The organism is Synechococcus sp. O70.1, from assembly GCF_047462215.1.
GTDB lineage: Bacteria > Cyanobacteriota > Cyanobacteriia > Thermostichales > Thermostichaceae > Thermostichus.
Map to the genome: position 1 here is coordinate 1 of NZ_JANSIT010000012.1, position 57,671 is coordinate 57,671.

General features: G+C 61.0%; 43 protein-coding genes and 2 tRNA genes (1 of these 45 running past the window's edge). 22 read left to right on the forward strand and 23 right to left on the reverse strand.

Annotation, left to right across the window (positions count from 1 at the left end; genetic code table 11):
• Window positions 1–606, forward strand: a 606-nt coding sequence (locus tag NW833_RS08055) for a serpin family protein (protein WP_414412122.1), incomplete at its 5' end; no start/stop codon positions are given.
• Window positions 607–609: 3 nt separating this feature from the next.
• On the opposite strand, the gene NW833_RS08060 is transcribed toward NW833_RS08055, so the two are convergent.
• Both NW833_RS08060 and NW833_RS08065 read right to left on the reverse strand, forming a co-directional pair.
• A complete protein-coding gene (locus tag NW833_RS08060; protein WP_414412123.1) occupies window positions 610–2,391 on the reverse strand; it encodes an NFACT family protein in 1,782 nt (593 codons plus the stop codon).
• An 82-nt stretch (window positions 2,392–2,473) separates the two neighbouring features.
• A complete protein-coding gene (locus tag NW833_RS08065) occupies window positions 2,474–3,043 on the reverse strand; it encodes a DUF3727 domain-containing protein (protein WP_414412124.1) in 570 nt (189 codons plus the stop codon).
• Between the two features lie 155 nt (window positions 3,044–3,198).
• On the opposite strand from NW833_RS08065, the gene NW833_RS08070 reads away from it, so the two are divergent.
• The 4 genes from NW833_RS08070 to NW833_RS08085 all read left to right on the forward strand — a co-directional run bounded on the left by NW833_RS08070 (window position 3,199) and on the right by NW833_RS08085 (window position 16,146).
• Window positions 3,199–6,072, forward strand: coding sequence for a helicase-related protein (locus NW833_RS08070; protein WP_414412125.1), 2,874 nt, complete (start codon window positions 3,199–3,201; stop codon window positions 6,070–6,072).
• Window positions 6,069–10,757: a DUF559 domain-containing protein gene (locus NW833_RS08075; RefSeq protein ID WP_414412126.1), complete on the forward strand. Its 4,689-nt coding sequence runs from the start codon at window positions 6,069–6,071 to the stop codon at window positions 10,755–10,757. The genes NW833_RS08070 and NW833_RS08075 overlap by 4 nt, the downstream gene beginning before the upstream one ends.
• Window positions 10,758–10,792: 35 nt before the next feature.
• Window positions 10,793–10,999: a type II toxin-antitoxin system VapB family antitoxin gene (locus tag NW833_RS08080; protein ID WP_414412127.1), complete on the forward strand. Its 207-nt coding sequence runs from the start codon at window positions 10,793–10,795 to the stop codon at window positions 10,997–10,999.
• A 92-nt stretch (window positions 11,000–11,091) separates the two neighbouring features.
• Window positions 11,092–16,146, forward strand: a complete 5,055-nt coding sequence (locus NW833_RS08085; protein WP_414412128.1) for a DEAD/DEAH box helicase — start codon at window positions 11,092–11,094, stop codon at window positions 16,144–16,146.
• Here the strand turns inward: NW833_RS08085 and NW833_RS08090 are convergent.
• The 3 genes from NW833_RS08090 to pds are packed head-to-tail and all read right to left on the reverse strand — an operon-like array spanning window position 16,143 to window position 19,357.
• The gene (locus NW833_RS08090; protein ID WP_414412129.1) at window positions 16,143–16,958 is read right to left on the reverse strand and encodes an ABC transporter permease; all 816 of its coding nucleotides are present in this window, start codon (window positions 16,956–16,958) and stop codon (window positions 16,143–16,145) included. The genes NW833_RS08085 and NW833_RS08090 overlap by 4 nt on opposite strands.
• A gap of 50 nt (window positions 16,959–17,008) precedes the next feature.
• Window positions 17,009–17,896 carry a phytoene synthase gene (locus NW833_RS08095; protein WP_414405664.1) on the reverse strand — a complete coding sequence of 296 codons (888 nt, stop codon included), beginning with the start codon at window positions 17,894–17,896 and terminating at the stop codon, window positions 17,009–17,011.
• 48 nt (window positions 17,897–17,944) lie between these two features.
• A complete protein-coding gene (gene pds / locus NW833_RS08100; protein ID WP_414412160.1) occupies window positions 17,945–19,357 on the reverse strand; it encodes a 15-cis-phytoene desaturase in 1,413 nt (470 codons plus the stop codon).
• Between the two features lie 135 nt (window positions 19,358–19,492).
• Here pds and NW833_RS08105 point away from each other — a divergent pair, with 135 nt between their 5' ends.
• Window positions 19,493–20,731, forward strand: a complete 1,239-nt coding sequence (locus tag NW833_RS08105) for a phosphoglycerate kinase (RefSeq protein ID WP_414393861.1) — start codon at window positions 19,493–19,495, stop codon at window positions 20,729–20,731.
• 93 nt (window positions 20,732–20,824) lie between these two features.
• Here the strand turns inward: NW833_RS08105 and NW833_RS08110 are convergent, their stop codons facing one another.
• From NW833_RS08110 to NW833_RS08120, 3 genes are all read right to left on the reverse strand, one after another.
• Window positions 20,825–21,175 (reverse strand): DUF1257 domain-containing protein, encoded by a 351-nt coding sequence (locus tag NW833_RS08110; protein WP_414360780.1) that lies wholly within the window; start codon window positions 21,173–21,175, stop codon window positions 20,825–20,827.
• A 119-nt stretch (window positions 21,176–21,294) separates the two neighbouring features.
• Complete coding sequence (locus tag NW833_RS08115) at window positions 21,295–22,806, reverse strand: AAA family ATPase (protein WP_414412130.1); 1,512 nt, start codon at window positions 22,804–22,806, stop codon at window positions 21,295–21,297.
• A gap of 70 nt (window positions 22,807–22,876) precedes the next feature.
• On the reverse strand, window positions 22,877–23,248 hold the full coding sequence (locus NW833_RS08120; protein ID WP_414412131.1) for a hypothetical protein: 372 nt from the start codon (window positions 23,246–23,248) through the stop codon (window positions 22,877–22,879).
• A 171-nt stretch (window positions 23,249–23,419) separates the two neighbouring features.
• Between NW833_RS08120 and NW833_RS08125 the strand changes: the two genes are divergently transcribed.
• Window positions 23,420–23,626 carry a hypothetical protein gene (locus NW833_RS08125; protein ID WP_414393856.1) on the forward strand — a complete coding sequence of 69 codons (207 nt, stop codon included), beginning with the start codon at window positions 23,420–23,422 and terminating at the stop codon, window positions 23,624–23,626.
• On the opposite strand, the gene NW833_RS08130 is transcribed toward NW833_RS08125, so the two are convergent.
• The 3 genes from NW833_RS08130 to pheT all read right to left on the reverse strand — a co-directional run bounded on the left by NW833_RS08130 (window position 23,623) and on the right by pheT (window position 29,093).
• Window positions 23,623–25,467, reverse strand: coding sequence for an ABC transporter ATP-binding protein (locus NW833_RS08130; protein ID WP_414412132.1), 1,845 nt, complete (start codon window positions 25,465–25,467; stop codon window positions 23,623–23,625). The genes NW833_RS08125 and NW833_RS08130 overlap by 4 nt on opposite strands.
• Before the next feature lie 157 nt (window positions 25,468–25,624).
• Window positions 25,625–26,521 (reverse strand): acetylglutamate kinase, encoded by an 897-nt coding sequence (argB, locus tag NW833_RS08135; protein ID WP_414412161.1) that lies wholly within the window; start codon window positions 26,519–26,521, stop codon window positions 25,625–25,627.
• A gap of 100 nt (window positions 26,522–26,621) precedes the next feature.
• A complete protein-coding gene (gene pheT / locus NW833_RS08140; RefSeq protein WP_414412133.1) occupies window positions 26,622–29,093 on the reverse strand; it encodes a phenylalanine--tRNA ligase subunit beta in 2,472 nt (823 codons plus the stop codon).
• Window positions 29,094–29,502: 409 nt separating this feature from the next.
• On the opposite strand from pheT, the gene NW833_RS08145 reads away from it, so the two are divergent.
• Window positions 29,503–30,429, forward strand: a complete 927-nt coding sequence (locus NW833_RS08145) for a D-isomer specific 2-hydroxyacid dehydrogenase family protein (protein WP_414393851.1) — start codon at window positions 29,503–29,505, stop codon at window positions 30,427–30,429.
• Between the two features lie 24 nt (window positions 30,430–30,453).
• On the opposite strand, the gene NW833_RS08150 is transcribed toward NW833_RS08145, so the two are convergent.
• From NW833_RS08150 to NW833_RS08165, 4 genes are all read right to left on the reverse strand, one after another.
• Window positions 30,454–31,536, reverse strand: coding sequence for an isocitrate/isopropylmalate dehydrogenase family protein (locus tag NW833_RS08150; RefSeq protein WP_414412134.1), 1,083 nt, complete (start codon window positions 31,534–31,536; stop codon window positions 30,454–30,456).
• 126 nt (window positions 31,537–31,662) lie between these two features.
• Entirely contained in the window at window positions 31,663–34,101 is a 2,439-nt protein-coding gene (priA, locus tag NW833_RS08155; RefSeq protein ID WP_414412135.1) for a primosomal protein N', read from the reverse strand.
• Window positions 34,098–35,285: a hypothetical protein gene (locus NW833_RS08160; RefSeq protein ID WP_414412136.1), complete on the reverse strand. Its 1,188-nt coding sequence runs from the start codon at window positions 35,283–35,285 to the stop codon at window positions 34,098–34,100. Before NW833_RS08160 ends, priA begins: the two co-directional genes overlap by 4 nt.
• 174 nt (window positions 35,286–35,459) lie before the next feature.
• Window positions 35,460–35,532: transfer RNA gene (locus NW833_RS08165), tRNA-Ala, on the reverse strand.
• Window positions 35,533–35,922: 390 nt separating this feature from the next.
• On the opposite strand from NW833_RS08165, the gene sppA reads away from it, so the two are divergent.
• The 5 genes from sppA to NW833_RS08190 all read left to right on the forward strand — a co-directional run bounded on the left by sppA (window position 35,923) and on the right by NW833_RS08190 (window position 41,415).
• Window positions 35,923–36,930, forward strand: coding sequence for a signal peptide peptidase SppA (gene sppA / locus NW833_RS08170; RefSeq protein WP_414412137.1), 1,008 nt, complete (start codon window positions 35,923–35,925; stop codon window positions 36,928–36,930).
• Between the two features lie 31 nt (window positions 36,931–36,961).
• Complete coding sequence (gene alr, locus NW833_RS08175; protein ID WP_414412138.1) at window positions 36,962–38,188, forward strand: alanine racemase; 1,227 nt, start codon at window positions 36,962–36,964, stop codon at window positions 38,186–38,188.
• A 225-nt stretch (window positions 38,189–38,413) separates the two neighbouring features.
• Window positions 38,414–38,872, forward strand: coding sequence for an adenosylmethionine decarboxylase (gene speD / locus NW833_RS08180; protein WP_414393840.1), 459 nt, complete (start codon window positions 38,414–38,416; stop codon window positions 38,870–38,872).
• A 27-nt stretch (window positions 38,873–38,899) separates the two neighbouring features.
• On the forward strand, window positions 38,900–39,838 hold the full coding sequence (locus NW833_RS08185) for a spermidine synthase (RefSeq protein WP_414412139.1): 939 nt from the start codon (window positions 38,900–38,902) through the stop codon (window positions 39,836–39,838).
• Window positions 39,839–40,263: 425 nt separating this feature from the next.
• The gene (locus NW833_RS08190) at window positions 40,264–41,415 is read left to right on the forward strand and encodes an NAD-dependent epimerase/dehydratase family protein (protein ID WP_414393836.1); all 1,152 of its coding nucleotides are present in this window, start codon (window positions 40,264–40,266) and stop codon (window positions 41,413–41,415) included.
• Here the strand turns inward: NW833_RS08190 and NW833_RS08195 are convergent.
• The 5 genes from NW833_RS08195 to lepA form a co-directional block, all read right to left on the reverse strand.
• A complete protein-coding gene (locus NW833_RS08195; protein ID WP_414412140.1) occupies window positions 41,412–42,323 on the reverse strand; it encodes a histone deacetylase in 912 nt (303 codons plus the stop codon). The genes NW833_RS08190 and NW833_RS08195 overlap by 4 nt on opposite strands.
• A 37-nt stretch (window positions 42,324–42,360) precedes the next feature.
• The gene (locus NW833_RS08200) at window positions 42,361–42,681 is read right to left on the reverse strand and encodes a hypothetical protein (RefSeq protein WP_414405652.1); all 321 of its coding nucleotides are present in this window, start codon (window positions 42,679–42,681) and stop codon (window positions 42,361–42,363) included.
• Window positions 42,682–43,116: 435 nt separating this feature from the next.
• On the reverse strand, window positions 43,117–43,500 hold the full coding sequence (gene rsfS / locus NW833_RS08205) for a ribosome silencing factor (protein ID WP_414412141.1): 384 nt from the start codon (window positions 43,498–43,500) through the stop codon (window positions 43,117–43,119).
• On the reverse strand, window positions 43,501–44,142 hold the full coding sequence (yqeK, locus tag NW833_RS08210) for a bis(5'-nucleosyl)-tetraphosphatase (symmetrical) YqeK (RefSeq protein WP_414412142.1): 642 nt from the start codon (window positions 44,140–44,142) through the stop codon (window positions 43,501–43,503).
• Window positions 44,135–45,946, reverse strand: a complete 1,812-nt coding sequence (gene lepA / locus NW833_RS08215; RefSeq protein WP_414412143.1) for a translation elongation factor 4 — start codon at window positions 45,944–45,946, stop codon at window positions 44,135–44,137. Before lepA ends, yqeK begins: the two co-directional genes overlap by 8 nt.
• 249 nt (window positions 45,947–46,195) lie before the next feature.
• On the opposite strand from lepA, the gene NW833_RS08220 reads away from it, so the two are divergent.
• Window positions 46,196–47,437 (forward strand): ATP-binding protein, encoded by a 1,242-nt coding sequence (locus NW833_RS08220; RefSeq protein ID WP_414412144.1) that lies wholly within the window; start codon window positions 46,196–46,198, stop codon window positions 47,435–47,437.
• A 41-nt stretch (window positions 47,438–47,478) separates the two neighbouring features.
• On the opposite strand, the gene NW833_RS08225 is transcribed toward NW833_RS08220, so the two are convergent.
• On the reverse strand, window positions 47,479–47,796 hold the full coding sequence (locus tag NW833_RS08225; protein ID WP_414412145.1) for a DUF3067 family protein: 318 nt from the start codon (window positions 47,794–47,796) through the stop codon (window positions 47,479–47,481).
• A 138-nt stretch (window positions 47,797–47,934) separates the two neighbouring features.
• On the opposite strand from NW833_RS08225, the gene NW833_RS08230 reads away from it, so the two are divergent.
• Entirely contained in the window at window positions 47,935–48,453 is a 519-nt protein-coding gene (locus NW833_RS08230) for a cytochrome b6-f complex iron-sulfur subunit (protein ID WP_414405669.1), read from the forward strand.
• A gap of 143 nt (window positions 48,454–48,596) precedes the next feature.
• A complete protein-coding gene (locus NW833_RS08235) occupies window positions 48,597–49,580 on the forward strand; it encodes an apocytochrome f (protein ID WP_414412146.1) in 984 nt (327 codons plus the stop codon).
• A 52-nt stretch (window positions 49,581–49,632) separates the two neighbouring features.
• Here NW833_RS08235 and NW833_RS08240 read toward each other — a convergent pair whose 3' ends face one another.
• Complete coding sequence (locus NW833_RS08240; protein WP_414412147.1) at window positions 49,633–50,445, reverse strand: PhzF family phenazine biosynthesis protein; 813 nt, start codon at window positions 50,443–50,445, stop codon at window positions 49,633–49,635.
• A 210-nt stretch (window positions 50,446–50,655) separates the two neighbouring features.
• Here NW833_RS08240 and groES point away from each other — a divergent pair, with 210 nt between their 5' ends.
• The 6 genes from groES to NW833_RS08270 all read left to right on the forward strand — a co-directional run bounded on the left by groES (window position 50,656) and on the right by NW833_RS08270 (window position 56,854).
• A complete protein-coding gene (groES, locus tag NW833_RS08245; RefSeq protein ID WP_414393818.1) occupies window positions 50,656–50,967 on the forward strand; it encodes a co-chaperone GroES in 312 nt (103 codons plus the stop codon).
• Window positions 50,968–51,057: 90 nt separating this feature from the next.
• Window positions 51,058–52,689 (forward strand): chaperonin GroEL, encoded by a 1,632-nt coding sequence (gene groL / locus NW833_RS08250; RefSeq protein WP_414412148.1) that lies wholly within the window; start codon window positions 51,058–51,060, stop codon window positions 52,687–52,689.
• A 146-nt stretch (window positions 52,690–52,835) separates the two neighbouring features.
• Window positions 52,836–53,678 carry a DUF429 domain-containing protein gene (locus NW833_RS08255; RefSeq protein WP_414412149.1) on the forward strand — a complete coding sequence of 281 codons (843 nt, stop codon included), beginning with the start codon at window positions 52,836–52,838 and terminating at the stop codon, window positions 53,676–53,678.
• A 27-nt stretch (window positions 53,679–53,705) separates the two neighbouring features.
• Complete coding sequence (locus NW833_RS08260) at window positions 53,706–54,869, forward strand: GuaB3 family IMP dehydrogenase-related protein (RefSeq protein WP_414405644.1); 1,164 nt, start codon at window positions 53,706–53,708, stop codon at window positions 54,867–54,869.
• A 38-nt stretch (window positions 54,870–54,907) separates the two neighbouring features.
• A tRNA-Val gene (locus NW833_RS08265) sits at window positions 54,908–54,979 on the forward strand.
• 294 nt (window positions 54,980–55,273) lie between these two features.
• Window positions 55,274–56,854: an iron uptake porin gene (locus NW833_RS08270; RefSeq protein WP_414412150.1), complete on the forward strand. Its 1,581-nt coding sequence runs from the start codon at window positions 55,274–55,276 to the stop codon at window positions 56,852–56,854.
• Between the two features lie 487 nt (window positions 56,855–57,341).
• Here the strand turns inward: NW833_RS08270 and NW833_RS08275 are convergent, their stop codons facing one another.
• Window positions 57,342–57,671, reverse strand: partial view of a DUF6671 family protein gene (locus NW833_RS08275; protein WP_414412151.1) — the final stretch only. 510 nt of this gene lie beyond the right edge of the window; only the last 330 of its 840 coding nucleotides appear in the window; its start codon lies off the right edge, out of view; its stop codon occupies window positions 57,342–57,344.

Sequence of the window (57,671 nt, forward strand, 5' to 3'; positions counted from 1 at the left end):
GCCCTGACAGAGCCCCAGCCCTTCACCCGCCCGGATGGCAGCCGTGTCCAAGTGCCGATGATGGCTCAATCCGGCCGCTACGGCCACCGGGAGACCAAGCAGCTCCAGGTGGTGCGCCTGCCCTATGGGGAAGGGGAGCTGGCCCTGCTGATCCTGCTGCCGAAACCGGGAGTAAGCTTAGAAGCCCTGCGGCAGGAGCTCAGCCCAGAAACGTGGCAAGAATGGACGGGATCCCTGCCCACCCGCCCCGGCTCGGTGCGGATCCCCAAGCTTAAGCTGGCCTACGAGACCGATCTGGGGCCGGCTTTGCAGCAGTTGGGCCTGGGGATCGCCTTTTCCCGTCGGGCCGATTTCAGCCAGATGACCCCAGAGCCGACACGGGTCAGCAGAGTCTTGCACAAGGCGGCCCTCGAAGTCAACGAAGAGGGATCCGAGGCGGCAGCCGCCACTGGCGTGCTTGTCTCGCGCACCGCTCTCGACCGGCAAGAGCCCTTCCAATTCGTAGCGGATCGCCCCTTCTGGTTGGCCATTGTGGCCTCGGGATCCGGCGGCAACCCGGCGGCTCAAACGCTGCTGTTTATGGGATCCGTAGTAGACCCGAAGTAGAGGCTACAACAGGGCTGGGAGGCTTTCCACAAGCAACTGAGCGCGGCTGGGGCGCCCCCACAGCACCTGCTCGTGCTTGTAGACCACCATTCCGGGGGGGGATCCCTTGGGCTTAAAGACGCATTTGGGGCGGGTATAGACCACGGGCACCTGCTCGCTGAAGCGGCCGCGGCTAAAATAGGCCGCCAAGTCGGCAGCCGCTTGGAGATCTTCGCTTTCGGCCACCGCCCCTGGAGGCAGGCGTAACAGCACATGGCTGCCCGGGATCTCCTGGGCATGGAACCACCAGTCCTGGTCTTGGGCGACGCGAAAGGTCAGCCGCTCATTTTGCCAGTTGTTGCGCCCCACCCAGATAGAAAAGCCACTGGGGCTAGTGAAGCGATAGGGGTTGAAGCTGGCTGAGGAGGCCCGCCTAGATCCCTCTAGCCGGCTGGGGCTTTCTAGGTAGCCTTGCTGAATCAGCTCCGCCTCAATTTCCTGGAGGACGGCCAAGTCCTGGGGCTCGCGGTAGGCTTCTAGCTGCTGCAGGGACGCTTCCACCTGCTCTAGGTAGCGGATCTCTTGCGCTACAGCTTCTAGCAAAGGTCGGACGGCCTCCTGGGCTCGCTTTTGTTTGCGGTGCTTGCGGTAGTAGGCCTGGGCGTTGAGAACAGCGTTTTTCTCCGGATCCAGGGGGATCTTGACCCTCTGGCCGCTGGCAAAATCCGGCAGCTCAATCGAGCTCAGCCCTGGCCGCCAGAGGTGGAGATGGGCCATGAGGAGATCGGCAGCCTGCTTGGAGGCTTCGGCCTGGGCCGAGTCGGCCAACATCTTCTCAAAGTGCTCGCGCCGCTGGCGGAGTTTTTTCAGCAGGGCAGCTAGCTTTTGCCCCAGACGCTGCCGCTCCCGCTCAAAGCGTTCGCGGTTGAGCTGGGCTTGGTAGTAGGTTTCTAGGAGCTGGTGCAAGTTGGGCTGAACGGGATCCCCGCTGGAGCCCCCCCAGCCGAGAACAGTGTACCCCTGGGGGGTGAGTGCCGGCTCAAACCGGCCTGTTTCCAGCCGAGCCAGCCAGTCCTGCCACCAAAAAAACAGGGCTTGCCACTCCTGGGGCGAGAGTTGGCTGCTGGGGGTTTGGGGTGGGATCCCGGCCTGCAGGCACATCGCCTCTGCCAAATGCCGGCTGAGGCCACGGTAGCCGCGCAGCAGCCGTTGACTGATGGGGCCAGGGATCAAGGCAAGGCGCTCCTGCCACTGGGAGAAGGGCTCGGCTGGCTGCGGGATGGGATCGCTGAGGGCAGGGGGAGCTTCGTAAGGTAGACCCGGCTGCACGGGGCGGACCCGCGACTGCCGCTCGCTGACCCCGTGGCCACAGGCCAAGATCACGCCCCCCTCGTCCACCAGGATGGCATTGCTGTACTTGCCCATGACTTCCAAATAAAGGTGGCGTTGGGGGGGATCCCCAGGACGAGGGCCAAAGCGAAAGTCAATCACCCGCTCCCACTCGTCCAGCAGCGCCAGCTCTGTCAAGGCCAAGCCCCGCAGGTGCCGTTGCAGGTGTTGGCTAAATGGGAAGTCCTCTGCCTCCTTAGGGGGAGCCTGACAGAGGTGAACTCGGGCCGCCTGGGGATGCCAAGACAGGAGCAAGCAAGGCCGGGCCGTGAGGGTGCGTAGGCCAATCACCACTGTCCAGAGATCCGTCTGCTGGATCCACTCCACGCGGGCAGGCAGCAAGGGATCCCCGCCGGCCTCAGCCCGTTTGAGATCCGCCAGCACCGCCCGGAGGGTGGTCAGGTCAACCGGTTGCATCCCTGCTGCTCCTTAGGGCGATCTAAAGTCTAGGCGCCCTGCCACCGCCAGCAGCTCAAAGCCGCAGGGAGAGAGGCGTCACCTACTCCTCATCCTCGCCCGCCTCGTCTAGATCCAAGAGCAGCGCACTAAGCTGATTGAAAAGAGCAGGAGAGTCTTCTGGATCCAGCAGGTAGGGATCCCCCTCGTCGGGCAGGGCGACGTAAATGAGCGGCGGCTCAAGGGGCGTAAAGACGCCGTACTGTTTGTCCTGGTGGAAGAAAGTAGCCAACAGTTGGAACTCCTGGGCTTCCTCCTCGCTTTCGCCCAGCTCAAACACATCTTCCTCTTCCACGGGGGGCAGCTCTCCCTGCACCGTCAGGATGTCAAAGCCGTTTTGCTGCAGGGTCAGGTTCAACTCCCCCAAAACCGCTTGGAGGGTGGGGAGAGCCGCCTGGAGCTCCTCGGGATCCGGCTCATCCAGGATCCCTTCCATCTCTGCATCTCCATTCTGCCCGGGCTCCTCCTCCCACACCAGCACTTTGATGACGGCATCCAGGGGGGTGGCCAAGGCATAGACCTGATCCTCAATGACCACCCGTCTTAGCACCTCGCACTTGAGAGGCTGGTTTTGCTCGTCGCGGAGCTCCAGGGTTTCGCAAGACTTAGCCATGGAAAACAGCCCAGATTGACATCCTCCCCACCCTCCTGGCTTGCCAAAGCCCACTGCCCACCCAGGCAAACCCGTAGCAGTAGGGCGAGGCTTCTTCTTGATTCTACTTGGACAACAGCTAGTTTAAGCTTGTTCCGTGGCGCCTTTTGGGTTCCATGCAGCCTGGCTCAGTTGTTCGCTTCCGCCACCGCGAGTGGGTGGTGCTCCCGGGGGATACCGAGGAAGTCCTGGTGCTCCGGCCCCTGACTGGCACCCCTGAGGAGGGGGTTCACGTCCACCGGCGGCTTATGCATCTGGTGGGAGGTACCCTGCCCTTTGAGCGGGTTACCCCTGCCTCATTTCCCCTGCCAAGCGCCAAGAATGTTTCCGACGCTACAAGCACTTACCTTCTCTGGCAGGCTGCCCGGCTAATCCTACGGGAGGGAGCCACCCCCTTCCGCTCCCTGGGCCGCATCTCCATCCGCCCACGGGTGTACCAGTTTGTGCCGCTGCTCATGGCCCTGCGCCTAGATCCGGTGCGGCTGTTGATTGCCGACGACGTGGGGGTGGGCAAAACCATTGAGGCCCTGCTGATAGCCAGAGAGCTTTGGGATCGCGGCGAGATCCGACGCCTTTGCGTCCTGTGTCCCCCTTACCTCTGCGAGCAGTGGGCCAGTGAGCTGGCGGAAAAGTTTAACCTTGAGCCCGTGATCCTCCGCTCGGGAACGGTGGGACAACTGGAGCGGAAAACCCCCCCTGGGCGCAGCCTCTACGAACACTTCCCTGTCCAGGTGGCCAGCATTGACTTCCTCAAGACCGAGCGCAACCGCCACCAATTTCTGCAATTTTGTCCTGAGCTGGTCATTGCCGACGAAGTCCACGGGGCAGCGGCAGCTCCCGGCAGAAGCCAGCAGGAACGCCATAGCCTGCTCAAAGCAGTGGCCCAAAAGCCCAGCCGCCACTTGATCCTGCTGACGGCCACCCCCCACAGCGGCATTCCAGAGGCCTTTCGCTCGCTGCTGGGGCTGTTGCGGCCTGAGTTTGAGGGGTGGGATCTCCAGGCTCTCTCAGAAGAGCAACGTCTCCAGCTAGCCCGTCACTTTGTCCAGCGCACCCGGCGGGACATTAGGGAGACCTGGCAAGAGCTGACCTGTTTTCCAACCCGCGAAGCTGGGGACGCAACCTACACCCTTTCTGAGCGGCAGCGGGAGCTGTTTGGGCGCACCTATGCCTTTTGCTCAGAGCTGGTGCGGACAGGAGAACACCTGGAGCAGCGGCGGCGGCGAGTGCGCTACTGGGGGGCTCTGGCTCTCTTGCGCTGTGTGATGTCCAGCCCAGCAGCAGCCGTGGCCGCCTTGCGCCATCGCAGCGGCCTAACCCCGGAGGCAGAAGACCTTGAGGCGGAGTTGAGCCGCTGGGTGTTCGAGTCGGCAGAAGAGCGGGTTGACGATGAATGGTCAGCGCTAGCTCTAGAAGCTGGAGATAGCGACCGCCGCCGGCTACAAGCTCTGGCTCGGCTAGCTGAACACCTGCAGGGCCCCGAGCACGACACCAAGTTGGCGCGGGCCATTGAGTTGGTGAAGAGGTTGCTCGAAGAAGGCTTTCACCCCATCCTCTGGTGCCGCTACGTAGCCACAGCGGAGTACCTGGCCAGCCACCTGCGGCAACACCTGGGATCCGCCGCCCAAGTAGCCTGCGTAACCGGCAGGATGGGGGACGAGGAGCGCAAGGCCAAGATTGCCGAACTGGCCGTTGAGCAGCCCCGGGTACTGGTGGCCACCGACTGCCTTTCGGAAGGGATCAACCTGCAGGAAAAGTTTACCGCCGTTATCCACTACGACCTGCCCTGGAACCCCAATCGGCTGGAGCAGCGGGAGGGGCGGGTGGATCGCTACGGCCAAAAAGCCGACCGGGTCAAGGTGATCCGCTTTTTTGGGCAGGACAACCCCATCGACGGCGTAGTGCTGAAGGTGTTGCTGGACAAGGCGCGGGAAATCCACCGCACCCTCGGCACCCCGGTGCCTGTCCCAGAAGCCAGCGAAAGCGTTACCCAGGCTGTGCTGGAAGCCCTCTTCCTGCGCCAAGGAGAGTGGTCAGCCGAGCGCCAGTTGGTGCTGGATCTGGACGGAGAAGTGCTCAAGTTTCACCAGCAGTGGGAGGAGCAGGCCCAGCGGGAAAAGCTCAACCGCACTCGCTTTGCCCAGCGGGCCCTCAAGCCTGAAGAAGTGCAGCGGGAGCTGGAGGCTGCAGATGCTGTCCTAGGGGATCCCGAGGCCGTCCGCGAGTTTTTCTTGACTGCCGCCCAGCGCCTCAACCTGACGGTAACCCCCCAGAAGCAGCCTGGAGTTTACCAGGTGAGTGTGGGCGCCGAGGCCACCGCCACCCTGCCGGAAGCCCTTCGCCTGGCTCTACCCGCTTCCAAGAGCGGGCGCTGGCTCATTAGCTTTGACTCGCCTACACCGCCAGGGGCCGAGTATGTTGGCCGCAACCACCGCTTTGTGGCTGCCCTGGCCCACTTTTTGCTGGAGGAGGCCCTCAGCGCTGGGGAGAATCCCCTCGTCTGCCGCTGCGGCGCTCTCCGCACCCGGGCTGTAGCTGAGCTCACCACCCTCTTGCTGCTGCGGGTGCGCTACCTGCTGGAGCTATCCCAGAACCAGCCCCTTTTGGGGGAGGAGGTGTTGGTGCTGGGCGGGGTTGGCCTGGAAAGGGGGGAGGCCCAGTGGCTGGAGACAGCCACCGCTTGGCAACTGCTGGCCAAAGCCAAGCCGGATGCCAACCTGCCCTTGGCAGAAAAACAGGAGCTGGTCGAGCATCTCCTGGCCTGTCTTGGCCCCTGGCCGGAAACAGGGGAAAACTGGGGGACAGGGCACCCCCTGCAGCAGGCGGTGCGGGAGCGGATTGGCCAGCGGGCTAGTGAGCTGGAGGCTGCCCACAGGCGCATCCGTCAGGCGGTGTCGCTGCAGGTGCGGGGCCTGCAGGTAAAGCCGCAGTTTCCCCCAGATCTTTTGGGACTTCTGGTTCTCCAACCTTTGGTGGGCGGGCAGAAATGAGTGAGTGGGCTGGGGTACGCATCGAAGGGGGCCTGTTGGGGCCTGACATCCTGGAGAAACTTCTAGCCGGGGATCTGCCAGGACAAAAGCCAGAGGACTTTGGCCTAGCCAGCAAGCGCAGCCTCACCGAAGAGATGGCCATGGCGCTGGCCACTGCCCGCACCTACTGGGAGGCTTTCCAGGGGCGGTTGGCCCGTCTGCCCCAAGCGGATCTGGGCACTTCGGTCACGCGCGACGCCTGGGTTATCCCGTTCTTGAGCCTGCTGGGCTACGAGCTGCACTACAACTCACGGGCCCAGGAGGTTGACGGTGCTACCTTTGCCATCTCCCACCGGGCAGGGGAGGCAGAAGAGGCGCCGCCAGTGCACATTGTGGGCGTGCGGCAGGAGCTGGGGCGGCTGGCTCCAACGGGCCGACCTCGTCTAGCGCCCCATTCTCTATTGCAGGAGTATCTCAACCGCAGCGAGCACCTCTGGGGCATTGTCACCAACGGCGTGACCCTGCGCCTTTTGCGCGACTCCACCTATGTGCGTCGGCAGGCCTATGTGGAGTTTGACCTAAGGCAAATCCTAGAGGAGCAGCGGTTTAACGACTTTGCCCTTCTCTTTCGGCTGCTGCACCGCAGCCGGCTGCCCCAAGTTGCAGGGCAAGCGGCGGATTGTCTGTTGGAAAAGTACTACCAGCAGGCTCTGGAGCAGGGTGGCCGGGTACGGGAGCGACTGCGGGATGGGGTGGAAGCCTGCCTCAAGGGCTTGGCCAATGGGTTTCTCTCCCACCCCAAGAACTCCCAGTTGCGGGATTGGCTGGCTTCTGGCGGGTCGGCAGCTTTGGAGTTCTACCGCCAGTTGCTGCGGCTAGTCTATCGCTTCTTGTTCCTGCTGGTCTCGGAGGAGCGGGGGCTTATCAGCGCCAGTCCTCTCTACCGGGATCACTACGGCGTGGGTCGGCTGCGGCAGCTTTTGGAGCGGCGGAGCGCCTTTACGGAACATGAGGATCTCTGGTGCAGCCTGCGAGTGCTCTGGCGGGTGCTCTCCCAAGAGGAGCTGGCCCAGCTTTTGGGAGCTGCCCCTCTCAATGGGGACCTCTTTGCTCCCCTGGAGCTGGATAGCTGCAGCCTCAGCAACCGGGATCTGCTGCAGGCCTTCTGGCACTTGGCCTACTACCAAGAAAGCCCCACCTCTCCCCCTCGCCGGGTGAACTACGCTGCCCTGGACGTGGAGGAGCTGGGATCCGTCTACGAAAGTCTGCTGGACTACCAGCCCCAGGTTGTCACCTCCCAGGGGGTGCCTCGCTTTGAACTCGGCTACGGCTCTGAGCGCAAGAGCACGGGCTCTTACTACACCCCACCGGAGCTAGTGGCTGAACTGGTCCGCTCGGCGTTGGAGCCCGTCCTGGAAGCACGGCTAGAGGAAGCAAGAAAGATAGCTAGCAGGGAGTGGAGCTCGATCCCTCCAGCCCTTCGCCAGAGGCTTGCCCGCCAAGTCGCTGCAAGACTGGCAAAGCCCCCTGGAGGTCAACGGCAGGCAACTCCCTCGGAAGAAGAACTGGCCCTAGCCTGGCAGTCTACCCCCTTGAGTGACCGCCACATTCTTGCGGCTGAGCAGGCCCTGCTTTCCCTGCGCATCCTGGATCCTGCCTGTGGGTCGGGGCACTTCCTGCTGGCGGCGGCCCGGCGTTTGGGCAAGGAGCTGGCCAAGATTCGCAGCGGCGAAGAGGAACCTGCCCCAGAGCGGGTGCGGGAAGCCATCCGGGATGTTGTAGCCCATTGCCTCTATGGTGTGGACAAAAACCCCCTGGCGGTGGAGCTCTGTCGGGTGGCCCTGTGGCTAGAAGCCCACTGTGCCGGCAAGCCCCTTACCTTTTTGGATCACCGCATCAAGTGTGGCGACTCGCTGGTGGGGGTGCTGGATCCCAAGGTGTTGCAAGCAGGCATTCCCGATGAAGCCTTCACCCCGGTCAGCTCTGACTCCAGGGAGGCTGCCCAGTCCCTCAAGAGGCGCAATCGCAGCGAGCGCAAAGCTTTGCAAAGCGGGCAACTTTCCCTTCCCCTTGAACCTGAGGAGGCGCTGACCAAGCTAAGCCAGGAACGACAGGAGCTAGAAGCCATTCCAGATAACTCCCCGGAGGAGGTGAGCCGTAAGCAGCAGCTCTATAGCCGCTACTGCCAAGACCCGGAACACCAAAAGCTGGTGGAAGCCTGCCACCTCTGGACAGCGGCCTTTTTCCAGCCCTTGACCTCTGACTTCTCCAGAGCCATTACCACCCAAGCGGTGATTGACCGGCTGGAGGGTAGGGCCCATCCCCAAGCTCTAGCAACTGCCCAAGCCCTGGCCTCAGAGCAACGCTTCTTCCACTGGCCGCTGGAGTTTCCTGAGGTCTTTGAGCAGGGCGGCTTCGACGTCATTCTGGGCAACCCGCCGTGGGAGCGGATCAAGCTCCAGGAAGAGGAGTTTTTTGCCAGCCGCGATGCCCAGATTGCCAAAGCACCCAATGCTGATGCCCGCAAGCGCTTGATTAAGCAACTGCCTGAGGTCAACCCTGCTCTGTGGGCAGAGTATCAACACGCCCTGCATGCTGCCGAAAGCACTAGCCGCTTTTTGCGCAGCAGTGGAGCCTATCCGCTCACGGGTCGCGGCGACATCAACACCTATTCCGTTTTTGCCGAGAGGGTGCGCCTCCTGCTTAGCCCCCGCGGACGGGCGGGCATCATCGTCCCCACCGGCATCGCCACCGACGCAACCAACCAGTTCTTCTTCGCCGACCTGGTGGAAAAGGGGCAACTGGCCAGTCTGTTTGATTTTGAAAACCGCGACAAACTCTTCCCGGCGGTGGATAGTCGCATGAAATTCTGCCTGCTCACCCTCACCGGCAGAAACGTATCAGCGAGTGCCCCTGCTTTCGCCTTCTTCGCGACCCGCACCGAACACCTGCACGACTCACGCCGAGTGTTCAGCCTGACTGCCGAGGACATCGCCCGCATCAACCCCAACACCCGCACCCTGCCCGTCTTCCGTACCCGGCAAGATGCCGACCTGACCCGCGCCATCTATCAGCGCGTGCCGGTACTGGTGAACGAACGCACGGGTGAAAACCCTTGGGACGTGCGCTTCATGGCGATGTTCCACATGTCCAACGACTCCCATCTTTTCCGTACCCGTGCAGAGCTGGAAAAGCAAGGTTACCGGCTGGTGGGGAATGTGTTTGTGCCCTCACCCCCTAGCCCCCTCTCCCACGCTGCGGGAGAGGGGGGAAGGATCGCAGCCCCCGACCTCTCTTCTCGCGCTGCAGGAGAAGGAGGGTACGAATTACCCAAGGCCAGCCAGGAACTGATTGCCAGGGCGCGGCAGTTGCGTCGCGAGGCGACGACCGCCGAAAGCCTGCTCTGGGAATTGTTGCGTGACCGTCGGCTGCTAGGCCGAAAATTCCGGCGTCAACATCCGATTGGACAATTCATCGCCGACTTCTTCTGTGACGATGCCCGCCTGATCATTGAGATAGATGGCGCCGTGCACCGCGAACCCACTCAGCAGGAACGCGACCGTTTGCGGGAGGAAATCCTGCGCGAACATGGCTTTGCCATTCTGCGCTTTACCAATGACCAGATACTCGACCGCACAGAACAAGTCCTCCAAGAAATTGCTGCCTATGTCACTGCCCATTCCTACGAGCATCCTTCTCCCCTCTCCCTAAGCCTTGGGAGAGGGGCCGGGGGTGAGGGCCGCTACCTCCCCCTCTACGAAGCCAAGATGATCTGGCACTATGACCACCGCTACGGCACCTATGAGGGCGTGCGCGACCGCTCCAGCACCCAACTGCCCACGCCTGATGAGCGCCAGCACGCCGACCCGCACTTCGTCGTTCTGCCCTGGTACTGGGTGCGGGCGGAAGAAGTGCAAGCCCGCCTGGGCGAGTGGCAACGCGGCTGGCTGCTGGGCTTCCGCAATGTAACCAACGCCACCAACGAACGCAGCGCTGTTTTTGGATTGCTGCCAAAGGCGGGGGTAGGTAATAGCCTGCCCGTGTTGCTTCCATCGAACATATCTGCACCTTTCGTCGCAGGTTTGGTTGCGAATTTCTCAACATTTCCATTTGACTGGGTCGTTCGTCAAAAACTGGCAGGCGTTAACATGAACTTCTTTTACGTCGAACAGTTCCCCGTCCTGCCGCCGGATGCCTACACCCCCGAGGATTTGCGCTTCATCGTCCCGCGCGTGCTGGAGCTGGTCTACACCTCCTGGGACATGAAACCCTTCGCCGACGACGTATGGCGAGAGGCAGACGAAGGATTGCGGGCTGTGATTAGACCTCACCCCCCGACCCCCTCGCCCGCAGCACTGGGTGAGGGCTTCCCCTTCCCGCCGTTCACCTGGAACGAGGAACGCCGCGCCATCCTCCGCGCTGAACTGGATGCGTACTACGCCCGGCTCTACGGCCTGACGCGCAAGCAACTGCGCTACATCCTCGACCCGGCAGACCTCACCGAACGCGAACTTGCCGACATCCTCGACCCGCGGGAAGAGGTGGCAGACCCGCTCGACCCGGCTGGCTACGCTACCCGCGCTGCTGCTAGCACCTTCCCCGGCGAAACCTTTCGCGTGCTGAAGGAGAAGGAGATACGTCAATACGGCGAATACCGCACCCGGCGGCTGGTGCTAGAGGCATGGGAGAAGCTGGCGCAACACTAATTTCATTTCATTATGCGTAAACAGGGGAGCTTCCCATGCGGACTAACGTTGTCTTGGATGACGAGCTGATCGAGTTGATCGAGCGGGCTCGCCAGCTAACCGGCCTCAAGACCAAGCGCGAGATAATTCACGAAGCGCTGCGCACCCTCATTCGGCTCCGCGAGCAAGCCGAGATCCGCAACTTACGCGGCAAGTTGAAATGGGAGGGAGATCTGCACGAGCAACGCCTCTCCTCTCCCTAAGATCTCCCAGCCCAAGCCTCAGGGCGATCCTCTTGCAGTCGCTAGAACACCTGCTAGGCTTAACCTAGCCAAAATGGCTTTGGAGAGCCCCGATGGCCACCATTTTTGACCTGCACGAGAGGGTTCTAAAGGACTACGCCAATTTCGTCCGCTCCTTTTTTCTCATTGCCGACCCACGGGCACAGGCGTTTGTAGACCAAGCTCTGGAAGAAGGGATCCACCTCTGGCCAGAGCCGCTTGTGCAGCTTAGCCCTGCCTACGTAGCCGGCCCAACCGTTGATGAGTTGGCTGAAACGGGGCGGATTACTGAAGAAACAGCCCGCATCTTCCGCTCTGAGGACGGCAGACCCTTTCGTCTCTACCGCCACCAAGAGGAGGCCATCGCCAAAGCCTTGGCCGAGGAAAGCTTTGTGGTAACCAGCGGCACCGGTTCCGGCAAAAGCCTCTGCTATTTCCTACCCATCATCGACAACTGGATTCGCCAGGGGGGATCCGTGGGCCAGGTGACGGCCCTAGTGGTCTATCCCATGAACGCGCTGGTGAACTCCCAATACCAGTCTTTACAAACTCTGCGCGAGCGCTACGAGCGCGCCTACCATCGCCCCTTTCCGCTGCGCTTTGCCAAGTACACCGGGGAAACTGCAGAAAGCGACCGGGAAGATCTGCGCCGGGATCCGCCCCAGCTCCTGCTGACCAACTACGTGATGGCCGAGCTACTGTTGGTGCGCCCCGAAGATCAGCGCTTCCTCAGCCCCAACGGCCTGCGCTTTCTGGTCTTTGACGAGCTGCACACCTACCGGGGTCGGCAGGGGGCCGACGTGGCCATGCTGGTTCGCCGCCTCAAGGGACGCTGCGCCGCCAAGAACCTGGTGCACATTGGCACCAGCGCCACCATGATCTCCCGCCCCGAGGCCAGTGCCCTGGAGCGCCGCCAGACCGTGGCCGACTTCGCCAGCCGCTTCTTTGGCCATCCCTTCACACCGGAGCAGATTATCGAGGAGACCCTGGCCCCTTTGAGCGAAGGTGGCCCGCCTTCACCTGAAGAGCTCAAACCCGCCCTCGATCCCCCCTGGCCCACCGACCTAGCCAGCTTGCGCCGCCACCCCTTGATGCGCTGGTTGGAGTACGAGCTGGGCCTAGAGTTAAGTCCCGACGGCAGCCTCAAGCGCCGCGTGCCCAGGGAGCTCTCCGAGGTGGCCGCCCAACTGGCCCAACTGACCGGCACCGCTAGCGAAAACTGTGCGGCAACGCTGCGCCAGTTCCTCGCCCACGCCAGCAGCCTCAAAGACGACCACAGCCGAGGAGTGGCCTTCAAGCTGCACCAGTTTATCTCCCAGGGCCGCACCCTCTACGCCACCCTGGAGAGTCGGGAAAAGCGGCAATTTTCCCTAGAAGGGCAGATGCAGGCGGGGGAGGGCAAGCTCTTTTTCCCCGTCAAGTTCTGCCGCCAGTGTGGGCAGGACTACTACCACGTCCTCAGGTCCAAGGATCAGTTTCTCCCCTATCCCGTGGGAGAAGAGGTGGAGCAGGACGAAGACCAGCAAGCCGGTTACCTGAGCTTGGATCCTCTTGACAACGAGTGGTCGCTGGAGCAGATCCCCGAAGACTGGTACACCCCTGAGGGCAGACTCAGGTCCAACTGGGGAAAGCGCGTCCCCCAAGCGGTCTGGGTGCGCCCAGATGGCTCCTTTTCCGAGTACCCCCAGGCGGAGGCGCAGAAGATGTGGTGGCAGCCCCACCCCTTTTCCCTGTGCCTAGCCTGCGGCGAGTACTACAGTGGCCGCGAGCGGGAGTTTGTCAAGCTGGCTTCCCTCTCTAGCGAGGGCCGCTCCAGCGCCACCACCATCCTTGCCACCTCCCTGCTGCGCCATGCCGAGCAAACCCAGGCCGCTTGCAGCAAGCTGCTGACTTTTACCGACAACCGCCAGGACGCCTCCCTGCAGGCCGGCCACTTCAACGATTTTGTGCATGTGGCCCTTCTGCGGGCCTCGCTCTATGCTGCCCTCCTCAAGAAAAAAGAGCTGGGCTTTGACGAGGTGGCCCAGGAAGTGGTGCGGGCTTCTGGCCTGGAGCTTGCTGACATCGCCCAAAACCCGGCTTTGGATCCCGACTCGCCCAGTGCCGAGGAAGTGTGGCAGACCTTTAGCGAGCTAACCGAATACCGGCTCTATGAAGATCTGCGGCGCGGCTGGCGGGTTACCCACCCCAACTTGGAACAGGTGGGCCTGCTGAAAATCGAGTACCGCGGCCTTAGGGAGCTCTGCCAAAATTCAGCCCTGGCTTCCCTCCACCCCTGGTTTGCCCAAACTAGCCTTGAGGAGCAAGAGCAACTGCTGCGGGCTCTGTTGGATCAGTTTCGGCGCAAGTTGGCCATCGACGTGCCCGTGCTCAAGGCAGAGCCCCAGAGAAGGTTGCGCCGGCGCGCCCAGCAATATCTCAATGAGTTTTGGGGCCTGGAAGAGCATGAGGAGTTGCGGACGGCTAGCTGCTTTGTGCGCCAAAGCCCTTCCCGGGAAAACGGACAAATGCTTAGCCTGGGCCGCCGCAGCGCCATTGGTCGCTTCCTCCGCAGGCGCCTTGATCTAACCCAGGAAGCCTACGACAGGTTCTTGGAGTCCCTGCTGTCTCTCCTGGTCAGCCAGGGCCTGCTGCGGTGCCACGTGGAAAATGACCAGGTAGCCTACCAGTTAGACGCCGGCTGTCTGCGTTGGTGTCTGGGGGATGGCTTGCCGCCGCCACCGGATCCTCTGTATTCCCGCCGCGCCCAGCAGGAGGGCTACACCTCTGTCCGCCGTCCCATCAACCTCTTCTTTCAGGAGCTCTACCGAGCCGGGGCAGCAGGGCTGGGATCCCTGGAAGCCAGAGAGCACACCGCCCAGGTGGTCCAGCCGGGGGAGCGGGAGCGGCGAGAGAGACGCTTCCGCAATGAGCCCGGGGAGCGCCGCCTTCCCTACCTCATTTGCTCTCCCACTCTAGAGCTGGGGGTCGACATTGCCGATCTGGATCTGGTGCACCTGCGCAACGTTCCCCCAACGCCAGCCAACTACGCCCAGCGCAGCGGTCGGGCCGGTCGCCAGGGGCAGCCGGGGCTCATCCTCAGCTACTGCGGCGCCTTCAACAGCCACGACCAGTACTACTTTCGCCGCCGGGCCGAAATGGTGGCTGGACGAGTGCGACCTCCCCGCCTGGACCTGGCCAATGAGTCGCTGCTGCGGGCCCACATCCACGCCGTCTGGCTAGCCCAGGTGCGCCTGCCCTTGGGCAACTCCATCGAAACGGTCATCAACTTGGATCGGCCAGAGCTGCCCCTGCGGGAAGAGGTAGTTGCCTCCATTCAGCTAGGGGAGGCGGCGCGCCAAGAGGTGGCGGAGCGGGTGGAAGCGCTCTTGGCTGCTGACCGGGAAGTGCTAGAGCGCAGCGGCTGGTTTAGCCGGCGCTGGATCCAGCAGGTTATTGAAGAGGCCCCCCGCGCCTTTGACCGCGCTTTTGACCGCTGGCGGGAGCTCTATCGGGCCGCCACGCAACAGCTAGAAGCCGCCAACCAGCAACTGCAGACGGCTCGCCGCCGGGAAGACCAGCAGGAAGCCAGGCGCCGCCAGCAGGAGGCTCTGCGCCAGCGGAACCTGCTGTTGCAAATCGATACCCAGCGGGAGGAAAGCGACTTCTACCCCTACCGCTACTTAGCCAGCGAGGGGTTCCTGCCCGGCTACAACTTCCCCGCCTTGCCCGTGCGCGCCTGGGTGCCCCGCGGCAGCGAAGGGGAGTTCATCGCCCGGCCCCGGTTTTTGGCCATTCGCGAGTTTGCCCCCCACAACTTCCTCTACCACGAGGGCTGCCAGTGGGAATCGGTGGCCTTTCAGGCTCCGCCCGGCGGCCTGGAGGAGCGCAAAAGCAGCCACAAGCTCTGCTTTAGCTGTGGGGCCTTTGGGGATCCCTCCTTGGATTGCTGCCCCGTCTGCGGTACCCGCTTCGATGGGCAAAATAGCCTTTTAACGCAGCTTCTGGAAATGCCTAATGTGCGCATGCGGCGCCGGGATCGCATTACTGCCGACGAAGAAGAGCGGCGGCGACAGGGATACGAGCTGCAGACTTTCTTTCAGTTTGCTCCCGAAAGTTCAGGCTACCGCGTCCAGGAAGCCGACGTGCTAAGGGGCGAAACTCCCTTGCTGCAGTTGCGCTATGCCCCAGCCGCCACGCTACTGCGCATCAACTCCGGCTGGCGGGGCAGTGGGGGGCGAGGTTTCCTGGTCAACTTTGACAACGGCGAAGTCCCTTCTCGAGCTCAGCTGGAGGGCCATAGAGCCAGCTCGTCTAGCCAGATGTCCTTGCAGCCCATCCGCCTGGCAGTGCGCGCTACCCAAAACCTCTTGCTGGTGCGGCTGGTTCAGCCCAGCGGGGGGAACCTGCAGGCGCTAGAAACGACCCTGCGCTATGCCCTCAAGCGGGGAATCGAGGAGACCTTTGAGCTGGAGGAGACGGAGCTGGCGGCCGAGTCCATTGGCCAGGGATCCCATCGCGCCATCCTCCTCTACGAGACCGCCGAAGGGGGAGCTGGCGTCCTACGGCGGCTGGTGGAAGAGCCCCACGCCCTTGCCGAGGTGGCCCAAGCGGCCCTGGAGATCTGCCACTTCCAGCTTTCGGAAGAGGGGATCCAAGATCGGCAACCGGAGTGCCGGGCAGCCTGCTACGAGTGCCTGCTTAGCTACGCCAACCAAAGGGAGGCGTTGGAACTCGACCGGTACAGGATTCGGGATCTCTTGGGGGCGCTAGCCAACAGCCGCACCGAGCTGCGCTCCCTGGGCCGCTCCCGCCAGGAGCACCTGGAGTGGCTGCGCCAGCTCATCGATCCCCGCTCGGAACTGGAGCGCCGCTTTCTGGAGACCCTCGCAGCAGGAGGTTATCGCCTTCCCGACGACGCTCAGAAAGCCATTGCCGATCCCCGCTGTGTTGTCGACTTCTTCTATGATCCCAACGTCTGCATCTTCTGTGATGGCGCTGTGCACGACCAGCTTCCCCAAGTGGAGCAGGATCACCAGATTCGAGCTCAGCTCCTGGGGCGGGGCTACCGGGTAATTGTCCTGCGCTACGACCAGGATCTGGGGGAGCAACTGGCTCGCTACCCCGAGGTGTTTGGCCAAGGCAACTAGTCTTGCTGGTGGGAAAACAGGTAGGCTCCCACCAGGGCCAGGATGGCCGCTAGGCCCGCTAGCACCACAACCGTGTACCAGGGGAACTGGGAGAGGGGCTGGTAGGCCGCCGCTCGCATGCCGATGCTGGCGTAGGAAAGGGGCAGGCAGTAGACCAAAACCTGCAGGTAGGCGGGCAACTGACTGGGATCGAAAAAGGTGGCCCCTAGGAAGGACATGGGTGTAATTAAAAAGTTGGTGAGCACGCCCACGCTCTCCAGGCTGGGCACCTTCAAGCCAGCGATGACCCCAATGCCGGCAAAGACGGCGCAATCCAAAAGCAGCACCAACAGCGCCAGGGGGTGAAGCAGGCCCCAGGCCCCTGTACCTAGCACCCCCACCGCCAAGACGCCCAAAGCCGTCAGCAGACCCCGGGCAATGCCGGCCAACACCTTGCCCAGGTGCAGCGCCAGCGGATGCACAGGCAAAAGCAGCAACTCTTCAAAGCTTTTGGTAAATAGCCGCGCTCCACAAATGGAGAAGGTGGTGCCGGCAAAGCTAATGGTCATGGCAGAAAGCGCCACCATCCCTGGCAGAATGAAGCGCAGGTAGGAGCCGGCCGCCGTGGATCCCGCTATATCGGCCAGGGCTTCTGAGCGCAGGGATCCACCCAGCCCCACCCCAAAGGTAACGATGTAGATGAGGGGGGCTACCAGCCCCGAGGCCACCACCTGCCAGACCCGCCCGCGCAGATCCAGCCAGTCGCGCCAGAAGATGGTTAAACTGTCTTCCCAGATTTGCCGATAGGGTAGGCTCAGGGCACGGCTGACCATAGGTTTTCCTTTCTATTTCTTGGTTTTCTGCCGCTACTGCCAACGGCTCGCTAATAGCCGTAGTAGTTGGAGCGGCGCGACCGCCACCAGGCCACCGGCAGCGCCAAGGCTTTGCCCAGGGTGGACACATAGGCGCGGGTGCGAAACACCTGGTAGTGGTTGCGCTCGATGGCGTTGAGAATCTGCCGGTAGAGCATCAACGAAGCGGCCACCGGCCAGCGGGAGTCCGGCTGCAGGGTGGGGATCCCCCGTTCCGCCTGGGCGTAGAGCTCTCGAGCCCGCCGGATCTCGTAGTCCATGAGCGCCATCCAGCGCTCGTCGATAACATGGTTAAACAGATCCCGCTCCGAGTAGTTGAAGCGGCGCAGATCTTCAAGGGGGATGTAGATCCGACCCCGGCGGGCATCTTCCCCCACATCGCGCAAGATGTTGGTGAGCTGCATGGCGATCCCCAAGGCCACCGCCTCCTCGCGGCCATCCCGCCCTGGCACAAACCCCATGATCTCGGAGCACATTAGGCCCACTACCCCAGCCACGCGGTAGCAGTAGACCTGCAGCTCTTCCCAGGTGGCATAGCGCCGAATGTCCAGATCCATGCTCTGCCCCCGCAACATCTCGCGGAAGGGCTCAATGGAGAGGCGGTAGGTGCGGATGGTGTGGATAAGAGCCAGGTCAGTGGGGACTTGCGGCTCCCCCCCCTGGAACAGGGACTCCAGATGAGCTCCCCACTGCTCCAGCTTGCGGCGGGTGACTTCCACCTCTACTTGGCTGGCCTCTAGCCCATCCAACAGCTCGTCCGTTTGCCGCAGCCAAGCATAGATGGCCCAGATGGCCCGCCGTTTGGGTCGAGGCAGGAGTAGGGACCCCAAATAGAACGTCTTGGCGTGCTTAGCCGTGATCTGGCGGCAGAGGGCAAAGGACTGCTCAAGCGGACTCATTGGGCTCGTCTCCAGAGGCGCAGGGCCACATCTCAACACTATGGGAAGCTAGACCCCTGCCGGTGCCAAACGTGAGCGAGCAGCCGCTGGGGAGGGGATCCCTTTGTGGATAGCCTCAGCCGCCCACTTGCCGGAGAGGATGGCTCCCTCCATGCTGCCTAGGAAGGGCTGCAAGGTGTAGCTGCCGGCCAGGAAGAAGTTGGGAATGGGGGTAACTTGGGTGGGGCGGTACTGCTGCCGGCCTGGAGTAGCCTTGTAAACCGAGCGCGGGGTCTTCACCACCACCCATTTGCGCACCCGCGCCGGGTTGGGGCCGGTGAGATGCTGGGGAAAGAGTTTTTTCAGCTCCTCCAGGGTGGCGGCAAAGATCTCCTCGTCGCTGCGCTCGATCCATTCGGCAGCCGGGGCCAGCACCAGCTCCAGCATGGACCGGTGGGGATCGGCATAGGCGCGGCAGGTGTTGCTCATGTCGGCATACACGCTTAAGAGAGGCGAGCGGGAAAACAGGGAGTGGTCAATGTGAGTAATCTTGCGGTCAAACCAAATCTGCAGGCTGATCACCGGCACCCCTTCCAGCTCGCGCAGCTTTTGGAAAAAGGGGATCCCCCACCACTGAGCTGGCAGCAGCTCCTTGAGCGCATCCACCGAAAGGGCCGAGACGTAGGCATCGGCAGTTACCTGCAGGGGTCCGGAAGGAGTGACGACGCGAAAGCCGGCCACGCTGCCGTCAGGGTTGAGGTCAATCGCCTGCAGCGCCGCGTTCAAGTGCACCTGGCCGCCGCGGGCTACGATGTAGTCCACCATCGGCTGGCAGAGCCGCTCCGGCGGGGCACCGTCCAGGTAGGCAATTTTGGAGCCGTCTTTCTGGCGCAAAAAGCGGTTGAGGGCCGTCAAGGGCACCATGGCCGAGATCTCGTCCGGGTTGATGAACGCCAGCGCCTTGGAGACGGCGACGAAAATATCCGTGTTGACCCGCTCGTCAATGCCCTGCCGCCGCAGCCACTCCAGCAGAGTGTAGCGATCCATCTGCTCCACGTAGCGCTGGCCGCGCACCATGGCCGGCACCAACCCTAGGGCAAACTTTACCTTTTCGCTCCAGGTGAGCATGTCGTTGTTGCGCAGGATGGCCACAATGGCGTTGAAGGGAGCGGGAATGTCCGGCAGGTCAAAGCGGGAGTAGGTGCCCGGCTTGTCTGGCTGGTTGAAGATCAAGCTGTGCTCCTTCCACTGCAGGCGATCCGAGATGCCCAGCTCCCGGAACAGTTGCAAGGTGTTGGGGTAGGCGCCGAAAAAGTTGTGCAGCCCCGTCTCGATCCAGTCGCCGTCGGCATCCTTCCAGGCGGCCACTAGCCCCCCCAGCACATCCCGCCGCTCAAAAAGCAGCGGCTGATGCCCAGCATCGCAGAGGTACTTGGCACAGGCCAGCCCTGCCAGCCCTCCCCCAGCAATGGCAACGCGCATGACGGTGACGCTCAAGCAACACTACCATTCTATTTGCAAACCGTTACAATTGCTGGCGGCTGCGAGAGCCCTGCTTTCCCGCCGGGATCCGATCCCTGGTAGGATACGGAAGAAAATCCAGGGGGAGCGACAAAGATGGCCAAGCAAACACTGGGATCTCTGTTGTCATCTGGCTTTGATCTCAAAGGCAAGCGCGTACTGGTGCGAGTGGATTTCAACGTCCCTCTGGATCCTCAGGGCAACATCACTGACGACACCCGCATCCGCGCCTCCCTGCCCACCATCCAGGCCCTGGCCCAGGCAGGGGCCAAGGTCATCCTCACGAGTCACCTGGGCCGCCCCATCAAAAAAGACAAAGAGACCGGCGCTGTTCACATTACCCGCGAGGGCAACAGCCTGGCCCCTGTAGCCGTCCGCCTTGCCCAGCTTTTGGGCCAGCCGGTGGCCTTTGCCCCCGACTGCATTGGCCCTGAGGCCGAAGCGGTGGTGAACAACCTGGAAAACGGCCAGGTGGCCCTCTTGGAAAACGTTCGCTTTTACCCCGAAGAGGAAGCCAACGACCCAGAATTTGCCCGCAAGCTGGCCTCGCTGGCCGATCTATTCGTCAACGATGCCTTTGGCAGCGCCCACCGCGCCCATGCCTCTACTGCTGGCGTCACCGCCTACCTCCAGCCTGCTGTAGCTGGTTATCTCCTGGAAAAGGAGCTGCAGTTTCTTTCCGGCGCCATCGAGAATCCGCAGCGGCCCTTGGCGGCCATCATCGGCGGCTCCAAGGTCTCTACTAAGATTGGCGTCATCGAGCGGCTCTTGGAAAAAGTGGATAAGCTCCTCCTGGGTGGCGGCATGATTTTCACCTTCTACCAAGCCCAAGGGATTAAAACTGGCAAGTCTTTGGTGGAAACTGACAAGCTGGATCTAGCTCGCTCGCTGATGGAGAAAGCCAAAGCCCGGGGCGTCGAGCTGCTGCTGCCGGTGGATGTGGTGGTAGCCGATAAGTTTGACCCTGAAGCCAACGCCCAAACGGTTTCCATCCACGCCATCCCCGAAGACTGGATGGGCTTGGACATTGGCCCGGAATCGGTCAAAGCCTTCCAGGCTGCCCTACAGGGGTGCAAGACCGTAGTCTGGAACGGGCCGATGGGCGTCTTTGAATTTGACCGCTTTGCCGCAGGTACAGAAGCCATTGCCCGCACCCTGGCCGACCTCACCCAGGCCGGGGCCATCACCATCATTGGCGGCGGCGACTCGGTGGCGGCTGTGGAAAAAGCGGGCCTAGCGGACAAGATGACCCACATTTCCACGGGTGGCGGCGCCAGCCTGGAACTGCTTGAGGGCAAGGAGCTGCCTGGCATTGCTGCCCTCAGCGAAGCGTAGGTTCTGCGCAGCCCCTTAAAGGCAAAAAAGTGGGGGCTGGGCCCAGCCCCCTTTTTTGAAGATCGCTGCAGCAATGAGGACAGAGGATCCGGCTTAGTGCACCACCACCTTGACGTTGGCGTTGTTCAAGCCGGGACGCTTCACCTCAGCCAAGGTCTTGTTGATGGCGTACTTCTGGTTGATGGAGTTGATCAACTCGGTTTGGTTGTACTTCTTGGCCACGCCCCACAGATCGGCAATCAGGTCGTAGGAACCATCAGGGTTCTTGGACCAGCCCAGATCGTAGTCGCCCTCCAACTGGGCCACGATGTCAGCGCGAACACGCTGGCCATTGTAGCCACGCACCTCCGCGTTCAGCTTAACGGTGTAGCCAAGATCGCGCAGGGAGTTGATCAGGATTTGGCCGTCGGTGATTTTGGTGCGCAGAGTGCTAAAATGAGACATGGTGTTTCTCTCCTCCTTTGTGTAGGGGTTGGAACGTTAACAGAAACAACGGGCAACTTCTAGCGAAGGGTTGAGGCCATCTCTACCTATGCGGCAGTGATGTGGGCCTCAACCTTTTACTAGAACTCCAGCCGTTGGTACTCGGCTACAGCAGCTGCTGCTGGCCGAGCCCGCTGCTGCGCCCATTCCCTCAACGCTACCACTTGCTCCGTCATGGTGCGAGATAGCGGTTGAGTTGCTTTCGTTGCTGCCAAAATGTCCAACTGGGTAAACTCACGGTTTTGGGCAAACGCTTCATACATGGCAGCAATCAAAACTTGTTCGATCTCCGCGCCGGAGAAGCCTTCGCAGGCAGCGGCTAGCTGGCGCAGGTCAAAGCGACTGATATCGCGCCGCCGCTTCTGCAGGTGGATCCGAAAGATTTCCATGCGCTCGTTGATGTTGGGCAGATCCACAAAGAAGATCTCGTCAAAACGGCCCTTGCGCAGGAACTCTCCAGGAAGGCGATCCACGCGGTTAGCAGTGGCAATTACGAAAACCGGCGCGCGCTTCTCCTGCATCCAGGTGAGGAAGGAACCGAAAATGCGGCTGGAGGTGCCCCCATCGGAGTCGCTAGAGCCTGCTGCTCCTGCAAAGGCTTTATCCAGCTCGTCGATGAAGAGGATGGCTGGCGCCAGCGATTCGGCGGTGCGCAGGGCGCTGCGGAGGTTGGCCTCTGATTTCCCCACCATGGAGCCATCGTAAACGCGGCCCATGTCTAGGCGCAGCAGGGGCAAGCCCCAGAGACGGGCCGTAGTCTTGGCAATCAGGGACTTGCCGCAGCCGGGCACCCCCAGGATCAGCAAGCCCTTGGGGGCAGGTAGCCCGTAGGCGCGGGCTCGCTCGGTAAAGGCCTCGGAACGCTGCAGCAACCAGCGCTTTAGCTCCTCAAGGCCGCCAACCGCGTCGATGGACTCGTCCTCTTCGATGAACTCAAGGATGCCATTGCGGCGGATGATTTGCTTTTTCTCGGAAAGGATGATGTCCACCTCCGCCTCGCTGAGGCGGCCATGCATCACCACCGCCTTGCGGTAAACTTTTTCCGCCTCGTCCTGGGTCAGCCCCAGGGCTGCCTTGACCAACTTTTCTCGGGTTTCGGAGCTCAGGGATCCCCCGCGCGGAAGCTGCTCCAGCTGCCGGTTGAGGATGCGCTCCAGCGTGGCCATGTCGGGAAGGGGGAAGTCCACCACGCAGATATCCTTTTCCAGCTCAACTGGGATTACCTGCACCGGCGACATGAGGAGAAGCGTTTTGTGGGATCCCTTGAGGCTAGCGACAGCATCCCGCAGCCAGCGCTTGACCTCAGGGTTGTCCAGAAAGTCGTGCAGATCCTTGAAAACAAAGATGGCAGGATCCTTGTGCTCCATCGCCCACTGGATAGCGGGCTGCGGAGACTGGGTGTTGTGCTGGGTTAGGCTGCGGGGGTTGCCGTATTCAACAATGCCGTGAGTAACCGTCCAGGTAAACAAGCGCCGCTGCGGCCTAAGAGTACGGGCAATCGCCGCCAGGGTTGCCTCCGCCCGCTCCTCCTCTGAGGTAACCAGGTAAAGCAGTGGGTATTGAGCTTGGATGAGGATGCTGAGCTCTTGCATGGAAAACACCAACTGCGCGGAGGGAAACTGGAAAAAGGCTGAGGCAAGTGGGCGCTAACTGGGAAGCGGCCTAGCAGGGCACCAGCGCGTCCTGGCGCTCTTCCCCTGAACCTGTGGCAGCCTCCCAATGTCCTGGCTCCAACTCTTCCAGGATGGCTTCAGCGGCAGACTGTTGGCGGAGAGAGACCACCTCCCCGTTGCGAATGACAAACGGGTGACTGCACTCGGGACAGCGGTGAACTCGGTAGGTACTGCCCTGAACTCCCTCGATGATCTCTGGGTGGAGCAAGTAGAAGCTAAGCGCCTTTTCGGCCACCGCTGACATCGGCTCCCTCTCCACGGCAGCCCGGATCTTCAGCCTGCGGTGCAGTTCAGGCGAGAGATATAGCGTTACCTTTTGCTTGGCCTCTGGGCCTTCCCCAACCTCTGGCCGCTGACTCATGGCTAGCTGTTTTCTCGTTACGCGCCGGGCTTGCAAGCCATCATAGCCAGCCTGACGTCTTGACGGCAAAATCTTAACAATCTGTAACGATCTTCTTGGGGGCTTTCCTGACTTGTGGAGATCCCCTGCTGGCAGAGTAGGCTGAGTAGGAGATGCAGAAGTTCATTCCCCATGGAACGCCTCATTGCCACCTTCAGCAAAAGCTTCTTCACGTGGGGCCGTCGTTTCCTGGTGCAAGCCGGCGACGGTTTGGCCAGCCTGAAAGATACGGCCCTAGACAGCGGCAACCTGCTCCTCTGTAGGGCGCGCATTGCTTTGGCGGATGCCAGCTTCACCACTCTAAGGGCAATTCGCTCTCGCTTCGGCTCGACCCGCTAGCTACCCAGACCTTGCAGCCGATAGAGCTTGGCGTAGAGACCGTTGCGGGCCAGGAGCTCGGCATGGGATCCCTCTTCTTTCAGCTCCCCCCGCTGCAGCACCAGGATGCGATCCACATCGCGGATGGCGGAGAGACGGTGGGCGACGATGAGGGCAGTGCGATCCCGCAGCAGAGTTTGCAGAGCAGATTGGAGGAGGGCCTCGGTGCCCACATCCAGGCTAGCGGTAGCCTCATCCAAGACCAGGATCTTGGGATCCCGCCACATGACCCGCAGGAAGCTGATGAGCTGCTTCTGGCCGCTGGAAAGGTTACTGCCCCGCTCCCGCACAGGGGTGGCATAGCCCTGGGGCAGGCTACCGATGAACTCGTGCAGGTGAAGTTGGCGGGCAACCCGCTCTACCTCGGCCAGATCCCCTTGCTCGCCTAGGGTGATGTTTTGCTGGATATCCCCGGAAAACAGGAAGCCCTCCTGCAGGAGGACCCCTAGGTGGCGGTGCAGCTCAGCCTGGGGCAGGTCGCGAATGTCCACCCCGTCGATGCGAATGCAGCCGTGGCTGACGTCGTAGAGGCGGCAAAGGAGGCGGATGATGGAGCTTTTGCCAGCGCCGGTGGGCCCCAGGAGGGCTACCTTTTCGCCGGGGCGGATGGTGAAGCTGAGGTCTTTGAGCACCCACTCGCCAGGGTTGTAGGCAAACCAGACGTGCTCGAACTGCACCTCCCCTCTGGCAGTGGGGGGCAGGTGGCGCGGCTGGGCGGGATCCCGAAGGGCCACCGGCAGGCTGAGGATGTGGTCGATGCGTTCCACAGCGGTGAACCCTGACTGGAGGGCAGTGAACTTTTCTGCCAACTGGCGCAGCGGGTTAAAAAAGCGCTGGGAAAAGAGGATAAAGGCGTAGAGGCTGCCCAAGGTCAGGGGCTCCGTAAGCAGGGGCAGGGATCCTCTCCAGTTGCTCTTACTAGCGGCGATGACCTGCTGCCCGCCTACCCAGAGGAGAGCAGCCACTGCCAACCACGCAACCCACTCCAAAACGGCAGAAAGGGCAGCGTCGTAGAAGATGGTCTGATCCACCTCTTGGATATGGCGCCGATTGAGGGTTTGAAACATCTTGCTGTTGAGCCGCTCCCGGCAAAACAGTTGCACCACGGCAATGCCCAAGAGGTTTTCCTGGATCCAGGCGTTGAGCTTGGAGAGCTCTTCCCGGGCGCGAAAGTCGGCAAGGCGAAAGCGGCGCTGCAGCTCGAGGACCAAAGCGCTAATAGGCAGGACGAGGAGGATGAGCAGCAGGCCCAGATCCCAGCGCTGGCTGAGCATCACCGCTGCAACGACCAGCAGGGTAAACAGGTCGCTGACAATGCCAACCGCACCGGTGGAAAACACGTCCCCCAACGCTTCCACGTCGCTGGTGATGCGGGTAATCAGCTTGCCCACGGGGGTGCGGTCAAAAAACTGAGCCGGCAGGGCCAGAACGTGGGCAAAGAGATCGTTGCGGATGTCGCGGGTTATCAACTGCCCCAGCTTCTGGCTGGTATACCCTTCCAAGGCTTGAAAAACCCAGCGGACAAGCAGCGCGAGGAGCAGCAGGCCCAAGTAGGGCCAGAGGCTGGCAAGGGGCCTACTATCCCCCTGGGCAAAGGCTTGGGCGATGGGGCCATCCAGAGCCCGCTGCAGGATCAAGGGCTGCACCGCATCCGCCAAGGCCAGGGGGGGCAGAAAGGCTAAGGCGGCCAACAACAGCTTCAGGTGCCGCCGGGCGTAGGGCCAGAGCAGCCGCAGCAGCCGCCAATCGCTTCGGGGATCCCTGGAGGAAGCGGCCTCGGAGGAAGAGGTAGCAAGGCTCACGGACTTCTACCCAAGAACGCTGATGACACCTCGTGGAGATTGGTGCGCGCCAGCAAGGAGCTGGGGCCCAGCTAAACCCGACAATCCGCTAAGCCGTGGTTCAATGTCTCAGCCATGGGCGCAAATCCCATTGCCGCACCGCTGTCGCGAACGAAGACTAGAGGGAAGCTCCGTTCCCCAACTGGGCAGAGAACTGAGAAGGGACCATCTTGGTGCCCACACCGGCATCGGTCAGCAGCTCCAGGAGCAGGGAGTGAGGGGAGCCGCCATCCAGGATGTGGGCAGCGCGCACCCCTTGGGCCAAGGCGCGAATGCAGCACTGCACCTTGGGGATCATTCCCCCTCTAACCACCCCTGTCTGGATCAACTGGCGAGCCGTCTCGATATCCAGGAGCGTAATCAGGGAGCTGGGATCCTCAGGATCCCTGAGAATACCTGGGGTATCGGTAAGGAGGATTAACTTCTCTGCCCCTAAAGAGGCTGCCAGCTCCCCGGCCACGGTGTCGGCGTTGATGTTGTAGGCTTGGCCGGTCTCGTCAGCGGCCACACTGGCAATGACTGGGATCTGGTTGCCCTCTAGCAGAGTGTGCAGCACCTGCGGGTTGACGCTGCTCACCTCCCCCACAAAGCCAATTTCCGCTCGACCCTGGGAGCGAGCTCTAATGAGGTTGCCATCCCGGCCACACAGCCCCACCGCCGATCCGCCAGCCAAGCTGATGAGCTGGACAATCTGTTTGTTGACTTTGCCCACCAGCACCATCTCCACCACCTCCATGGTGGCGGCATCGGTTACCCGTAGGCCGTCGACAAACTTGAAAGGGATGTCCAGCTTCTGGAGCCAACTGTTGATTTCCGGCCCCCCGCCATGCACCAGCACCGGCCGAATGCCGACACAGGCAAGAAAAACAATATCCCGCAGCACCTCAGCTCGGCGCTCCTGCTGCACCATGGCGGCGCCGCCGTATTTGATAACCATGATGCGCCCCTGGTACTGCTGGATGTAGGGCAGGGCTTCGAGGAGAATCTGCGCCCGTGTTAGGGGATCACAGGCCACAGCCTGAGAGCTGGTTGCTGCCGAAAGAGAGGCGTTGCTCTGCACGGCCAAAAGTCCCGTGTAAAACTTCCCGAAGATCGTACTAGAAACTAGCAGACGGCTAGCTGCGCAAGGTAACCGGAAAGTGCTTTTCTAGCTGTGCCCTCACCTGGTTTTGCGCAGCTTCCACTTCGGCATCGGTGAGCGTGCGATCCAGAGCGCGATAGACCAGCCGGAAGGCCAGACTGCGCTGCCCTGGCGGTACCCCTTGGCCGCGGTACTCGTCAAAAAGCTGCACCGACTGCAACAGAGGGCCTGCCGCCTGGCGGATGACCTCCTCGATTTCCGCCACCGATAGCTCCAGCGGCGCAAAGAAGGCAATGTCCCGGGCGGAGGCGGGGAAAGGGGAAAAGGGGGAAAATTGCACCCGGCCCCGCCTCTCTAGGCTGGCTAGCAAGGGATCCAACTCCAGCTCAAACCCATAGACCTCCTCCGGCAAATCTTTCTCCTGGCAAAGGCGGGGGTGAAGCTGCCCGAATAGGCCAAGGCGGGATCCCTCAATCCAGATGCCGGCCTGTCGACCCGGGTGCAATAGCGGCGATTGCGCCTCAGGGGGATCCGGGCGAAACTCTGGGGCAAACCCCAGCCGCTCCAGCGCCGAGACCAAGAGCCCCTTGGCCTCGAACCAGTCCATGGGCCGATTGTGGTGCCGCCAGTCATTGGGGTTGAGATCCCCGCCCAGGATGCCCCCCAAGTGCTCCGCCTCTTGATAGGGCTCAGGACTGGAGGGAGGGGCATAGGCAAAGACATGGCCAATCTCAAAAGCCTGCAGGGGGCCATTCCCCTGGGCCCAGTTGTAGCGGAAGGCCTCCACCAAGCCAGGCAGCAGCGCCTTGCGCACAGCGGAGTACTCGGGGGAAAGCGGATTGGCGATTTTGACCAGGGAGCTGTCCTCGTCCGCTGGACAAAGGGAGATGTGGTACACCTCCGTCAGGCCAATGCCCCGCATCACCTCGCGAATTTGCCGCGTCAAAGTCTCCCGTGTCGAGAGGGATCCCACCAGCGGCTCCGTGGGCAGGGTTTCGGAGAAGCGGTTGTAGCCGTAGAGGCGGGCAAACTCCTCAATCAGGTCGATCTCTCGCTCAACATCCCGCAAGCGATGGGGGGGAACAGATACCTGCCAAACGCAGCTAGCCACGCTCGCCGTCGCGGTAGCGGGGCCGGCCTTGGGGGCAACTGCCTGAGAGCGGGAGAGCTGAAAGCCCAGAGCCGACAGGATTTCCTCCACTTCCTCTGGCTGCACCTCGTCCCCCAGCACGTCGATAAGCCGCGACAGCCGTAGCTGGAGCGTCCGCTCCAAGGGTGGCCGCTGGTCAAACGTGGTCAGGCCCACCACCGCGCCTCCAGCCAGCTCCAAGATTAACTGCACCGCCCGATCCCGCGCCAGCTCAAGGGTAGCCAAGTTAACCCCTCGCTCATAGCGGGCCGAGGCTTCAGTGCGCAGCCCCTGCAAGCGGGACGAGCGGCGCGTGACCACGGGGTCAAAGAGGGCTGCCTCCAGAAAAACCTTGGTGGTGGCTGCGTCTACTTCCGTCTCCTCCCCTCCCATGACGCCAGCCAGGGCCACCGGTCGGCTGCCGGCAACGATGAGATGGTTTTCAGCGTGCAAAGTACGGATTTGGCCGTCCAGAGTTTTCAGGGTTTCTCCCGGCTGGGCAAAGCGCACCTCGATGGTGGGTTCCTCCTTGCCCATGACCTGCAGTAGGCGATCCCAATCGAAAGCGTGCAGGGGCTGGCCCCATTCCAGCAGGATCAAGTTAGTAACATCCACAACATTGTTGATGGAGCGCATGCCGGCGGCGGCCAGCCGGTGTTTGAGCCAGTTGGGGGAAGGGCCAACCTTTACCCCCTCAATCAGCACGCCGCTGTAGGCGGGACAAGCTTTGGCATTGGCAATGCGCAACTGGAAGTTGGGGATGGGCAGAGCCTGCAGAGGCTGGACGGGTGGCAGGCGTAGCGGGTTGCGGGTGAGGGCGGCCACCTCGCGGGCAATCCCCACCATGCATAGAGCGTCGGCCCGGTTGGCGGTGGAGGTGAGATCCAGCACCACATCGTCTAGGCCCAGCAGGGGGCGCACATCAGAGCCCAGCGGATGAGCCTTGAGATCCAAATCGGAGGGAAATTCGTGGATCCCCGCCGAAGCTTTCTCCAAGCCCAGCTCAGCTAGAGAACAGATCATGCCCTCCGAGAGCACCCCTCGCTTTTCCGCTTTGGCGATGGTCAGGTTCACCGCCGGCAAATGGGTGCCTGGCGTAGCTACAGGAACCAGCAGGCCAGGACGGGCATTAGCGGCTCCGCAGACAATCGTGGCCGGCTGTTCGCCTCCCAAATCCACTTGACAGACCCGCAGCCTATCGGCATTGGGATGGGGCTCGGCAGCCAGGATCTTGCCCAGAACCACTCCCTCTGCCCAACGGCGGCGATCCTCGATCTCCTCCACCTCAAAGCCCACCATGGTGAGGGCTTCCGCCAGCTCTTCTGGGGAAAGCTCAAAATCCACCAGTTCCCGCAGCCACTTCAAGGAGATGCGCATCGCTAGTCCAGGGTGCCAACGCCGCACCCATTATCAGATCCCCCTCCAAAACCGGCAAGAGACTCCCTATCCCCCGGCAGCAAAGGTGGCCATGAGGATCAATGACAGCAAGATGCCTGGAAAGAGCAGGGCTATCAGGAGCAGGAACTCAGAAAGCGTCATAGGCCAGAGGTAAGCAGAGGCATCACTTTTCAAGCTAGACTCTTCCAGTTGCCTTTCCTCCCTCTGTTTGGGATCTCTTCCGGCTAGCAGGGTCCTGACCCCAATCGCAACAAGCTTTGCCCTCCTGCTGGGTACTTTGGCAGGCCGTAGGCAACCAAGGCAGCCTAGGGCAGGGCATCGAGAGTTCCCACCCTCTAGGGCGGGGAGGATGGCAAAAAAGAGGTAAAGAACTTCTCCAACAGCCGTAATGGGCATTCAAGGCAAGCGCATTGCCGTCGAGCCTGCGGATCTTCGCCCCTGGCTGAAAGCAGCAGTCCTGGCAGGGGGCGGCGAAATTGTGCCCCTCTCAGAAGCAGAAGCCCTGGTCTGGACCGATGGTTTCGACGTGCCAGGTTTAAGGCGTTGCTTGGCAGAGGGCCAAGGGATCCGCTGGGTGCAGTTGCCCTGGGCGGGCGTGGAGCCTTTTGCCCAAGCGGGGATCTTGCATCCCGCCTACGTGTGGACCTGCGGCAAGGGGGTGTACGCCCAGGCAGTGGCCGAGCATGCCCTGGCCCTCACCCTGGCTGGCCTACGGGATCTGAAGATCCGCGCTTTGGCCCAGACTTGGCAGCCGGGATCCGGCACCAGCCTCTGGGGCAAGCGGGTGGTGATTTTTGGGGCAGGGGGCATTGCCCAGGCCCTGATCCAGTTGCTACAGCCCTTTCAGTGCGCCATCGATGTAGTGCGGCGCAGGGCGGATCCCTTGCCGGGAGCCGGCCGAGTGGTGACGCTGGCAGAGCGGCAGTCGGTGCTGGCGGGGGCGGATGTGGTGATCCTGGCCTTGGCCCTTACCCCCGAGACCGAGGGGATCATCGCCCGGCCAGAGCTGGAGCAGATGGGATCCGGCTGCTGGCTGGTCAATGTGGCGCGCGGCAAACACATCGTGACTCCCGACCTGGTGGCTGCTTTGCAAGAAGGAATCATCCGGGGCGCCGCCCTGGATGTTACAGACCCGGAGCCGCTGCCCCCTGGACATCCCCTCTGGAGCTTGCCCAACTGCCTAATTACCCCCCACACAGCTGTTACCGATGCCATGATCATCCCCGCTTTGTCTGAGCGGGTGCGGGAAAACGTGCGCCGCTTTCGGCTGGGGGAGCCTTTGTTGGGAGTGGTGGATCCAGTTCTGGGCTATTGAGCGGGGTTGCTTGAAGCTGCGGCTTTAGACGCGAGCGAGCTCCTGGACGCGGTCGGCGATGGCCTCGGCCATCTCCTGAGTGCCCACAGGCTCCCCTTGGGCCAGGTCATAGGTGACGTATTTGCCTTCGGCAATGACCGACTGCACTGCCGCTTCTACCCTCGCGGCGGCTTCCCGCTCGCCTAGGTAGCGCAGCATCATGGCCCCGGAGAGGATGAGGGCAGAGGGGTTGACCTTGTTCTGACCAGCATATTTGGGTGCTGAGCCGTGGATGGCCTCAAAGACAGCGATGCCATCGCCAATGTTGGCCCCCGGCGCCACCCCCAGCCCGCCAATCATGCCAGCGCACAGATCCGAGATGATGTCCCCATAGAGGTTGGTGAGCACCAGCACATCGTAGAGCTGCGGCTTTTGCATCAGTTGCATGCACATGTTGTCCACGATGCGATCCTCAAACTCGATGTCGGGGTACTCCTGGGCCACCTCCCGCGCCACCTGCAAAAACAGCCCGTCGGTAAACTTCATGATGTTGGCTTTGTGAACGGCCGTTACCTTTTTGCGGCCATTTTGGCGGGCATATTCGAAAGCAAACTTGACGATGCGGCGGCTGCCAAACTCTGAGATGGGCTTGATGGCAATGGCCGATCCCTCGCGGATGAACTTGCCGGAAAGGCGCATCATCTCCTCTCGCGCCTGCACAGCTTCGGGGGTCCCCCTTTCAAACTCGATCCCGGCGTAGAGATCTTCAGTGTTTTCCCGCACCACCACTAGGTCGATGTTTTGAAAAGGGCTTTTGATGCCAGGGATAGATTTGGCCGGGCGCAGGTTGGCGTAGAGGTCTAGCTCTTTGCGGATGGCTACATTGACGGAGCGAAAGCCCGTGCCTACGGGGGTGCCAATGGGCCCTTTGATGGCCACTTTGGTTTCTCGGATGGACTCTAACACCTGCGGCGGCAAAGGCGTGCCGTATTTCTCAATCACCTCTACCCCTGCTTCCACCCGGATCCACTCCAATTCCACCCCGGTGGCTTCCAGGACCGTGGTCATTGCTTTGGTTACTTCCGGGCCGATGCCATCGCCGGGAATCAACGTTACACGATAGGCCACAAACGCTTCTCCTTGCTTGACGCCACACAAAGCACCCTTGGCCGTTGTCGACCAGGGATCCCCTAAGCTTAAAGACTATAGAAATAGAACAGGTTGAGGCCAAGAATTGGCCAGGGCAACCTACCCCTAGAGGATCCGCAGCGGATCCACATCGAGGCTGACGCGGATCCCCTGGGGGATATGCCCAAGGGCGCTGCGCAAGTGGGCATCGATCTGGGCGCGATCCCAGGGCTGACCGGGAAGCTGTTTGAGCAGGATCTGCCAGCGGTAGCGGCCGGCAACCCGTTCCACTTGGGCTGGCCCTGGGCCTAGGATCTCGGCTGGGATCCCTTGCAGGCGTTCGGCCACGCGCTGGCAATAGCGCTCCAGTGCCTCCAGGGAGGTGCTGCTTAGGCGGATCAAGATCAGGGCTCGGTAGGGAGGGTAGCCCCCCTCTTGGCGTTGGCGCAGCTCGGCCTGGACAAAGCCCTCGTAGTCGTGGGCCAGCACCGCTTGCAAGATGGGGTGCTCCGGCAAGTAGGTCTGGATGATGGCCTGGCCCGGCAGGGATCCCCGTCCTGCGCGGCCCGCCACTTGGGTGAGCAGTTGAAAGGTGCGTTCACCAGCGCGGTAGTCAGGCTGGTGCAATAGGCCGTCGGCAGCCACTACCCCCACCAGCGTCACCTGGGGAATATCCAGCCCCTTGGTGAGCATCTGGGTGCCCACCAGTACCTGAGCCTTGCCGCTGCGAAACTGCTCCAGCAAGTTGCGGTGGGATCCCTTGCGGCGGGTGGCATCGCTGTCGTAGCGCAGGATCCCTAGCTGCGGCCAGTGCTGCTGCAGCACCTCGACCACCTTCTGGGTGCCGGTACCAAAGTGCTTTAGGTAGGGCGAACCACAGGCAGGGCAGCGCTGGGGGTGGGGTTGGCGGGCGCCGCAGTAGTGGCAGCGCAGCTCCTGCCTGCCCTCTAGGTGAACGGTAAGGGAGACGTCGCAGTGGGCGCAGGTGAGGACAAAGCCGCAACTGCGGCACAAAACAAAGGTGCTGTAGCCGCGGCGGGGGACAAAGAGGATGGCCTGTTCCCCCCTCTTCAAAGTCTCGTGCAAAGCTTGTTGCAGGCGACGGCTAAGAATGCTGCGGTTACCCGCCTGCAGCTCTTGGCGCATGTCCACCAGCTCCACCTGGGGCAGGGTGGCCGGGATCCCCGCCTGAGGAATGCGCTGGGGCAGGGCCAGACGAACCCAGCGCTGCGGGTCCTGGAGGTGGGCGGCGTAGGTTTCCACTGCGGGTGTGGCGCTGCCCAAGACCAGGGGACAGTTGGCCAGCTCAGCCCGCCACTCCGCCACTTGTCGAGCGTGGTAACAGGGCTGGGGCTGATCCTGCTTGAAGCTGTCATCGTGCTCCTCGTCCAAGACAATCAGGCCGAGATTGGCCAAGGGGGCAAACACCGCCGAGCGCGTGCCAATGACCACCTGGGGGACAGAGATCACCATCTGCCGCCAGAGGTCGTAGCGCTCCCCTGCCGAGAGGCCGCTGTGGTAGGTCCACACGCGGGATCCCAGCCGCGCCCGAAAGCGGTCCGTCAGTTGCGGGGTAAGGCCAATCTCCGGCACCAGTACCAAGGCCGACCGTCCCTGCTGCAGCACCTGGGCAATGACCTGCAGGTACACCTCCGTCTTGCCCGAGCCGGTGACCCCGTGCAGCAGAAAGCGTTGGTTTTGCCCCAGAGCTTGGCCAATGGCCGCCACTGCCTCGGCCTGAGCTGGCGTCAGAGGCTTGGGCCGATCTTGCTCCACAGGCCGGTCGGCCTCCCCCAGCCGCAGCAGGGGCCGCTCGTAGAGGTGCACCCGGCCTTTGCGGGCCAGACTCTGCAACACCGACCGGCTCACCCCCGCCAGACGCTCCCACTCGGCTAGCAGCAGCTCCCCCCCTTTTTGCTTGAGGATCTGCAGCGCTTTCTGCTGGGGCAAGCTCAGCCCCTCCAGCGAGTCCTCCACCAAGGTGGCTGCCTGCTGGGTTTTTACCCTACCCCCCTGCTGCTCCTGCCAGAAACTTTCCACCCAACCCCGCCGCTGCAGCTCCCGCAGGGCCAGCTCGGCGCCGGGCACCTGCTGCTGGAGGTAGCGCCAAGACAGCTCCCCCCCTTTTTCCTGGAGCAGCCGCAGCAAAGCCTGGGCGGCCAGCGAACATTCCCCTTGCGGGGATCGAACCAGGCGGATCCGTCGCTGGGAGCGGCTAAGCAAGCCAGGGGGCAAGACCGTGCGCACCACCTGCGCCAGGGGGGTGAGATAGTAATCGGCTACCCGCTGCAACAGGGGCCAGAACTCCTTGGGCAGGATCCCTTTGGCCACCACTGCCTCAATTGTCCGCACCGACTGGGGCTCTACCCCTGCCGGCAACTCGGCACGCCAGCCCAGGGCCACTGCCCCCGCTACCTGCTGGCCAAAGGGGACGCTGAGGAGGTCGCCGGCCTCTGGCTCCCATCCCTCCGGCACACGGTAGATGAAGCACCCCCCCAAACGAGGATGATCCACCCACACCTCCAACCAGCGGGGAGGAGCGGACTGCAAAACGGGATCCCTCACGGACGGGACAAGAACCGCGGCAGATCTACCGCCCGCTTCCCGGCCCGAGCCAGCAGGGGTCGCGGCTGAAGCGCGGGCTTGGCGGCTTGGAGGGAAGCAGGAGACTCCGCTCCCTTGGGTGTGTCAGCCCCTTTGGCAACCCCATCAACCCGAGCTGGGATCTCTAGACCCCTGCGCTCCAGGGCCGCCTTGAGGCTAAGCACATGCATCTGTTGCTGCTCGCACTTCTCTTTCAGGGATCGGTTCTCTTCTAAAAGAGCCTCTCGCTCTGCCTGCAAAGCCTTCACCTGCGCCTCCAAGGCTTCGGCTTGTTCTTGCAAATGGGCAATGGCCACCTGGGCAGAGCGCAGCTGCGATTGCTTGGCAGATTGCTCGGCAAGCTCATCCAAAGCCGCCTGAAGCTGCTGCTCCAACGCCTCGATGCGCTGCTGAGCTTGGGCGTACTGCCCCTGCCAGTGGGCAATCTCTGCCTGGGCTTGGGAGAGGGCTGCCTCCAATTCCTGCCGTTGTTCTTGCCAGCGCTGCTGCGCTTCCGCTTCCGTCTCCGCATAGCCCGCTAGCCGCGCCTCAAGGCGCTCCCGCTCTCCCTGCCAAGCTGCCTGCTGCTCGGTGTAGAGAGCCCGCAGTCTGCTCAGCTCTGCCTGCGTTTCCGCCAGTTGGGTGCGGGCTAAAGAAAGCTCGGCCTTGAAACGCTGTAACATCTCCACCCGTTTTTGAGCCAGGTCCTGGGCTTCTACCAGCGAGGCTTGGAGCTCCTGCTGGCGGTGTTCCCACTGACGGCGCTCCTGAGCATGGGCCAACCGCAGCTGCTCAAGCTGCTCCTGCAGGGCCTCAATATCTTGGCGCTGCCGCTCGTTGAGTCGTTGTCGTGCTGCTAGCTGAGCTTCTTGCTCCGAGAGCAGAACCTTTTGCTCTGCCAAGGTTTGCTGGAGCTGGTGCAGGGCGCGCTCCCGCTCCTGCAGCTGAGTGCGCAGGGCTTGCACCTCAGCCTGCAGGCTTTCCTGAAGGGTGCGCCGCTCTTGCAGTTCCGCTTCAGCTTTGAGCAGCCGGGCCTCCAACTGCTGCTGCAGAGCCAAAGCCTGCTCTGACTTGGGATCCGGTTCCGAGACAGAGTCCTTGGCCGAACGGCCAGCCTGTGCCTCGGGAGGGGTAGGGTCCAGCTTGCCTGAGGAGGGAACCTGCATAGGGAGAGGAAGCAGTGGAGGTGGTGACGAGGCTTCTTGAAGTATAGGGAGATTTTCTGGGGGGTTCAAGCTAGCCGGCAGAGCTCCATGCCTTCTGGCTCCCAGCTAGGCAAAGCAGCTGCCGTAGCTTTCTGCTCCTCTTAACTCCCTCACTCCCCAGCCTGACTACTGCCATGGAGCTTAGCGGACTCGAACCGCTGACCCCTTCAATGCCATTGAAGTGCTCTACCAACTGAGCTAAAGCCCCAAGTTCTACTAGAAGCTAGAAGTGTGGACAACAGCCCTACTCCTAATTTTAGCCTAGAGAAGCGGCTTTGCTGACCAAAGGTACCAGCTACTTTTGACCTCTCTCCAGCTTTGGAAGATCTCTACCCCACGCTTGGCAAGGGCTTTACGTAGTCCCCTAGTCCGCAGTGGAGGACCTCAGCTGCCCGTACTTCTCCGGGCTCTAGCCCTGGCAATACCCTGCCGTAGGCTACCTGGGTGACAACTGCCAGTATACTACAACCCTCCCCCGTCTGCACTGCCCTTCCCCTCGCTCGCCTGCAGAGCAGTGGGGATGCAGTCGCTACAAAAGCCTGCTGGGTGATAGAACAAAGTCAGTGACAACGGGGGGGTTGTGACTCAGGAAAGCCAGTTGAACCGCATTTTGGCGGCTGCTTTGCTGGTGGTTTGCCTAATTGCGGCCCTTGTCGGCAGTAGACGCCCTGCAGCCGAGTTGGCTCGAGGGGGAGCTCCTCAAGGGGCAAGTCGCATCGAGGTGGTCGCTCTCGAGGGTCCTATCGGCGGCTTGCGCCGCTCAAGCTTGGTGGGCTTGCCCACCTCCCCTTTAGAGCAGCTGCGGGAAGCGGTTGACGATAGCGCTGTCAAGGCTGTCCTGCTGCGCATCAACAGCCCAGGCGGGGCCGTGGGATCCAGCCAGGAACTCTACCGTGCCGTTACCGCCCTGCGCGAAGCCGGCAAGCCTGTGGTGGCCGTCCTGGAGGACATTGCCACCAGTGGCGGTTACTACGTGGCCAGTGCTGCCGACAAAATCTACGCCAACCCCGGCACCCTGACTGGCAGCCTAGGGGTACTCATCAGAGGCCTTAACTTTAGCAAGCTGCTCGACACTTACGGCATAGAGCCGCAGACCTTCAAAACCGGCGAGTACAAGGACATGCTCTCCCCCTTTCGCCCTGCCACTCCCCAAGAGCGGCGCCTGCTGCAAGAGCTGGTGGAGAATACCCTCGACCAGTTTATTCGCGATGTGGCCCGCGGGCGCCAGCACTTGCCGGAAAAAGGGGCGGAAGAGGTGCTGGATGCGGAGATGATTGCGCGGCGGCAGAGTTTGGATGAGGTGCGACTGCGCCAGTTGGCCGATGGGCGCCTCTTCACCGGAGCGCAGGCGGTGGAGCTGGGCCTAGTGGACGCCTTGGGGGGGTACACCGAAGCCGTGGAGGATCTGCGGCGGATGACCGGGGATCCCTCTCTGTCGCCGGCAACCAGAGACCCGTTCCAACGCGCCCTGCGGCGGCTATTGAGCCAAGGGCTGCCTCCAGCAGGGCAAAGCTTCTGGCTGGGTCAACTGCTGGGAGACGAGGAGGCTGCCGGGATCCCAGAGCTGCCGCTGTTGTGGATGGCGCCGGCCTGGACTTTGCGCTAAATCTAACCTTGGCCGGGTGTGAGGGTGAGTTGTGGATCAACAAGAAGTGTCCACGTTGGGCGACGCTTCTGCTTTGACTGCGGTTGCGGTGCCGGGAGCAAGGACAGACTCCTGGACGGCGTTTAACCCGGAGCTAGAGCTGCTAACCAGCCGCGCGTGGGTGGAAATTGACGCAGCCCAGTTGCGAGAAAACCTAAGGCTGTTGCAGGCTCGCCTAAGCCCAAACGTCGAGATCTGGGCGGTGGTCAAGGCCAATGCCTATGGTCATGGAGCTCAGCTAGTGGCTCCTCTGCTGGTGGCTGCTGGGGCCAAGGGGCTATGCGTGGCTACGCTGGCCGAAGGGATCGAGCTGCGCCAGACCGGCCTACAGGCACCGATCCTGATCCTGGGCGCTTTGAATACCTGGGCGGAGCTCCAGCAGGCCATGGCAGCGCGGCTGGAGATTAGCCTTACCCGCGCCGAGCAAATCCCCCTGCTGCGCCAGGTGGCCTCCTGGGCCGGGCGGCCCGTTCCAGTCCACGTTAATGTCGATACCGGCATGACCCGCCTGGGGATCCCTTGGCAGGAGGCTGCCGCTGTGTGGGGGCAGATCTGCCGGATCCCTGAGCTAGAGATCTGTAGCCTATTCTCCCACTTTGCAACGGCAGACGAGCCCAACTCGCCGGCAATGGCCCAGCAAGAGTCCCGTTTTGCCCAGGTGGTAGAGCAGATCCGCCAAGCTGGGGATCCCTTGCCGCCGTTGCATCTGGATAACTCCGCCGCCGCCCTCACCCGCCTTCACTACTCCCGCGTGCGGCTGGGGCTAGTCCTCTACGGCTTGTCTCCTGCTCCTCACCTGCAGGTGCCTGGGCTTAGACCCATCCTGCGCCTTAAAGCGCGGCTGACCCACATTCAAACGGTGCCTGCCCACACGGGTGTCAGCTACGGCCATCGCTACATCACCCGCCGTCCCAGCCGCATTGCCACTCTGGCCATTGGCTATGCCGATGGGATCCCAAGGCGGCTTTCCGGCTGGCTGCGAGGGTGGGTGCGTGGCGGCCTGATCCAGCAGGTGGGCACCATCACCATGGATCAGTGCATGTGGGACGTTACCGAGAGGCCGGATATCCAGGTGGGAGACGTGGTGGAGCTGTTGGGCCCCCATCTGGGAAGCATGGGCTTATCGATCCAAAACTGGGCCGATCAGTTGGGCACTATCCCCTACGAGTTGCTTTGCGGGCTTTCTGCTCGCCTGCCAAGGGTGCTAGTCAACGCCTGAGCCTGCCACTGGCGCAAGCTCCCACCAGTTAGAGAATTCCCGTCCCCTGGGGCTTTTTCCTGAGCTTGCTTCTTTTCCTCTGGCTTGAAGAACTCACGCCCCTTGCTCGAAAGGCCAGAAGAAAGCCGCTGCTCCTTGTAATCTGCCTCAATTTGTGAGACGATCAGAAAACTGTGCTTTTGCTTGCACGGCTCTTGTCGTCTATCTGGCCAATTAGGGGATAGTATGGTACACACGCTATCTGGCCAATTAGGGGATAGGTCTCTGGCTCTAATCGGGATCCACTGCATCCTAGAGCTGTACGACTGCCCGGCCCACCTCTTGGATGATGTCTCCCTGGTGCAGCAAGCCTTGCGGGAGGCGGCAAGACGCTCCAACTCCACCCTTTTGGGTGAGCTTTACCATCCCTTTGAGCCGCAGGGGATCACGGCGCTGGCCCTCTTAGGAGAATCCCACATCTCCATCCACACCTGGCCTGAAGTGGGTTATGCAGCGGTGGATGTGTTTACCTGCGGGCGCCATACGCGGCCTGAAGCAGCCTGTGAATATTTGATTGAGGTCTTTCAAGCGCGACGGCATTCGCTGCGCAAGCTGCCTCGCCGAACCACGGAGCCGGCGTCCCTTGAGGAAGTGACGCCCTTGCCTGAGGCAGTTAGTTGTGAAACAGCTAGACGAAGGCGCTGAGATTGCACCACCTTTGCCAAGCTACCCATGAACCTGCCAAGGAACTTCTTCTGGGCCCAGGAGTACTTTACCCCCTGGAGCTACACTGCCTTTGCTATTACACGCATCCTGGCCTACCGAAAGACCCCCTTTCAGGAAATGCTGATTGCCGAAATGGGGGCCTACGGCAAGGGCTTGATGCTGGATGGGCATTGGCAGTCCACCACGCTGGACGAGTTCCTCTACCATGAGGCGCTCGTCCATCCCGCCCTTCTCCAAGTTGTCCAGGGGGGTGGGATCCCTCGGCGCGTGCTTGTACTGGGGGGAGCGGAAGGGGCAACGCTGCGGGAGGTGCTGCGCTGGCGCTCGGTGGAGCAGGCGGTGATGGTGGACATCGACGGAGAGGTGGTGGAGGCCTGTCGGGAACACTTGCCAGAAATGCACCAGGGGGCCTTTGAGGACCCGCGGGCGCAGGTAGTGATTGCCGACGCTTTCGACTTTCTCCAGGAGACAGAGCCGGTTTGGGACGTCATCCTCTCCGATCTTTCGGATCCTGTGGAAGCTGGCCCTGCCGCCCGCCTCTTTACCCAGGAGTTTTTCTGCCAGATCCGCTCCAAGTTGCAGCCCGGTGGAGCTTTTGCCCTCCAGGCTGGGCCGACAAGCCCCTTGGAGTTGGAGCAGCACACCCGCATCGTTCACACCCTCAAAACCGTGTTTGCTGCTGTGCAGCCCTACGCCATCTACGCCACCACCTACGGCGAGCCTCTTGGATTTGCCCTAGCAGCTCAGACTCCTATCCCCTCCAGGCCGGAGCCGGAACAGATCGACCAGCTTCTGGCTCAGCACTTGGATCCCAGTCGAGGGGAACTGCGCTTCCTCGATGGCACTGCCCTCCTGGGCCTTTACCAGGTTCCTGTCTATGTGCGCCGCGCCATTGCCGCTGAGACCACCGTCTACACCCTAGACAACCCTCCTCAGGTCGACTAAGTCGCTGGTAAAAGTGGGTTCTCCTCTAGTCCTTGATTCACTAGACAATTGGCCACTTTGTGGCACAACTAACCTTCTGCCTTGACGTAGATGGGCTGAGCTAGTAGGCTAGCAGGTAATCTTCTTGAGTAGGTGTTTTGCCTGGGCTAAAGTTGGCTCCGTCCTTAGCCTGTGTGCCCGGTATAGCAAGGAGCAACTACCTGCAGCTCGCGGGAAAGTCACGCCTGTGGAGATCCCTCTGGCGGGGTAGTAGAGGTGAACTCTACTACTAGCTACGGGTCGTGGAAGCAGGAAGAAAGCCTCAACGCTGAGTGAAAGTCTGCTTTTGCTCGGGGTTGTATAAGTCTTTCAGAGCGGCTCCTGAGGTATTTGTCTTTGGTGCCATAACTTGGTAGATTCGTGAACAGGCGAATTCCGCTTCCCCAATGAGAGTTTTAGTTATTGGTGGTGACGGATACTGTGGCTGGGCAACGGCCCTGTACCTATCCAACAGGGGCTACGAGGTGGCCATCCTCGACTCGTATATCCGCCGGCTTTGGGATCTGCAACTGGGAGTTTCTAGTCTGACACCCATTGCCCAGCTTGAGCAGCGGGTGGATCGCTGGAAGGGGCTGACTGGCAAGGATATTCCCATCTTTGTTTGCGACGTTACTAACTACCAAGCCCTAATTTCTTGCATGCGCCGCTTTGAGCCAGAGGCCATTGTGCACTTTGGCGAGCAGCGCTCTGCTCCCTTCTCGATGATTAGCCGCGAACATGCGGTGATGACCCAGGTCAACAATGTGGTGGGCACCCTCAACATCCTCTATGCCATCAAGGAGGAATTTCCCGACTGCCACCTGGTGAAGCTGGGCACCATGGGTGAGTACGGCACTCCCAACATTGACATCGAGGAGGGATACATCACCATCGAGCACAACGGCCGCAAGGATACCCTGCCCTATCCCAAGCAGCCGGGATCCATGTACCACCTCTCCAAGGTCCATGACAGCCACAACATTCACTTTGCTTGCCGCGTCTGGGGCCTGCGGGCTACCGACCTGAACCAAGGGGTGGTGTATGGCGTGCTCACGGAAGAAACAGGCATGGACGAGGTGCTGATCAACCGCCTCGACTACGATGGCGTGTTTGGCACAGCCCTCAACCGCTTCTGTGTTCAGGCAGCAGTCGGCCATCCGCTAACAGTCTACGGCAAAGGGGGTCAAACGCGCGGCTTCTTGGATATTCGCGACACCGTGCGTTGTGTGGAGCTGGCCATCGCCAATCCTCCTGAGCCAGGTCAGTTCCGGGTGATGAACCAGTTCACTGAACAATTTAGTGTGGAGCAGCTAGCAGTGATGGTGCAAAAGGCTGCAGCTGCCATGGGCTTGAAGGTGGAAATCCAACACCTGGAGAACCCCCGCGTTGAGCTGGAAGAGCACTATTACAACGCCAAGAACACCAAGCTTCTAGATCTGGGCCTTCAGCCTCACTACCTGTCGGATTCGCTGCTGGATTCGCTGCTTAACTTCGCCCTCAAGTACAAGGACCGGGTGGACGTGCGGCAGATTCTACCTAAGGTGAAGTGGAGAGGCTAGCCTTCTAGACAGGCCTGGGCTACACTTAGCCAGCCGCGGGCCAAGTTTTCCAGGTTATACCCCCCTTCTAGGCCAAAGACAGCCTTAGAGGTTACCTCTTTCAAGCAAAGACGGGTCATGCGACCAAAGTCTTCCGGCTCTAGCAGCATATCGGCCAAGGGATCCCCTTTGGCACAGTCAAAGCCGGCACTCACCAGCAGCAAATCGGGCTGAAAGGCTTTTAGGAAAGGCAGAACCTTCTCCTGCAAAGCTTTTTCGTAGGCCGACCAGTCGGATCCTGCAGGCAGAGGTACGTTGCAGAGGTTGCCGTGGATCCCGGTTTCCTCGGCCAGTCCTGTGCCGGGGTAGAGAGGAAACTGGTGGATGGAGGCATAGGCCAGTTGGGGATGGCGCTCCACCACCGCCTGGGTGCCGTTGCCGTGGTGTACGTCCCAATCAAAAATGGCTACTCGCCTGACCCCTGCCTGCTCTAGTGCCCACAGGGCGGCGATGGCGGCGTTACTGAAGAGGCAAAACCCCATTGCCCGCTCCGGCTCAGCGTGATGCCCAGGCGGACGACACAGCACCAAAGCTGGCTGTCCTGTGGCCAAAGCCGAGGCCGCTGCAGCAATCCAGCCGCCCACTGCCCGCCGCGCTGCTTCAAAGCTGCCTGGAGAGACAACTGTATCGGCATCAAGGTAACCCCCACCTGCTGCCGCCAGCTCGGCCACCTGTTGGATATGCCGAGGCGAGTGGACCCGCTCCAGCTCCCCCAGCTCAGCCAAGGGGGGATCCCGCCACTCCAGTTGGTTGGCAAAAGGGGCCTTGCGCAGGGCTTTGGAAATAGCTTGCAGGCGGGCCGGGCGTTCCGGATGAAAGGGACCCGTATTGTGGCTAAGAAAAGTTTCAGAATAGTAAACGGGCAGCATTTAAGGCAGCGCCTTCGCAGTGTAGCTAACCCTCCTTCTACCCGTAGAACACCTCCGACATCGCTGCTCCCACGTAGGGATCTTCAAAAGAGTCCTGTTGCAGCTTCTGCTTGACCACATCCCGCACCACCGAGCGGAGCAACTCCAGTTCTGAGGCGCTAAGCTGGTCGCGGCTAGGGCATTCATCGGCAGCCAGCAACCTATAAGCAGGGGGAACCCGGTTGAGAATCTGCTGCAGCAGGGATTCCCGCTCCTTGGCGTCATGAAACACTTGCTGGTGGGGGTGCTCGGTGCAGAGTAAAGTTTCCAGTTCTGCCAATGCAAGGTACTCGATGATATTCACCAACATTTTTTCCATCAGAACTTCCCTCCTAAGAATCTCGGCCGCTTTTAAACAAGCATTAAACAAAGGGCACTAGCTCCTACTTCTCCTCTGCTCTTGCCACTGGACTTTCCCCTAAAGGCTTGACATTCAAGCCAAAGTAGATCAACTCCCTCACTACCAGGAAGCTGTCGTCAATTATTAACCTTGTGCTCCTGCTGGCATTACCGCCAGCGGGAAATTATCGGCGTTTTGGAAAGTGCAGAATGGGAACTTTAACAAAGACTATAGAAACTCTTCTGCACCTAGAAACAAGGGTCTTACTACTCCTCGGCGTTTATGCTAGCACGCAACTATGTAAGAAACTGTGGAACTATTAAAAACTTTACGTGCTTCACATATTTCTTGACAGCCGACTAGGGAAAACCGGCAAAGCCCTAGTCTGAAAGGTCGACCCGCAGAGCTAGGGATCTAGCCGGCTAAAGGCAACTCAACCCGTTCGGCCTGGATCCAAAAAGACTCCAGGTCGTAGTACTCTCTTTCGTTTTGCATCATCACGTGGACGATGAGATCGGCGTAGTCAATGAGGATCCACGAGCCTGAGTCTTGACCTTCAATGCGCTGCGGTGTCCGTTGCCACTCCTCCCAAAGCCTTTCCTCAATTGCCTGGGCAATGGCGCGCACTTGCGTCAGCGAGTAGCCACTGACTAGAAGAAAGTAGTCTGCCAGTGTGGAAACTCGAGATACATCCAGCAGGACAATGTCGCCACCTTTTTTTTCTTCCGCTGCGCGAGCTGCACTCAGCGCCATGCGATAGACGGGATCCCTGGCACGGGCAGGCATGAGCTGTAGCAACTAAGACCCTCCTGAAACGACGGAAAGAACTGGAGACGCAGACCTCTGGAAATCCTTTTGATCCAAAGGATGGAGCAGGAAATAATTGCGAGTCATGAGGGTGCGTGGATGAACCACCTGATTCCGGTTTAGCAAAAATCTCAGGCTTAGATCGCAAACCCCCACCACAGCTTTAGATAAATCTACAAAAGCCAGGCGCCGCAACTGCTCCAGCTCTGGGCTGCTGCCGCGGTTGGGTTCCAGAGCATCGGCTACAAAAACCACACAACTGAGCGGATCCATGCCGGGCTGGCCTAGGGTGTGGTTGGCGATGGCCGCCAAGATCTCCGCATCCTGCACCTGAAACTGTTCCCGCGCCAACAGGGAGCCCACCTCGGCGTGGAGGATGTGGGGCTCAGCCCGTTCAATCTCGTCTAGCTCCCGCTCCCGAGCTACCCGCTGCAACAGTTGCTCCGCCGGGAAAGACTTAGCTAAGTCGTGCATCAGACCTGCCCAAGCGGCTTTCTCCTCATCCAATCCGTAGTGAGCCGCCAGTTGCCGGGCCATTGCCTCGACTCCCAAGATGTGGCGCAGGCGGGGAGGAGGCACCCGCTCCTGCAGCCAGGCCAACACCTCCTCGCGGCGCAAGGCTAGGTTAGTCATTTTGCAACTTCAACACTGCCATAAACGCCTCTTGGGGCACATCCACTGTTCCCAGTGCCTTCATGCGCTTTTTCCCTTCTTTTTGCTTTTCCAGCAGCTTGCGCTTGCGAGTTACGTCTCCCCCGTAGCACTTGGCCAAAACATTTTTGCGCAGCGCAGGGATAGTTTCGCGGGCAATGACGCGCGAGCCAATCGCCGCTTGGATGGGCACCTCAAACTGGTGGCGTGGGATCAGCTCGCGCAACTTAGCCACTAGAGACCGGCCCACCTGAAAGGCTTTGTCCCGATGCACAATCGTGGAGAGAGCGTCCACCGGCTCGCCATTGATGAGGATATCCAAGCGCACCAGATCGTCAGCCCGATAGCCCACCATTTGGTAGTCCATGCTGGCGTAGCCGCGGGTGCGAGATTTCAACTGGTCAAAAAAGTCAGTGATCACTTCCGCCAGAGGCAATTCGTACACCAGCGTCGTGCGGCCCTGAGCCAGATACCTCATATCCTTAAAGATGCCGCGCTTAGTCTCGCACAGCTCCATCACCGCGCCAACGAATTCCTCCGGCAAAATCATCTCCACGCGGACAATGGGCTCCTCAATGCTAAGGCGCTCGTTGGGAGGAGGCAGCTTGCTGGGGTTATCAACCCGGAGCACCGAGCCATTGTTGAGGGTAACTTGATAAACCACCGTTGGGGCTGTAATCACCAGGTCCAGGTCGTACTCCCGCTCTAGCCGCTCCTGAACCACCTCCATATGGAGGAGGCCCAAGAAACCACAGCGGAAGCCAAAGCCCATGGCAGGGGAGACTTCCGGCTCAAAGTGGAGAGCGGCATCGTTGAGCTTCAGCTTTTCCAAGGCCTCTTTGAGTTCGGCGTACTGATCCGAGTTGCTGGGAAAAAGTCCACAGAACACCATTGGCTTGGCTTCTTTGTAGCCGGGCAGAGGCTCAAGAGCCCTGCGATGAACGAGGGTGATGGTGTCCCCCACGCGGGCGTGCTCAACGCTTTTAATGGCAGCGGCAATGTAGCCCACTTCCCCGGCGTGGAGAGACTCAACCGGCTCTTGGTGGGGGCGCATCACTCCCAGCTCAGTAACCTCGTACTCCCGGCCAGAGGCCATGAAGCAAATCTTGTCCCCCCTTTTCACCTCCCCATCCACAATGCGCACATAGACAATCACACCCCGGTAGGGATCGTAGTAGCTATCGAAGATCAAAGCCCGCAAGGGATCCGCTACCGTATCCTGCGGCGGCGGTACCCGCTGCACAATAGCTTCGAGAATCTCTGAGATACCGAGGCCCACTTTGGCAGAGGCTAGGATCGCCCCGCTGCAGTCAAGGCCAATCACCTGCTCGATCTCGGCAATGACTCGCTCGGGGTCGGCGCTAGGCAAGTCAATTTTGTTAATGACGGGGATAATTTCCAGGTTGTTCTCCAAAGCCAGGTAAACATTGGCCAGGGTTTGGGCTTCCACACCTTGAGAAGCATCCACCACCAACAGCGCCCCTTCACAGGCAGCCAGCGAGCGGGAGACCTCGTAGGAAAAATCCACATGCCCTGGCGTATCGATGAGGTTGAGGACATAGTCCTGGCCGTCTTGGGCACGGTAGTTCATGCGGGCCGCCTGTAGCTTGATGGTGATGCCCCGCTCCCGCTCCAGTTCCATGCTGTCTAGAAGCTGCGGCTTCATCTCGCGGGCTGAGACGGTGCCGGTTGCCTCCAGCAGCCGGTCGGCAAGGGTAGACTTGCCGTGATCAATGTGGGCAATGATGGAAAAGTTGCGAATGCGGGAGACGGGGACGTCAGTCATAGAAACCCAGTCAGGGCAAAGATTTTTTACAATGCTAGCTTGTTTGTCCCTCTAGCTAAGCCCAGCTTATCCAGCAGTCGACCACCGTGGCCCGCACCCCTGGCGCAAGCAGGGCTTAGCCACCTGGGTGGGGGTGAAGGCTAGCTGACAAACCAGGGTTAAGGTTTGTTGCATAGTAGGTAGTAGGGTGCCCCTTCGCGCTACTTGGAGGCAGCCCTCTTGGCGCAAGGCTTGGGGTAGCGGGCCGTAATGACTCCCCTAGAAGAAGCGGCGGAAGCGGCGGCTAGGCTGCTGGTGTTTCGGGACATCTGCGCCCGTCCCCTGGCCCTAGCCTGGCAGGAGCTCATTCAGCAGTTGATGAGCGGGGATCCCTTGCCCTGCTGGAGAGCCTATGGGCGTTGGTTTGAGCTTTTGGCCCAGCAAGGCTTGAGCTGGCGGGAGTGGCTGATCCGGGAGATCCGCTGGGCCGATAACCCTTTCTCGCGGGCGGCGCTGCAACCGCAAGGGATCCCAGCACCCCTTCTGCAAGCGGCCCGCCACGATCTCCGTTGCCTGCAAATCCTAGCCAATAGCCAGGAGACGATCGCCGAGCAAATGCAGGCGCTGGGCCTGGGGATCTCCTGGCCAGATGAAAACACCAGCAGCTCTGGCTGGGATCCTCGCCCCTTGGCCGATTGGGGCCAGAGCCTGGAGGCCTTGATTGCCCACTACCGCCAAGCAGGGGCAGGGCTCTATGGCCGCTATTGGGCCTTTCGCTGGGGGCCAGCAGGGCTAGAAGGGATCCCTGCTCCCGACTTGCCCGAATGGGAAGAGATTTACGGCTACGAACGGCAGAAACAGCAGCTGGCCGCCAACACCGAAGCGCTGCTGCGGGGGGATCCGGCTTTGCATGTGTTGCTCTACGGAGCGCGGGGCACCGGCAAGTCTTCGCTGGTGAAGGCGTTGTTGCGCCGCTACGGCCCGCAGGGACTGCGCCTACTGGAGCTAAGACCCAGAGACTTGATGCAGTTGCCGGAGATCTTGGCGGAGCTGCGACAGCAGGCGCTGCCCTTTGTCCTATTTGTAGACGACCTCTCCTTTGAGGCGGACGAAACCGAGTTTAAGCAGCTCAAGGTGCTCCTAGAGGGAGATCTCGTCCCACCGCCGCCCAATGTGCGCCTCTATGCCACCAGCAACCGCCGCCACCTTATCCGCGAGTTTTTTGGCGATCGTCCCAACCCCCAAGATCAAGAGATCCATGCCTGGGATACGGTGCAGGAAAAGCTGTCGCTGCGGGATCGCTTTGGCCTTACCCTTACCTTTGCCCCTTTTAGCCAAGCCGACTATCTGGCTACGGTGGAACACTTGGCGCAGCGGCTGGGCCTCTCTCAGCCTCTAGATACCTTGCGCCGCCAAGCGCTGATCTGGGCTCAGCAGCAGAACGGCTTCTCCGGTCGCACCGCCCGCCAGTTTTTGCAGGCCCTGCAGGCCGGCCTGGTGGAAGTTGGATAGCCGCAAGCCGGTGGAGTTTTCCGTTGTAGAGAAGAGCCAGGCTACAGCAGCCACTCGCAGGCCCGCTCTCCCACCCCTTGCAAATTCAGAGGAATGGCCACCGCCTTGCCTATGCGAGGTTTCTGGCGGGTAGCCTCAATTTCTCGCCGCACCGTTTCCCACACACCCCAAGCCTGCAGATGAGCCATCACCGACTCCAGGCGAGCCAGATACTCGGCCTCCGTCAAGGGGAAAGAGGGCTGCTCTAGGTAGCGCCACATCACCAACAACACCACCCTACCCCCCATGCGGCGCAGCTGCACGTCGTAGGAGCAGCCCCACTTCTCCCGCAGCAAAGCTTGCAACTCGGATCCCCTCATAGGTTGGCTTGGATGCATCGGCCTCCCCCTCGAGCTGCTCCTAGCTTTGCATTTCTTAATGAAATTGGCTAGGGGGCTCGGTTAGGATGGTGTCGTTTGTCAACGAACGTTAAAACTTCTCAGGCTTTCCTGACCATTATGACCGAAGCGATGAGCAACTTTGAGGCGCCCCCCATGAGCCGGCGGGTTCTCTTGAACGCCCTTCTCAGCGGCTCGGTGGGGGTGGTGGTCGTGGGTGCCCTCTACCCGGTGGTGAAGTATTTCATTCCTCCCTCTGCCGGTGGGACAGGGGAGGGAGTGATTGCCCAAGATGCCCTCGGCAGGCCAATTCGCGTCAGCGAGCTGCTAGCTACCCACGCGGCTACGGACCGCGTCCTGGCCCAGGGCTTGAAGGGAGATCCCACCTACATCGTGATCGACAATGGAGCGGTGGCTAACTACGGCCTCAACGCCGTCTGCACCCACCTCGGCTGCGTGGTGCCCTGGAATGCAGGAGAAAACCTCTTCAAGTGCCCCTGTCACGGATCCCAATATGCAGCCAATGGCAAGGTCATCCGGGGGCCGGCTCCCCGTTCGTTGGAGCTAGTCAGCGTCACGGTGGACGGCGACAACATTCGCTTTAGCCCCTGGCAGGGCCCCGATTTCCGCGAGGCCTAAAGCGCGCCATTGCAGAGCTGGCGGTGGCAAGAGGAAAGCCTGAAGAGGGCACGGCGTTGGTCTTGGCCAGAGCGTCCACAGGCTCTCGAGGAGAGGGCGCAAAAAGCTTTTGCAGATTGGAATTGCAATTTTGAGTTGAGCTTATGAAGCGAATTTTTTTCTTGGCCTTGTGCGCGCTGCTGCTAGTGGTCGTAGCATCTCCGCCAGCAGCAGCCTACCCCTACTATGCCCAGATGGCCTACGACAACCCCCGCGAGGCAACGGGGAAAATTGTCTGCGCCAACTGCCACCTGAACGCCATGCCTGTCCGGGCTGAAGTGCCGCAGGCGGTTACCCCCGGTCAGGTGTTCACCATTAAAGTTGGGATTCCCTACGACCTAAGCAAGCAGCAGGTGCTAGCAGATGGCAGCAAGGGCGGCTTGAATGTTGGCGCGGTGGTGATCTTGCCAGAGGGCTTCCGCCTGGCCACCGAGGAGGAAATGACCGAAAAGCAGCGGCAGGAGACCGCTGAGACCTACATCACTCCCTACAGTGACCAGAAGCCCAACATCCTCCTGGTGGGGCCGTTGCCCGGTGAGCAGCACCAGGAAATCGTCTTCCCGGTGGTAGCCCCTGACCCGAAAGAGGATCCCTCAGTGGCTTTCATGAAATATCGGGTTTACATTGGCGCCAACCGGGGCCGTGGCCAGATCAACCCCGATGGCAGCCTCAGCAACAACAACGTCTTCCGCGCTCCCGCCACCGGCCGCCTGACCAGCATCGCCACTATCGAGTCGGATCTTAGCGACCTGCCGGCAGAGCTCGCCGCCCTGGTGCCACCCGAATACGAGTTGCCGGGCACGCGAGTGCTCAGCTTCGAAACTGAGAACGGTATCCAGCATCTGGTGGTGCCGCCGGGGCCGGAGTTGGTGGTTAACATTGGCGACAGCGTCAAAGAAGGGGATCCGGTTACCAACAACCCCAACGTGGGCGGCTTTGGCCAAGTGGAGCGGGATCTGGTGCTGCAGAGCCCGGATCGGGTGAAGTGGATGGTGGCCTTCCTGGCGGCAGTGGCTATCACTCAGCTCCTCTTGGTACTCAAGAAAAAGCAAGTGGAACTTATTCAGGCGGCAGAACTTTTGGGCTAGCCCCACTCTTCCAATCATTCCCAGCACCCCGGAACCAGCCGGGGTGTTTTTTCTAAGGAATCCTCAGCTCTCCCACCATCACCAGCACTGCCTGCCCGGCAATCTCCACCCGAGCGCCGAGATAGCGACACCAGAGCTCACCCCCCCGCGTCGAGAGCTGCCGCACCCTGAGCTCAGTTCGACCCAGCCGCTCCGACCAATAAGGCGCCAACAGACACTGGGCAGAGCCGGTTACGGGATCCTCCGGAATCCCCAAGCGGGGGGCGAAAACGCGGCAAACAAAATCCGCTCCCTCCTCTAAATCTGCTCCGGCAGCGGTGACGATTAACCCGGAGACAGAGAGCGCCTCCACCTGAGCCCGATTCGGCTGGACTTGCCGCACCTGCTGCGCCGAAGCCAGCACCGCTACCCCCATGCTGCCGCGGTACAACTCTAGAGGAGGGATCCCCAAGGCCGCCGCCACCTGTTCTTGCGCTTCCAGCCAAGGTTGGGGAGTCTGGGAGGGGAAATCCATCGCTAGCCGCTTTCCTTGCTGCCGCACCAACACCTGGCCACTGCGGGTGGAGAAGGCCACCTCCTGAGCTTCTGGGTGAACTTCGCTCAAGAGCACATGGGCAGCAGCTAGGGTGGCGTGCCCACAGAGATCCACTTCCGTTGTGGGGGTAAACCAGCGCAGGCTGTAGTGGGGGAGGCCATCCCAGGATCCCTGGGGCAGCAAAAAAGCTGTTTCCGACAGATTGTTCTCTGCCGCAATTGCCTGCAACAGCTCCTGCGGCAGCTCCTGGGACAGCAAGCAAACCGCTGCCGGATTGCCCCTAAAGGGCACTGCCGTAAAGGCATCCACCTGAAACAAGGGAATTTGCACCGCCTCTCCTCCCCCAAAAGGCGCAGAGGAAGTCGGGAGATCCACACCCAACCGCCTCGTCTGTCGTTGCAGCTATTGTCAGGCTGCAGAGCTGACTGATAAACTAGCACTCGGAAGCCGAGAGTGCTAAAGCCTCAATGGATGCGAGTTTAGTTGACTCCTCAATCACCCTTTGACTTCCTGTCATAGGCATCACGGAGGACACTTAGTATGGCTGCAGTAACGCTGAACGTCTCTACGCTGAAACCGCTGGGCGACCGTGTGCTGGTGAAAGTTGCCCAGCAGGATGAGAAAACCGCAGGCGGGATCTTTTTGCCTGACACTGCCAAAGAGAAACCCCAAGTAGGGGAAGTGGTTGCGGTCGGTCCTGGCAAGCGCAATGACGATGGCAAGGTTATTCCAATAGAGCTGAAAGTAGGCGACAGAGTGCTCTACTCCAAGTACGCCGGCACGGAGGTGAAGCTGGGTACCGAGGAGTATGTGCTGCTAGCTGAGCGGGACATCCTTGCCATTGTTCAGTAGTTCTAGCAAGAGGCAGCAAGTGCTGTAAAAGAGACCGACTGCTGCTAGCTTCTAGCTTATCCTTCGTTGGCTGACCGTTGGAGGTTAACTATGGCTAAGTCGATTATTTTCAGCGAAGAAGCCCGTCGCGCTCTTGAACACGGCATGGACATTTTGGCAGAGGCCGTAGCCGTTACCCTTGGCCCCAAAGGGCGCAACGTGGTGCTGGAGAAAAAATTTGGCGCACCCCAGATTGTTAACGATGGGGTAACCATTGCCAAAGAAATTGAGCTGGAAGACCACATTGAAAACACGGGAGTTTCTCTCATCCGTCAAGCTGCCTCTAAGACCAATGACATCGCTGGCGACGGCACCACTACAGCTACGGTCTTGGCCCACGCCATGGTGAAAGAAGGGCTCAAGAACGTGGCTGCTGGCGCCAACCCCATCGCCCTCAAGCGCGGCATTGACAAGGCAGTGAAGTTCCTAGTGGACAAAATTGCCGAACACGCCCGCCCAGTAGAAGACTCCAAAGCCATTGCCCAGGTGGCGGCCATTTCTGCTGGCAACGATGAGGAAGTGGGCCGCATGATTGCCGAGGCCATGGAAAAAGTGGGCCGCGAGGGGGTGATCTCCATAGAAGAAGGCAAGTCCATGACCACCGAGCTGGAAGTGACGGAGGGGATGCGCTTTGACAAAGGCTACATCTCCCCCTACTTCGTCACTGACACGGAGCGGATGGAGGCGGTTCTGGAGAACCCCTACGTCCTGATCACCGACAAGAAGATTACCCTGGTGCAAGACCTGGTGCCGGTTCTGGAGCAAGTGGTCCGCGCTGGTCGTCCGCTGCTGATCATTGCCGAAGACATTGAGAAGGAAGCCCTGGCCACCTTGGTGGTGAACAAGCTGCGGGGCGTGCTGAGCGTGGTGGCGGTGAAAGCGCCTGGCTTTGGGGATCGCCGCAAAGCCATGCTGGAGGACATCGCCATCCTCACCGGCGGCGAAGTGATTAGCGAGGAGCGCGGCCTGAAGTTGGAGAACGCGCGTCTTGAGTCCCTTGGCTCGGCTCGCCGCGTCACGGTAACCAAGGACCACACCACCATCGTGGCGGAGGGCAACGAAGCGGCGGTGAAAGCCCGTTGCGAGCAAATCCGTCGCCAAATTGAAGAGACTGACTCCACCTACGACAAAGAAAAACTGCAAGAGCGCTTGGCCAAGCTAGCTGGCGGTGTGGCGGTGATTAAAGTGGGCGCGGCCACCGAAACGGAAATGAAGGATCGCAAGCTGCGCCTGGAAGATGCCGTCAACGCCACCAAGGCGGCGGTAGAAGAGGGGATCGTCCCCGGCGGCGGCACCACTCTGGCCCACCTGATTCCGGTGGTTACGGAGTGGGCGCAGGCCAACCTGTCTGGCGATGAGCTGGTGGGGGCTATGCTGGTGGCCCGTGCTCTGGGCGCTCCGCTGCGCCGCATTGCCGAGAACGCCGGCCAGAACGGCTCGATTGTGCTGGAGCGGGTGAAAGAGAAGCCCTTCACGGTGGGTTACGATGCCCAGAACGACGCCTATGTGGATATGTTCGAAGCGGGTATCGTTGACCCGGCCAAAGTCACCCGCTCTGCCCTGCAAAACGCTGCCTCGATTGCCGGCATGGTGCTCACCACCGAAGCTATTGTGGTGGACAAGCCCGAGCCCAAGAACAACAAGCCGGCTGGTGGCGGCGGCGCGGATGACTACGACTACTAATCCCCTGGCACGAAGAGGCGGCAGCTTCTCCAGTAGCAGAGAGTCTGCTGCCTTGCCGGGGTAGAGTTGACTGCCTGAAATAATCTTTCGGGATCCCAGGTGGGATCCCTTTTCCTTATCCCAGGGGGCGCAGAGGAGAAGGCGGCGTGGCACGGTTAGTCTGCATTGGCCTAGATCTGGCCTGGTCAGCCCGCAACCCTTCGGGGGTGGCGACGCTGGAGGTGGAGATTCTGGATCCCGCCATTCAAAACCTGACAGGCTACCTCCTGGACAGCCGCCTTCTGGGGACCAATGAGGAAATTGTGGACTACATCCAAGCCCAAGCTAGAGGGGATCCCTGCCTGGTGGCAGTGGATGCCCCCTTGCGCGTTCCTAACTTGAGGGGCCAGCGGCAGGCAGAAGCCGAACTCAACCGTGTGTTTCGACCCTACGCTGCCGGCGCCCACCCCGCCAACCGCCGGCTTCTGGAAAGAAATGGTCAGGTGCGAGGAGAAGCGCTGGTGCAAGCCCTCGCCCGCTATGGCTTTCAGGAGCAGGCCAGCATCGAGCAGGGGCGCTTGGCCCGTCAAGTTACTGAAGTCTTCCCCCACAGTGCCATCGTGAGCCTGTTTGGCCTTAGCCGCAGCCTCCCCTACAAGGCGCGTCCCCGCCGCAGCTGGCAGGAGCGAGAACAGGCCTGGCGGCTGTACCAGCAACATCTGCGCGCCTTGGCCAGCACCGATCCCTCTCTGCAGGGCCACGAGCCCCTGCTCCAAGTGGAGGTGGGATCCCTTAGAGGCCGCCAGCTCAAAAACTACGAAGACCAAGTCGATGCCTTGATGTGCGCCTACATTGCCCTCTACGGCTTCCGCTGGGGATCCCAGCGCTGCCACAGCTTCGGAAGTCTGCAGGAAGGGCACATCTTCACACCCTTGCCCAAGAAGCCAGTTGACTCCAAAACTTTCTCTAGCTTTAGAGACCTCCTTGGCGGCATGATTAATTATAATTAAGAGATCCTCTTGCTAAAGAGGAAAGAAATGAACGTCCAACTGGGCCGCAATCGACAGGCAAGACGGGCTTACGGACTGGATGAGATTGCGCTGGTGCCGGGCAGGCGAACCCTGGATCCCAGCCTGGTGGATACCCACTTCACTATAGGAGGGATCCAACGACCCATCCCCATCATTGCCAGCGCCATGGATGGCGTGGTGGACGTCAAGATGGCGATTTTGCTCTCCAAGCTGGGAGCTTTTGGAGTGCTGAACCTGGATGGGATCCAAACTCGCTACGCGGATCCCGACGAGGTGCTGGAGCAGATTGCCGCAGTTGGCAAAGACGAGTTCGTCCCCCTGATGCAGCGCCTCTACAGCGAGCCGGTCAAGCCAGAGCTAATCCAAGAGCGCATTCGCCAGATCAAAGCTGCCGGCGCCATTGCTGCCGCTAGCTGTGTGCCCGCCCACGCTGCCCAATACGGCCCCCTGGTCGCGGAAGCGGGGGGGGATCTGTTTTTCGTCCAGGCCACTGTGGTTTCCGTCCACCACAAGGTGCCTGAGGGCATGCAAAAGCTCGATTTGGCCCAGTTCTGCCGCTCTATGCCCATTCCCGTAGTGGTGGGCAACTGCGTCACCTACGAGGTGGCCCTAGAGCTAATGCAAGCAGGAGCAGCGGGGGTCCTGGTGGGCATCGGCCCGGGGGCTGCCTGTACCTCCCGCGGCGTGTTGGGGGTGGGGGTGCCACAGGCTACAGCGATTGCCGACTGTGCCGCTGCACGGGAGCAGTTCCTGGCGGAAACCGGCACCTATGTCCCTGTGATTGCCGATGGGGGATTGGTGACCGGTGGCGACATTTGCAAAGCCATTGCCTGTGGGGCCGATGCAGTGATGATCGGATCCCCTTTGGCCCGTGCCCAAGAGGCGCCCGGTCGCGGCTTTCACTGGGGTATGGCCACTCCTAGCCCCGTCTTGCCCCGCGGCACCCGCATCCGCGTGGGATGCACCGGCACCCTGGAAGAAATCTTGTGCGGCCCCGCCCGCCTCGATGACGGCACCCACAACCTCTGGGGTGCTCTGCGCACCAGCATGGCCACCCTGGGCGCTGCCAACCTCAAGGAAATGCAGCAGGTGGAGATCTGCATTGCCCCTTCCCTGCTCACCGAGGGCAAGGTGTACCAGAAAGCCCAGAGCCTGGGCATGGGGAGATAGCGCCCGCCAATGCTAAACTCAGTAGCCGGGATCCCCAAGGGCGGTTAGCTCAGCGGTAGAGCGCCTGCCTTACAAGCAGGATGTCACTGGTTCGAGTCCGGTACCGCCCATCCTCATCCAGGCTGGCAGCTTGGGGGATACACCCGCTAGCCAGGGCCGGATCCCTGGGGTAGAGTAATGGGTGTGGAGCCTGAATTATCTAGCCCTGGGGATCTCGCATTGAGTCTGGCTCAAAAAGTGTGTAAAGTGGTAGACGGTATGGACTGGGGCTGTACTATGTTGTGTTATTTATTCTTCTAAAGTCCGCAATTGTCAGGCTCGCTCTCGAGGTAGACGGCCTGTTACTTCTAGAAGGCACTGCTACAGCCAAGACAGGTGTGAGGACAAAGAACAAGGAGAGAAACATGCCCGCAAAACACGCGAACTACTGGAAAACGCTGCTGGCTGGGACTCTAGGTGCAGCGGCAGTCTTGACCCCTGGGGTGGCTTATGCCCAAGCGACGGGGCCGGTCACCTCCATCTCTGAACTTTCGGATGTGCAGCCTACTGACTGGGCTTTCCAGGCGCTACAATCTCTGGTCGAGCGTTACGGCTGTATTGCCGGCTACCCCGACCGCACCTTCCGCGGCAACCGGGCCATGACCCGCTATGAGTTTGCCGCTGGGATGAACGCCTGCTTGGATCGCATCAACGAGCTGATCGCTGCTGGGCTGGCCGACAAGGTTTCCAAAGAGGACTTGGCTACGCTGCAGCGGCTGCAGGAGGAGTTTGCGGCTGAGCTGGCGGCTCTACGGGGGCGGGTAGAGGCAGCAGAGGCCGATATTAACGACCTCAAAGGCAAGGTCTTCAACCCGGTTACCAAGTTGAATGCCGAGGTGATTACGGCTATTCTGGGCAGCGCCCTGACAGAGGATCGGGTTGTTGGGGGAAGGGTTGTGGCTGAGCAGGACCAAGCCAACATTACCCTGCCCTATCGGGTGCGGCTGAACTTCGACGCCTCCTTTGCTGGCCGCGACCGTTTGCGCATCCGCCTGCAGGCTCGCAATGCGGTAACCGCCTTCTTCTCTGGGGATCCAGGCGTTGGCTTTGGCGGGGGTGGCGGTGGCACTTTCACCCTGGCCCAGTTGGTCTATCAGTTCCCTGCCTTTAACGGCGCTGCCACCATCTACGCCGGCATCACGGGCACAGGGGTGCCCAGCGTCCTTCAATACAGCGTTCCCTTCGATGCCCTTTCTGACTTTGCCGACCTTCCCAAATCCACGGGAGATGTGCCCAGTGGAACGCTGTTTGGCTTCCGCTCTCGTCTCAGCGACCAGCTTCGCTTAGCCTACGCCTACAGCACTCGCGGCGCCCAGGACTTAGGCAGCGGCTTTGGTGACAGCGGTTTGACGGGCAACGACAGCGCTCACACGGTGGAGCTGGGCTTTTTGCCTACAAAAGAGCTGGAGTTCTACCTGCAGTTCGCCACCACCTATCTGCAGGATGCCACAGGAGGCCCCAGCTTCTTGGCCACCGGCAGTAACCTCTTCCGAGGGCCGCTGCGCCGGACTGAGGTAACCACCTCTGCGCGGGTCAATGCCTTTACGGTGGCCGCTAAGTGGGATGTAAGTCCACGGATTACGGTGTCCGGCTGGTTCACCGCTGGCAATGTCGATTACAACCTGCCTAATGTGGTACCAGCTGGCACTATCGATCCAGGTGACGAAAGCTTCAACGGCTGGCTGTTTGGCTTTGTCTTCCCGGATCTGTTCGTGGAGGGTGCCAAAGGTGGTGTGGTCTTCGGCCAGCCAATCGTGACCACTGACAATTCTGGCGTGTGGGATACCCGCCCCTTCGTAGTGGACGTCTACTACAGCTTCCCGGTCAATGAGTACATTACCTTGACACCTGCTGCCTATTTTGTAAGCAACCCCAACGGCGGCAGGCCAGGAGACAACGACCCAACCATTGGTGTGGGCGCTCTGCGGGCAGTGTTTACCTTCTAACCCCTTGCTGTCCTGCCTAGGTTAAAAATTTAGGGATCCGCCACTGCGGATCCCTTTTTTGCTTCCCAAGCCTTGCCGCTCTGAAAGACTTATACAACGCTGGACAAAAGCGGACTTTTGCTCCAGGTTGACGCTTTCTTCCTGCTTCCACGACCCGCAGCTAGTGGCAGAGTTTACCCCTACCACACCGCCAGAGGAATCTCCACAGGCGTAACTTCCCCGCGATCGCGATAGCGGGCCGTAGGCCTTGCTGCAGGTAGTTGCTACGAGCCCCCATAAGGCACACCGGCTAAAGACGGAGCCAACTTTAGCCTAGGCAAAGGGCCTACCAGAAAAGATGTACTCGCAAGCCTACTCGCTCAGCCCATCTCCGTCAAGGCAGGAGGTTGGTCATGCCACAAAGTGGCTGATTGTCCAGGGAATCAAGGACTAGAGGAGAGCCCTCGCCCTGGGATCCATTGAGGAAGTTGGAGGGGGCGCCGGGAAGCTAGGGGTTGCAAAAGGGGCACTGAGCCGGATCCGCCCAAGTCTCTGCCACAGGCTCGGTGTGGGTGTGGGAACAGCGGGCACAGCCATAGATCCATGCCTTGGTTACAGGGGTGGGAGCACCACACTGGCCGCAGGGCAAGCCTGCCAGGGGGCGGATGCGCCAGTAGCCGGGAGTGCCGCAGGCTGGGCAAAGGCTTTGGGCTTTGGCAATGAGGTTTTGGGTGGCTGCCGCGATGACCTGCAGGCGGGTTGGGTTGTACAGGGCCCGCATGTCGGTTTCCAGGTGCAGCCCCTGCTGCCGGGCCAGCAGCTCCTCCACCACCTGCCT

Coding starts and splice junctions, on each gene's coding strand:
- NW833_RS08060 (WP_414412123.1), bottom strand. CDS start 2,391: ATGCAACCGGTTGACCTGACCACCCTCCGGGCGGTGCTGGCGGATCTC.
- NW833_RS08065 (WP_414412124.1), bottom strand. CDS start 3,043: ATGGCTAAGTCTTGCGAAACCCTGGAGCTCCGCGACGAGCAAAACCAG.
- NW833_RS08070 (WP_414412125.1), top strand. CDS start 3,199: ATGCAGCCTGGCTCAGTTGTTCGCTTCCGCCACCGCGAGTGGGTGGTG.
- NW833_RS08075 (WP_414412126.1), top strand. CDS start 6,069: ATGAGTGAGTGGGCTGGGGTACGCATCGAAGGGGGCCTGTTGGGGCCT.
- NW833_RS08080 (WP_414412127.1), top strand. CDS start 10,793: ATGCGGACTAACGTTGTCTTGGATGACGAGCTGATCGAGTTGATCGAG.
- NW833_RS08085 (WP_414412128.1), top strand. CDS start 11,092: ATGGCCACCATTTTTGACCTGCACGAGAGGGTTCTAAAGGACTACGCC.
- NW833_RS08090 (WP_414412129.1), bottom strand. CDS start 16,958: ATGGTCAGCCGTGCCCTGAGCCTACCCTATCGGCAAATCTGGGAAGAC.
- NW833_RS08095 (WP_414405664.1), bottom strand. CDS start 17,896: ATGAGTCCGCTTGAGCAGTCCTTTGCCCTCTGCCGCCAGATCACGGCT.
- pds (WP_414412160.1), bottom strand. CDS start 19,357: ATGCGCGTTGCCATTGCTGGGGGAGGGCTGGCAGGGCTGGCCTGTGCC.
- NW833_RS08105 (WP_414393861.1), top strand. CDS start 19,493: ATGGCCAAGCAAACACTGGGATCTCTGTTGTCATCTGGCTTTGATCTC.
- NW833_RS08110 (WP_414360780.1), bottom strand. CDS start 21,175: ATGTCTCATTTTAGCACTCTGCGCACCAAAATCACCGACGGCCAAATC.
- NW833_RS08115 (WP_414412130.1), bottom strand. CDS start 22,806: ATGCAAGAGCTCAGCATCCTCATCCAAGCTCAATACCCACTGCTTTAC.
- NW833_RS08120 (WP_414412131.1), bottom strand. CDS start 23,248: ATGAGTCAGCGGCCAGAGGTTGGGGAAGGCCCAGAGGCCAAGCAAAAG.
- NW833_RS08125 (WP_414393856.1), top strand. CDS start 23,420: ATGGAACGCCTCATTGCCACCTTCAGCAAAAGCTTCTTCACGTGGGGC.
- pheT (WP_414412133.1), bottom strand. CDS start 29,093: ATGCGCATCTCCTTGAAGTGGCTGCGGGAACTGGTGGATTTTGAGCTT.
- NW833_RS08145 (WP_414393851.1), top strand. CDS start 29,503: ATGGGCATTCAAGGCAAGCGCATTGCCGTCGAGCCTGCGGATCTTCGC.
- NW833_RS08160 (WP_414412136.1), bottom strand. CDS start 35,285: ATGCAGGTTCCCTCCTCAGGCAAGCTGGACCCTACCCCTCCCGAGGCA.
- speD (WP_414393840.1), top strand. CDS start 38,414: ATGGTACACACGCTATCTGGCCAATTAGGGGATAGGTCTCTGGCTCTA.
- NW833_RS08185 (WP_414412139.1), top strand. CDS start 38,900: ATGAACCTGCCAAGGAACTTCTTCTGGGCCCAGGAGTACTTTACCCCC.
- NW833_RS08190 (WP_414393836.1), top strand. CDS start 40,264: ATGAGAGTTTTAGTTATTGGTGGTGACGGATACTGTGGCTGGGCAACG.
- NW833_RS08195 (WP_414412140.1), bottom strand. CDS start 42,323: ATGCTGCCCGTTTACTATTCTGAAACTTTTCTTAGCCACAATACGGGT.
- NW833_RS08200 (WP_414405652.1), bottom strand. CDS start 42,681: ATGGAAAAAATGTTGGTGAATATCATCGAGTACCTTGCATTGGCAGAA.
- yqeK (WP_414412142.1), bottom strand. CDS start 44,142: ATGACTAACCTAGCCTTGCGCCGCGAGGAGGTGTTGGCCTGGCTGCAG.
- lepA (WP_414412143.1), bottom strand. CDS start 45,946: ATGACTGACGTCCCCGTCTCCCGCATTCGCAACTTTTCCATCATTGCC.
- NW833_RS08220 (WP_414412144.1), top strand. CDS start 46,196: ATGACTCCCCTAGAAGAAGCGGCGGAAGCGGCGGCTAGGCTGCTGGTG.
- NW833_RS08225 (WP_414412145.1), bottom strand. CDS start 47,796: ATGAGGGGATCCGAGTTGCAAGCTTTGCTGCGGGAGAAGTGGGGCTGC.
- NW833_RS08230 (WP_414405669.1), top strand. CDS start 47,935: ATGACCGAAGCGATGAGCAACTTTGAGGCGCCCCCCATGAGCCGGCGG.
- NW833_RS08235 (WP_414412146.1), top strand. CDS start 48,597: ATGAAGCGAATTTTTTTCTTGGCCTTGTGCGCGCTGCTGCTAGTGGTC.
- groES (WP_414393818.1), top strand. CDS start 50,656: ATGGCTGCAGTAACGCTGAACGTCTCTACGCTGAAACCGCTGGGCGAC.
- groL (WP_414412148.1), top strand. CDS start 51,058: ATGGCTAAGTCGATTATTTTCAGCGAAGAAGCCCGTCGCGCTCTTGAA.
- NW833_RS08260 (WP_414405644.1), top strand. CDS start 53,706: ATGAACGTCCAACTGGGCCGCAATCGACAGGCAAGACGGGCTTACGGA.
- NW833_RS08270 (WP_414412150.1), top strand. CDS start 55,274: ATGCCCGCAAAACACGCGAACTACTGGAAAACGCTGCTGGCTGGGACT.